Raw genomic sequence first — 56,115 nt, 5'->3', positions numbered from 1 at the left:
TGGCCGCGGCGAGATCCTTCAGCGACCGCACCACCTTCTCCGGTCCGCCGTGCGCCTGCGCGGCGGTGAACTGCGCGATCAGCTCCTTCGACTCCGGGGTGAACTCGTGTGCGGCGGCCTGCTCCCTGGTCGGGAAGGCGAGGTCACCGCCTTCGCCGTTGAGCAGGTACGACTTGATCACCGCGCACGGCCCGGCGACGTAGACCGCTTCGGCGTCCGTGTCCGCGCAGATGGTCTCGACGCAGAGGATCACGTACGGCTCTTCACGCCACTGGGACGGCTTGAAGTTCTCCCGATACGCCTGCAGGACCTCGGCCGTGTTCTGCGGCCGGATGTGGTGCGCGACCGCGATCGGCAGGCCGAGCTCGGCGGCGAGACGGGCGCCGGCCGCACTCGAGCACAACAGCCACGGCTCCGGCGTCGGCACCTCGCCGGGCAGCACCCGGATCCCGGTTTCCCCGGCCAGATGGCTCAGTAACTCGGTGACATCGGCACGGTAGTCGTCGTCCGTCGCCGGATCCGCGCCCCGCCGCAACGCGCGGACGATCTTCTCGTCGAAGGTGCCGGGACCGCGCCCGACCCCGAGGTCGATCCGGCCGGGATGCAACGCCGAAAGCGTCGCGAACTGCTCGGCGACCGCCAGCGGGGCGTGGTTCGGCGCCATCACCCCGCCGGAGCCGATCCGGATCGACGACGTCACCGCCGCCAGATGCGCGGCCAGCACCGGCGGCGAAGCCGTGGCGATGGCGGGCGAGCCGTGGTGCTCCGCGAGCCAGACGCGGTGATACCCCAGTTCCTCCAGCTTCGTGGTGACGGTGGCTGTCGAAGCGAGTACTTCGGTGGCCGCGCGGCCGTCCTCGACGATGGCGAGTTCGAGCGCGGAAAGCAGGATCCCCATACCCCCAACGTAGCCAAACTCAGGACGCGGTGATCAGCACCGCGGGCGACCACCAGTAGTCCGCGAGCGGCTCGATCCGGATGCCGGTGAAGCCCGCTTCCTTCAGCTGCGAAGCCCAATCGGTGGCGGGCTGCTCCCAGTTCGTCCGGCCCGTCCCGGGTTCGACGAGGCCGAGCAGGACCGGCAGCAGGAACCCCTGCGCCACCAGCGACGCCTCCTTGCCGTACTCCGCGATCCCGCGTTCGTAGCGCGTGACCAGGGAAAGCAGGTACTCGGCGGAGTCTTCGTCGTACTCGGGCACGTCGAATTCGGCCAGCACCAGACACGAGGTGCGGGGCCGGAGCGCCCGCAGGACCTCGGTGCGTTCGTCGGTCGGGATCGACTGGAGCGCGAAGGTGGACTGCGTCAGCTGCCACTGCTGGTCGTCGTCGCGGCCGAGGAATTCCTGCGCGGTGGCCTCCCAGGTGTGCAGGCCGCGGGTGCCGTCGAGGTGCTTGCGCGTCTCCGCCAGCAGCGCGCTCGACGGCTCGACGAGATCGATCCGGCCCGGCTGCCGGTCCGCCTGTTCCAGGGCCGGGACGACGGCGAGCCCGTCTCCGCAACCGAGGTCGAGCAGGGAACCGACGGTGCCGTAGCGCCGGGCGAGCATCGCGCTGAGCTGCCGGTAGAGCTTGACGTTCCCGCCGCCGCGGATGAACGCGGTGAACGCGGCGGGCCGGTCGTAGACGGCACCACCGCCGCCCTCGGTCAGATATCGGTGCAGTTCGATGCCGAGCGTGGATCCGGCCCGCTCGGCGAGGTCCGCGGCCTTGGCCCGGTCACCGTCGCGGTACGCGGTGAGCGCTTCGGCCAGGACGTCCGTTTTCTTCATGTTCCCCTGTTTACCGTCAGAAAGGCACCCAAAGGGTGACTCTGGTGCCATTGCCCGGAGCCGACTCCACCCGCGCGGTCCCGCCGACCTCGTTCAGGCGGGCGGTGATGGACTCGCTGATGCCGAAACCGGCGGGCCGGGTGTCGAGGCTGAACCCGGCGCCGTGATCGCGCGTGATCACCGCGACGCCGCCTTCCTGCTCCTCGACCCGCACCACGACCTTGTCCGTCCCGGCGTGTTTGAGGGTGTTGCGCAGCGACTCGCGGACGGCGTCACGGATGGCGATCTGCCGCACCTCGGAAAGCGTGTCGTCGTCGAGTTCGGCGATCACGAGCTGGGCGCGCAGCCCGTCCCGCGCCATCTCCGCCGCCAGCGACGCGAGCTTCTCGCCCAGCGGCCGCGAACCGGCCTCCGAGCGTTCCGAAGCCTCGTTCTCGATCGTCCGCCGCAGCTCCATCGACTGCGCCCGCGCCAGCCGCTGCACCTCGGCGAGCCGCGTGGCCGGGTCGCCCTTGTTGGCCAGCGCGATCGCTTCGAGGGTCTGCAGCACGGAGTCGTGCAGCATCCGGTGCTGGCGGGCGCGTTCGGCGATCCGGCCGTTGCGGATGCCGTACGCGAGGGCGAGCCGGGTGCCGAGGCCGATCAGGACGAGGGCGCCGCTCGCGGTGAAGAGGACACCGAGGATCGCCGGGAAAGTCGCCATGGCGTCGCCGGGCGCGGCGTGACCGGTACCGAACACCGACGCCAGCATCCGCACCGGGAAACTCACGACGGCGAGCGCCGCGGCGGCCGGCATGCCCAGCGCCAGCGCCAGCAGCGCGACCTCGCCGAGCAGGTGTTTGCCGGGCACCGCCATCGCCTCGGTGAAGACCGAAGCCGGCACCAGCGCTCCGACGGCCAGCGGCGCGAGCAGGGTGAACACGAGGTCGATCGCGAGCAGGCGGGCGGCGTGCTGCGGGCGGAACGGCGCCGAGCGCAGCATCCACCGGATCCCGTACAGCGAAAGCCCGACCGAGCCGAGCGACACCAGCCCGACCGGGCCGATCCCGATCATGCCGTGGGTGGAGACGTAGACGCCGAACGCGCCGGGCACCGCGAAGAGCCGGTAGACCAGCGGGACGAGGGCGACGTAGCGAGCGGCTCTGAGCAGCAGGTTGTCGCGATGAGCCGTGTCGATGGGGCCGGACATCTGCTGGATCCGCCGCAGCGCGCGCATCGGTGTCGGGTCGCCGACCTCGTCCGACAGCTCGCTCGTCGCCGTCGCCAGCGCGGGCGCGCCACGGCGCAGCAAAGTCACCAGAAAACTGGGCGGCCGCTTCGCCATGGATTTTCCCCCTGCCCGGAGCACCGGCAGGAGTATCTCCGGTTACGCCGTGTGGATCCAGAGACCAACGGGGTTTATCTCAGCCTATGCCGTTCTCGGCGGCCCATTTCTTCAGTTCGGCCACCGCCTCGTCGTGCTCCAGCGGACCGCGGTCGAGCCGCAGTTCCTTCAGGTGCTTCCACGCCTTGCCGACGTCCGGCCCCGGCTTGAGGCCGAGGATCCGCATGATCTCCTCGCCGTTGAGGTCCGGCCGGACCCGGTCGAGGTCCTCCTGCGCCTGGATCGCTTCGATCCGCCGCTCGAGGTCGTCGTAGGTCGCCTGCAGCGCGGCCGCCTTCTTGCGGTTGCGCGTGGTGCAGTCGGCGCGCACGAGCTTGTGCAGCCGGGGCAGCAGGTCGCCGGCGTCGGTGACGTAGCGCCGCACCGCCGAATCCGTCCATTCGCCCTTGCCGTAACCGTGGAACCGCAGGTGCAGGAACACGAGCTGGCTGACGTCCTGGACGATCTCCTTCGAGAACTTCAGCGCCCGCAAACGTTTGCGCGCCATCTTCGCGCCGACGACCTCGTGGTGGTGGAAGCTCACGCCGCCGCCGGGCTGGAACTCGCGCGTCGCGGGCTTGCCGACGTCGTGCAGGAGCGCCGCGAGCCGCAGGATCAGATCCGGCTCGGAGGTCGGTTCGTGCGATTTCTCCAGGTCGATCGCCTGGGCCAGCACGGTCAGCGAGTGCTGGTAGACGTCCTTGTGCTGGTGGTGCTCGTCGATCGCCAGCCGCATCCCCGGCACTTCGGGGAGCACGCGATCGGCGAGGCGGGTGTCCACCAGCAGCTCGATACCGGGCCGGGGGTCGTCCGCGAGCAGCAGTTTCGACAGTTCGGTCTGGACGCGCTCGGCGGTGATCCGGTCGATCTCCTCGGCCATCGACGACATCGCGTCGACCACGCGCGGCGCCGCGGTGAACCCGAGCTGCGCGGAGAACCGCGCGGCCCGCAGCATGCGCAGCGGATCGTCGGCGAAGGACTCCTGCGGGGTCGCGGGTGTGTCGAGCACCTTGTCCTGCAGCGCCTGGAGGCCGCCGTGCGGATCGACGAAGGTCTTGTTCGCGAGGTCGATCGCCATCGCGTTGACCGTGAAGTCGCGGCGGAGCAGGTCGCCCTCGATGCTGTCGCCGAAGGTGACCTCGGGATTGCGGCCGACGCGGTCGTAGCTGTCGGCGCGGAACGTGGTGATCTCCAGGGTCATGCCCTGTTTCGTCACGCCGACGGTGCCGAACGCGATGCCGACGTCCCAGACCGCGTCGCCCCAGGCGCTGACGATCTTGAGCACCTGGTCCGGCCGGGCGTCGGTGGTGAAGTCGAGGTCGCTCGACAGCCTGCGGAGCATCATGTCGCGGACGCTGCCGCCGACCAGGTACAGGCTGTGTCCCGCCTTCGCGAAGAGCTTCGCGAGCTCGTCCGCCAGCGGGGAGATGCGCATCAGCTCGGTCACAGCGTTCTGCATCGCAGTGCTCTTCCCCGCAATCGCCTGCCCGGCGACCACCTTGTTCACGACAATCCCACCACGATTTGGATGTACTTACTTTTGCCCCGGCCCAACACGGGCACGGTGAGCCAGCGTACCCGTACCGCCGTTTGCTCTAGCATCGCAGCATGTCTGGATCAGCCGGCCGCTCCGGCGCTTCGAAGCCGGGCCGCCGGCGGAGGCGCAGGCGGGGGCGGCGGCTGACCACGGTCGACGAAACCTCGGCCGGCGGACTCGTCGTCGACGCCGAACGGGCGAACGCCGCGCTGATCGGGCGGCTCGACCGGCACGGCAGACTGCTGTGGTCGCTGCCCAAGGGCCACATCGAGGACGGTGAGACGGTGGAGCAGACGGCGGTGCGCGAGGTGAAGGAAGAGACCGGCATCTCGGCGCGCGTCCTGCAGCCCCTCGGCACCATCGACTACTGGTTCGTGGCCGAGCGACGGCGTGTGCACAAGACGGTGCACCATTTCATCCTGGAATCCACCGGCGGCGAACTTTCGGACGAGGATGTCGAGGTGACCGAGGTCGCCTGGGTACCGCTCGCCGACCTGGAGACCAAACTCGCCTACTCCGACGAGCGCAAGCTGGTCCGGAAGGCCAAAGAACTCTTCGCGCAGCAACAGCACACCGCCGAGGGAGCACCTGAGTGAAGCGGCTTGCCGCCACTGTCCTGTCGATCCTGTTCCTGGCCCTGGCCGCCTCGCCCCTCGCGGTCGCGCAGGCACAGGAACAGCCCCGGCTGCGCGTGGACCTCGACCAGCTGAACCCCCGCGTGATCAGCACGAACTCGGCTTCGCTCACGGTCACCGGCCGCGTCACCAACATCGGCGACCGGCGGATCAGCAAACTCGGCGTCCGGCTGCAGCTGGGCACCAGGCTGCAGAGCGAGCAGCAGATCGGCGACGTCCTCGCCGGTGACAAGTTCAAGGACCTCGGGGCGACCGAGTTCGTCGACCTCGAACCGGACGAACTGGAGCCGGGGCAGAGCGCCGCGCTGAACCTGTCCGTCCCGCTCGGCCAGTCGTCGAAGCTGCAGTTCCCGAGGCCCGGCGTGTATCCGCTGCTGGTCAACGTCAACGGCACCCCGGATTTCGGCGGCCCCGAACGGCTGGCGGCGGTCACCCTGCTGATGCCGGTGCTCGGCGTCCCCGGCAAGGCCCCCGCGTCGCGGCCCACGTCGGCGCCGTCGACGAGCCTGCTGTGGCCGATCGCGAACAGCACCGTGCACGTCGTCTCGTCCCCGCTCGGCGGACCGCTGACCCTGGCGGACGAACGGCTCGCCATCGAACTGGCCGCCGGTGGGCGGCTCGACTCGCTGGTCGAAGCGGCGCGGGCGGCCGAGGCCGACACGAAGGTCTCGTCGTCGTTGTGCCTGGCCATCGACCCCGACCTGGTCGCGACCGTCGACGGGATGACCCGCGGCTACCAGGTCGCCGGCGGCGCTCCCGGCAAGGGCGTCGAGACCGCGAAGAACTGGCTCGGCAGGCTGAAGGCGCTGGTCGCGGGCCGGTGCGTGGTCACCCTCCCGTTCGCCGACGCCGACCTCACCGCGCTGACGAAGGTCCGCGCGGGCGACGCCACCGACACCGCGCTCATGGCGAGCGCGCTGGGCGGAGCCGGGACGATCAAGAACCTGCTCGGCATCCAGCCGCAGGACGGCGTGCTCTGGCCGGGCGGCTCCCTCGATTCGCAGACCGTCGAAGCGATCGGCAAAGCCGGCGTCAAGACCGTGCTGACCGATTCGGGCAGGCTCCAGTCCGGATCGCCGCTTTCGGGCGGGGTGTCGATCGAGGGAACGGACCTGCGCGCGCAGCCGATCGACGCGCTGATCTCGTCGGCGCTGAACGGCTCGGGCTCGACGCAGAACGGGCTCGGCGCCATCGCCTTCCGGGCGGGGCTCGGCGGGCAGTCCGAGGGACCGGCGCGTTCGCGGCTGCTGATCGCGCCGCCGCGGCACTGGGCCGCGAGCGGCACGGAACTCACCACGTTCCTGGAGCGGATGGGCGACTTCTACACCGCCGGTCTGATCAAGCCGGCGCCGCTGCCCGAGCTGCTCGGTGACAGCCCGTCCGGGACGGCGTCGATCAACTACGACCCGCAGGATCTGACGGCCGCGACCAGCGGTGAAGTCACCGCGAAGATGTCCCAGATCGACAACGAGACGCTGGGCCTGTCGTCGGCGATGACGATGGATGCCACCAAACGGGTGAATCCGGCCGACGTGATCGCCCCGGTCCGGTTCGCCCTCATCCGGGCCGCGTCGACCTCGTGGCGCGGCGCGGACGCCGCGATCGTCACCGCCAACGCCCGCGGCGACCTCGAAGCGATCCGCGGCCAGGTCACCGTGGAACGGCCGAAGCAGACGATCGCGCTGGCCTCCGGCGCGTCGCCCCTGCCCGCGTACATCACCAACGGCCTTCCGGTCGGCATCAACGTCCGCACGGTGCTCAAGAACAACGTGGGCCTGCGTCCCACCGAAGCCGTCCCGGAGCGGACCGTCCCGGCGAACGGCGCCATCAACCAGCTGCTGCCGGTCGAGGCGCTGCGAGCCGGCCGGTTCAGCGTCGACGTGGCGCTGACCACGCCCGACGGGACCCCGCTCGGTTCCGACGCGCGGTTCGAGCTGACCTCCACGGAGTACGGCGCGATCACCATCATCATCACCATCACCGCGGCGGGTGCGCTGCTGCTCCTGTCGTCCCGGCGGATCTACCGGAGGATCAAGGACTCGCGGGCCGATCGGACGAACGAAACCGCCCAACGTGTGACCGAGGACGCACAGGTTTAAGTGTTTCCGGCCGTTCCCGATTACCCTGGGTCGAACGATGCCGCCGGGCATCACGTAGTCGAGCACCGAGGATTGGGCGCACGTTGGAAAGAGAGCCGGGTGTACCGCCCGAGCGTGCAGGCCGTCCCCGGCGCGAAGGTACTCCGCCACCGCCCCGCCGCACCGACGGACCGGCACGCCGTCCGGAGCGTCGCCAGCCGCCTCCGCAGCAGCCCCCGCCCGATCGCGGTGAGCGACCGCGGCGGGCCGTGCCGCCACCTCCCCAGCAGCCGCCGCCGGACGGCCGCCGCCAGCGGGTGGCGGGCCGCCCCGACGACGAGACGCGACGGCTGAGGCCGCCACCCCAGGGCGCGCCGCCACGGAAAACGCCCCCCGGACAGGGGACGCCGCCTCCGCCGACCCGTCGGCAGCCGGTGCCGCCTCCGCAGGGGCCGCCGCTTCCGCAGCCGTCGCAGAACCAGGCGGCGCGCCGCCCGGCACCTCCCCAAGCACCGCAAGCGCTCAATCAGACACCGCCCCCGCCGCATCGCGGGCGCCGCCAGCCGCCACCGGTCCGCCCGTGGCAGGTCGACCGGCGCGACGAAGCCGACGCGACGCGGTTCATCCCGCGCACCCCCGGTGTCCCGATGGGTTCGCGCTGGCCGGTCGCCGACCCCGACGTCCTCCGCCCGTACGACCAGCTCGCCACGCAGGTCATGCCGGCGATCAAGGACGCGCCGCTGGTCAAACCGCGGCCGGGGGACACCGGCGAACAGGATGTCGCCGCCCCGGCGAAGGCGCCGTCGCTCGCGAAGTCCAGCGGCCGGATGGCGATCGCGTCGCTCATCAGCCGCATCACCGGCTTCGCGTGGAAGCTGCTGCTGGTGGCGGCCATCGGCGCCCAGGTGGAGAACGACTCGTTCAACGTCGCCAACACCATGCCGAACATCATCTTCGAACTGCTGATGGGCGGCGTGCTGTCGAGCCTCGTGGTCCCGCTGCTCGTGCGGTCGCAGGACGACAAGGACGGCGGCGAGGCCTATACCCAGCGGCTGGTCACGGTGGCGGGCACGCTGCTCGTCGTCGGGACGACGATCGCCGTGGTCGCGGCGCCGCTGATCACCAAGCTCTACGTCGACGACAAGGGCCAGGCGAATCCCGAGCTGGTCACCGCGTTCGCGTACCTGCTGTTGCCACAGATCTTCTTCTACGGCGTGTTCGCGCTGCTCTCGGCGGTGCTGAACGCGAAGAACATCTTCGGCCCGACGGCGTGGGCGCCGGTGATCAACAACCTCGTCGTCATCTTCACGATCCTCGTCGTGTGGATCATGCCGGGGAACATCTCCACCGATCCGGTGTCGATCACCGACCCGAAGCTGCTGACCCTGGGCATCGGCGTGACCTCGGGCATCGTGGCGCAGTCGGTGCTGTTGATCCCGCCGCTGCTGCGGTCCGGGTTCAAGTTCAAATGGCGCTGGGGCATCGACAAGCGCATGAAGGAGTTCGGCGGGCTCGCGCTGTGGACCGTCGGCTACGTCGCGGTCAGCCAGGTCGGCTACACGATCACCACCCGCGTGCTGACCAGCGGTTCGCAGGGCGGTGTGACCGCGTACAGCAACGCGTGGCTGCTCTTCCAGCTGCCGTACGGCGTCATCGGTGTCTCGCTGCTGACCGCGATCATGCCGCGGATGAGCCGCGCGGCCGCCGACGGCGACCACAAGAAGCTGATCGGCGACCTCTCCTACGCGTCGCGGATCTCGACGGTGATGCTCGTGCCGATCTCCGCGGTGATGACCGTGGTGGGTGGTTCGGTCGGTATCGCCCTGTTCACCCTGGGCAAGGGCACCGTCGAGGACGCGTCGCGGATGGGCGAGGCGCTGGCCATCTCGGCGTTCGCGCTGCTGCCGTACGCGCTGGTCATGCTGCAGATGCGGGTGTTCTACGCGATGAAGGACGCGCGGACGCCGGTGCTGATCATGATCGTGATGACCGTGGTCAAGGTGCCGCTGCTGTACCTGTGCCCGGCGCTGCTTTCGCCCGACAACATCGTGCTCGGCGTGATGATGGTCAACGGCCTCACGTTCGTCGTCGGCGCGATCCTGGGTCAGGTCTGGCTGTGGGTGACGCTCGGAAACCTCCGGAGCAAGCGAGTGCTCGGGGTGATCCTCTTCACGGTCGTCGCGAGTGTGCTCGGGGTCGGCGCGGCCTGGCTCGCCGGGCAGATCGTGCCTGACTCGTTCGGGCCTACTTTCCATGCCTGGGTGAAACTTCTCCTGCAGACGGTGGTCGGCATCGCGGTGTCGTTCGGCGTGCTCATCGCCTTGAAGGTCGAGGAATTGAAGCCCGCCACGGCGAGGATCACCCGGTTGATCAAGCGCGGATAACGATTCACGTACGGATGGCGCGCGTTCACGGGTCGTATTCTGGGTACCCTCGGGGCGGGAGCTACGCGGGAGAGTGCGGTGGATACGAGACGGAGCGAACAGGCAGGGGAGGCGAGCCAGGTGGGCATCCGGGCCCAAGGCGGGTCGCTGGCCCCTGGCCGGGTCGTCGGTGACGGCCGGTATCGCCTGCTCGCACAGTTCGGGGTGGACGAACGGGCGGCAGCGCATCTTTGGCGTGCCCGCGACGGGCAGCTGAAGCGGGATGTCGCGCTGACGCTGCTGGTCGGCGACCCTGCGGACGCGGAAGCCGCCCGGCTCGCGCGCCGGACGCTGGAGCGTGCCGCGCACGCCTCGAAGTTCGGCCACGGCGGAGTCGCGCGCGTCCTCGATGTGCTCAGCCTCGGCAGCGGCGTCACCTCGAGCGAAGGTCTGCTCGGTGTCGTCGTGGCGGAATGGACCAAGGGCAGCGACCTGGTCGACCTCGTGGCGCAGCGTCCGGTTGCGCCCGCCGCGGCGGCCCGGATGGTGCAGGCGCTGGCGGAAGCCGTCGACCACGCCCATCAGAACGGTCTCGTCCTCGGCCTCGACCACCCGCAGCGTCTGCGGCTCACCCCGGACGGCGCGCTGAAGCTCGCCTTCCCGGGCCCGCTGCCCGAAGCGACCCTTCGTGACGACGTCAAGGCGCTCGGCGCCGTGCTGTACCTGCTGCTGACCGGTCGTTGGGCCCTTCCCGGCGGTCCGGCCGCGATCCCGGCGGCGCCGCACGCGCCGACCGGCAGGATCATCCCGCCACGTTCGCTGGTCGCAGGCGTCCCGGTCGAGCTGTCCTCGCTCGCCGTCCGCACCATCGAGGACGGCGGCCACGGCGGCATCCGCACCAGCGCGGCCATCCTGCGCGTGCTGGACCAGGTCGCCGAAGCCGAAGAACGCACCCAGCTGATCAAGGCCGTCGGCGAGGAAGAGGCCGTCGCCGAATCGGACGGCACGGTTTGGACGACGAAGAAACCGGTCAAGGACGTCGCTCGGCGCAAGAAGCTGGCGTTCGGCGTGACCGTGCTGGTGGTCGCGACCGTGGTCATCCTCGCCTGGGGCGGGATGATGCTGATCAACCTGTTCCAGGGCGAGTCGAAGTCCAGCGGCCCGAAGATCAACGTCGCCGCGTCGTCCTCCCAGGTCGTGCCGCCTTCGGGCGAGCAACAGCCGCCGCCCGAGCAGAAGCCGCCGGCCCCCGCGGTGGGTGCGGCGGTGAAGCCGTCGGCCGTGGCCGTCTACAACCCGGGCAGCAAGGGCGACAGCCCCGGCAAGGCCAGGAACGCCACCGACGGCGACGCGGTCACCTCGTGGAAGACCGACCAGTACGACGAGCAGTTCCCGGTGCTCAAGGACGGCGTCGGGCTGGTCGTGACCTTCAAGGACCCGATCAACCTCAGCCAGGTCAAGATCGACGCGGCGAGTGCCGGTTCTAAGGTCGAGATCCGCTCCGCCGACAAGAAGAACCCGAAGCTCGACGAGACGAAGGTCGTCGGCAGCGGGGACCTCGCGGCCGGCGAATCGACCATCGCGTTGCAGCAGCCGCAGCAGGGTCAGTACTTCATCATCTGGATCACTCAGCTGGGTGAAGATGACAAGGGAAAGTTCGTCACCGAACTCAAAGAGCTGACGTTCCTGCCTGCGGGGTGACGTCAGACACCGGGTCAGTAGGCTCTCCCGGGTGACAGCTGCAGCTCCCACGGACGCGGATCTCATAGCGGCGCATGCCGCTGGGGACCCGCACGCGTTCAGTGAACTGGTCCAGCGACATCGAGACCGCATGTGGGCGGTGGCCCTCCGCACCTTGCGGGATCCCGAAGAAGCCGCGGACGCCCTGCAGGACGCCTTCATCTCCGCGTTCCGAGCAGCGGGCAACTTCAGAGCGGAATCGCAGGTCACGACGTGGTTGCACCGCATCGTCGTGAACGCGTGCCTCGACCGCATCCGGCGGGGCAAGGCCAGACCGACCGTCCCGCTGCCCGAGACCGGGCAGTTCAACGAGCCCGCCTCGCCGCGCGACTCGATGTCCGAACGCGAGACGAGCCTGGTCGTCAAGGAAGCCCTCGACCAGCTCCCCGAAGAGCAACGTGCCCCGATCGTGTTGGTCGACGTCGAGGGATACTCCGTCGCCGAGACGGCGAAGATGCTCGGCATCGCCGAAGGCACGGTCAAGAGCCGGTGTGCCCGAGGTCGCGGAAAGCTCGCGAAGGTTCTCGGACATCTACGGAACCCCGATGCTATTGCGAACGTCCCAACTCACGAAAGCAAACGAGAGCGCGCTACCCCGCAACGGGGTGCCAGGCGTCCTCAGGGCACGCCGGGTGACGGGGAGGGACGATGACAGACGAGAGCAGGGGGATCGGTGGGACCGTCGGTCCGCCGTGGTCTGTCGATGTGCTCGCCGACCTGCACGCAGGTGTGCTGGACGAGCGTGAGGCGGCCGAACTGTGGCCGTTGGTGAACGCCGACCCCGAAGCACTGGCGATCATCGAAGCACTGGAAGCGACCACGGCCGACCTCGCGGAACTCGCGAACGAGCCGGTCGCGCCGATGCCGGCGGAATACGCGGCACGGATCGACGCCGCGCTGGCCGCCGAAATGCGGGCGACGCCTGCGTTTCAAGGCGCATCTGAAGGGCGGCAGGAACAGGTCGCCCCGGTGGTGGACCTCGCGGCCGCACGGCGGCGGCGGAACAAGCGGATCGGCTGGGGCGCCGGGATAGCGACCGTGGCCGCGGCGGCCATCGCGGCCGTGGCGATCGTCGTCCCGACCACCCGGGAGCCGGATTCGGGCGGTATCGCCCAGCCCGCGCCCTCGGCTCCTTCCGGACCTTCGCTCGGCGGAGACGGCGGCGGGGCCGAAGCCCTCGTCGGCAAGGCGATCGGCGTCCGCGACTTCGGCTCGCTGAAGACCGAAGAGCGCCTCGACGCCTGTGTCGCTGCGGCCGGAATGGACGCGGACGTGCGCCCGGAGGGCATCCGGCCGGTGAACGTCGCGGGCAAGGACGGCGTGATGGTGATCTACACCACAGGAAAACTCGCCCAATTCCGCATCGTCGCCTTCGGTGCCGACTGCGGTCCGGGCAACCCTTCGGTCCTCTTCGACAAAGTCATCGGACCGAAGTAACCGACCGAAACCTCACTGGTCCCTCGCTCCCCACCAGCCCCATTTCGGGGGGAGCGAGGGATCTTTGCTACCACGCTAGGTTTTCTAGCGGCGCTAGAGGTCGGATCTCCGCCGCGGCGCAAGGCAGGAGAAAGTAGCGCCGGTCACCCCGGGAACACCGGCCCTTACGATCGTGTTGAGCCTGGTGAACAGGTCACTACGAGCGGAGGTCACGGGTGGCTGCCGAGGAGATCAGGAACCTGATCATTGTGGGATCGGGTCCTGCGGGATACACCGCCGCTGTCTACGCGGCACGAGCGCAGCTCGAACCGCTGGTGTTCGAGGGCACTCAGTTCGGCGGTGCGCTGATGACGACGACGGAGGTCGAGAACTTCCCCGGCTTCCGCGAAGGCATCCAGGGTCCCGACCTCATGGAAGAGATGCGCGAGCAGGCGAAGCGTTTCGGCGCCGACCTGCGCCAGGAGGACGTCGAGTCCGTCGAGCTGACCGGTGACATCAAGTACATCGTCGCGAACGGCAAGCGCTACGCGGCCCGCGCGGTCGTGCTCTCGATGGGTGCCGCCGCCCGCTATCTGAACGTGCCCGGCGAGCAGGAGCTGCTCGGCCGCGGTGTTTCGGCCTGCGCCACCTGCGACGGCTTCTTCTTCCGCGACCACGACATCGTGGTCGCCGGCGGCGGCGACTCCGCGATGGAGGAGGCGACCTTCCTGACGAAGTTCGCCAAGTCCGTCACGATCGTCCACCGCCGCGAGGAGTTCCGCGCCTCCAAGATCATGCTGGAGCGTGCCCGCGAGAACGAGAAGATCAAGTGGGCGCTCAACAAGCAGATCACCGCGGTCGAGGGTGAAGGCAAGGTCGAGGGCCTGACGCTCAAGGACACGGTGACCGGCGAGGAGTCCAAGCTCGACGTGACCGGTTTCTTCGTGGCGATCGGGCACGACCCCCGCAGCGAACTGGTGCGCGGTCAGGTGGACCTCGACGAGGACGGCTACGTGCTCACCCAGGGCCGGACCTCGTACACGAACCTTCCCGGTGTCTTCGCGGCCGGCGACCTGGTCGACCGCACGTACCGGCAGGCGATCACCGCCGCGGGCTCGGGCTGCGCCGCCGCCATCGATGCAGAACGATGGCTGGCGGAGCACGCCGGTGTCGAGACCGCCCAGGAGACGCCTGAGCTGGTCGGCGGCGGCTACGGCGCCTCCACCAACTGACTTTCCCCAGCCCGTTCACCACCCAGAAGGAGACACCATGGCCAACACCGTGACGGTGACCGACAAGACGTTCGTCGACGACGTGCTGACGAGCGAGAAGCCCGTCCTGGTCGACTTCTGGGCGACCTGGTGCGGCCCGTGCAAGATGGTCGCCCCGGTGCTCGAGGAGATCGCGGCGGAGAACGGCGAGAAGCTGACCATCGCGAAGCTCGACATCGATGCCAACCCGAACACTGCGCGTGACTACCAGGTGATGTCGATCCCGACGCTGATCCTGTTCCAGGGCGGCAAGCCGGTGAAGCAGATCGTCGGCGCCAAGCCGAAGGCCGCGCTGCTGTCGGACCTCGCCGACGTCCTCTGATCTCGCGTTTCACCTGCCGAAACCCGGGGCCCGCCCAGGCTCCGGGTTTCGTCGTTCTCCGGAATGGGTAAAACTCCCTGTCACGGGAACGCCTGGACGAGTTCCACGAACGGCGACTTGACGCACCGGCCGGGCCTCCGCGCTCACCGAGAGTTCACAGGGCACAATAGAGCACCGGGGTTCGCCCCGCAGGGTTTTCATAGTCGTGCATCGAGCTCGATCGGTGCCCCAAAGGGAAGAGCGAGGAGTGCATGCGGGTACTCCGCCGCGGTGACGCCGGACCGGACGTCGCCGAGATCAGGTCCACGCTGGCGGCGATGGAGCTGCTCCCGCCGGTGACCGAATCCGGGGAGTACGAGGTCTTCGACACGGCGATGGAACACGCCGTTCGAGCGTTCCAGCAGCGCCGTGGGCTCATCACCGACGGTCTGGTGGGCCCGGCGACCTATCAGGCGCTTCGCGGCGCGGGCTTCCATTTGGGCAGCCGCCCGCTGACCTACATGTTCTCCGCCCCCATGCAGGGTGACGACGTCTTCGCGCTCCAGGAGCGGCTGACCGAGCTCGGTTTCGACGCCGGCCGTCCGGACGGGCATTTCGGCCCGCAGACCGAGCGCGCGCTCAAGACCTTCCAGCGCGACATGCGCCTGGTCGCCGACGGTATGTGCGGCCCGGCCACCATCCGTGAGCTGCACCGGCTCTCGTCGCCGCGTGCCCGCGGCGGCCGCCCCGTTTTCCTTCGTGAGCAGGAGCAGGTGCGGCAGGCGGGCCCGCGGCTGCGCGGCAAGCGCATCGTGATCGACCCGGGCCACGGCGGCGAGGACCTCGGTGTCGTCGCGGGCGGCCTGCGCGAGGCGGACATCGCCTGGGACCTGGCGCGGCGGCTCGAAGGCCGGATGCAGGCCACCGGTATGGAGGCGCTGATCTCGCGCGGCCCGAACCAGAGCCCGACCGAGGGCGACCGGGCGAAGTTCGCGAACGAGGCGGGCGCGGACCTGTTCCTTTCGCTGCACAACGACAAGAACCCTTCGCCCAAGGCGCAGGGTGTCGCGAGTTTCCACTTCGGCACCGGCAACGGCACCACGTCGACCGTCGGCGAGCTGCTGGCGGGTTTCATCCAGCGTGAGCTGGCCGCCCGCACCGGCATGCTCGACTGCCGCACGCACTACAAGACCTGGGAGATCTTCACCCGCACCCGCTGCCCGGCGGTGCGGATCGAGATCGGCTACCTGACCAACCCGGAAGACAGCCGCAAACTGGCGGACCCGGCTTTCCGCGACGTCGTCGCCGAAGGCATCCTGGTCGCCGTGAAGCGGCTGTACCTGCTCGGCGAAGGGGACCAGCCGACCGGCACGTTCACCTTCGCGGACGTCCTGGCCCACGAACTCGCCAAAGCGGAGTAGCCAGTCCTCCACACCCGCACGCGGGCGCACATCGCACTGCCGACGCCCTCGGCACAACCGGTTGTGTGCCCCCTCGGCCGACCACGCCACCCCTAGATCCACCCGGCGCGCAGCCCCCGCCCTTCCCGGGGGGCGTCCCCAGGTCCAGCCTACCCATCCACAGATTTTCCACCGCTCCTAGCAGCGATCTGTGGATAACTCGGCGGGTTACCCACAGCTGTCCCCAGGCCGGGGGATGGCTGCTGCGCGCGCTCGAAAACTCTGCTAAATGGCGCCGGCGGAGAAGATCAGGCGCGGCCCAGGCTCGGCTCGGCCGTCGTGATGGAGACCTGGCCGAGCAGCCGCTCGAGGGCCGCCTCCACGTCTTCCTTCCACGAAATCGCCGACCGCAGTTCCAGTCGCAGCCGCGGCCACCGCGGATGCGGCCGCACGGTCTTGAACCCGACGCTCTGCAGGAACGCCGCGGGCAGCACACAGCTGTGCCCGCCGTCCGGATCGGTCTCGTCGGGCTTGGCGTCGCCGAACGCTTCGATCGCGCGGACACCGCGTTTGGTCAGATCCTTCGCGACGGCCTGCACCAGCATCCGGCCGAGTCCGCCACCTCGGAATTCGGGAAGCACCTGGAAGGCGGTCAGCAAGACCGCGTCCGGGCCGGGAGGCGAAGTCGGGAAGGCCAGCGAGCGCGGCACGGCGTTCGGCGGCGCGTAGAGCACGAAACCGACGGGCAAGGTGTCGCTGTAGACGATCCGGCCGCAGGAACCCCACTCGAGCAGCACGCTGGAGACCCAAGCTTCCTTTTCGACCTCGGTCGCGCCGTATTCCTCGGCCTGCGCCTTCATATGCGGCGCCAGCTCCCAGTACACGCAGCGGCGGCAGCTCTTGGGCAGGTGTTCGAGGTTGTCCAGGGTTACGCCCACGACGCGACGCGACACAGACAAACCTCCCTGAATGACGACACCCGACGCAGCCTTGTCCCGAGCAGGGCTCACCGAAGGGGTCCGAACCGAGGATAGGCCGATGTGATGAACACCGGAAGGCCAGGGCCCCTAGAGGGAGGGTGGTTACACTCGATGGAACTACCAGTCGGTAGCGACTATGTCCACTTCGAAGCCGGGTGAAGCGCCTGATGACCGAGAATCGCCCTGTCCGGCCGGAGCCCGGCCGCCACAACCTCGACCCTCATCTCGACCGCTACGCCGCGCGTACGGCCGGGATGACTGCTTCCGAGATCAGGGCATTGTTCGCGGTGGCCAGCCGCCCCGAAGTGGTATCGCTCGCCGGCGGGATGCCGAACCTCGCCGCGCTTCCGCTGGACACGCTGTCCGCGCAGGTCGGCGAGCTCATCGCCGAAGACGGCCTGGTCGCGCTCCAGTACGGCTCCGCGCACGGCGTCCCCGCCCTGCGTGAGCAGATCTGCGAAATCATGGCCCTCGAAGGCATCAAGGCCCACCCGGACGACGTCGTCGTGACGGTCGGCTCCCAGATGGGGCTCGACATGGTCACCCGGCTGTTCTGCGATCCGGGCGACGTCATCATCGCCGAGGGCCCGTCGTACGTCGGCGCGCTCGGCTCCTTCGCCGCGTACCAGGCGGACGTCGTCCACGTCGCGATGGACGACCACGGCTTGGTCCCCGACGGACTGCGCGCCGCGCTCGCGGAAACGCGGAAGGCCGGCCGCCGGGTCAAGTTCCTCTACACGATCCCGAACTTCCACAACCCCGGCGGCGTCACGCTGGCCGTCGAGCGGCGCGCGGAGATCGTGGAGATCTGCCGCGAGAACGACATCCTCATCGTCGAGGACAACCCGTACGGTCTGCTCGGCTTCAGCGGTCAGACGTACCCGGCGCTCCGCTCGATCGACCCCGACAACGTCGTGTACCTGGGCTCTTTCTCGAAGACCTTCGCTTCGGGTCTGCGCGTCGGCTGGGTGCTCGCACCGCACGCCGTCCGGGAGAAGCTCGTGCTCGCGGCCGAGTCCGCGACACTTTGTCCGCCTACGCTTAACCAGTTGATCGTGTCGCGATACCTCTCGACTCACGACTGGATGGGTCAGATCAAGACCTTCCGCGAAAACTACCGGGAGCGCCGGGACGCGATCCTGTCCGCGCTCGAACAGCACATGCCCGCCGGCTGCAGCTGGACCAAACCCGACGGCGGTTTCTACGTCTGGATGACCGTCCCCGAAGGCGTGGACACGAAGGCGATGCTGCCGAGAGCCGTCACGGCCCGGGTCGCGTACGCCTCCGGAACCGGTTTCTACGCCGACGGTTTCGGCAGCAGACAGCTTCGTCTCTCCTACTGCTACCCGACGCCCGAACGAATCCGCGAAGGCGTCCGGCGGCTTGCCGCGGTGCTCGAGTCCGAAATGGATCTGGCGCGTACCTTCGGTAACGCGAGCCCACGCTCGATCTCGGGGCCGCAGAACCCCTCTCCGGACACGGTCTGATCGACCGGGCGTCCCCAAGCACAAAGGAGTCTCGGTGGTCGACCGCACCGTTGCCGTACTCGCAGGCGGCCTTTCCCACGAACGCGATGTCTCTCTCCGCTCCGGGCGCCGGCTCTCGGTCGCGTTGCGGGCGGAAGGCCTCGTCGTCGAAGAGTGGGACACCGACGCGGGTCTGCTCGAACGTCTTCGCACCCAGCGGCCCGACGCGGCCATCGTCGCCCTTCACGGTGGTGAAGGGGAGAACGGCGCGGTGCAGACGATCCTGGAGATGCTCGACGTGCCTTACGTGGGCACCAGTTCGCGGGGCTGCCGTCGTGCGTGGGACAAGCCGACGGCCAAGGCGCTCGTCGCCGACGCGGGCTTCACCACGCCGGACTGGGTGGTGCTGCCACACAGCACCTTCCGGGAGCTCGGCGCGCAAGCCGTGCTGGACTCGATGGTCGACACGCTGGGGCTGCCCATGATCCTGAAGCCCGACCAGGGCGGGTCGGCGCTGGGCGCCCAGGTGGTCAAGGACGCCGCGGAAATGCCCGGCGCGATGGTCGGCTGCTTCGCCTACGGTGACACCGTCCTAGCCGAGAAGTTCGTTTCCGGCGTCGAGGTGGCCGTCACGGTCATCGAAGGCGAAGAGGGACCCGAAGCCCTGCCCGCGGTCGAGATCGTGCCTGAGAGCGGCGTGTACGACTACACCGCCCGCTACACCGCCGGGCTGACCGATTTCTTCACCCCGGCGCGGATTCCTGATGACGCCGCCAAGGCGGTCGGTGAGCTGGCCGTCGCCGTGCACCGGCAACTCGGCCTTCGCGACATCTCGCGCACCGACGCGGTGATCACCGAAGACGGCACGGTCCACTTCCTCGCGGTGAACCCCTCGCCGGGTCTCACCGAGACGTCGATCGTGCCGGTGGCGATCGAGGCGGCCGGTTCCACCCTCGGCTCGGTCTTCGCCGACCTCGTCGGACGGGCGATTGCCCGTAAGAGCTGAATCGGATTCGACGAAGGGGACTTGCCCACGGCGGGCGAGTCCCCTTTTCTATGTCCGGGCCACGACGACGATCTGATGCTCGTCCTCGTAGACGACCTGTCCCGGGTTCGCCGACCAGACGGTTTCACACGGAACTTCGTTCGTCTCCAGGATCGATAGGTAGCCATCGACTCGATCGATGAAGACGCGAGCGGTCGCCTTGAACCACGCCGCAGCGCCGGGATTGACTTCCGCGTCGTAGACGCTCGGGTCGGCGTGCGCGTTCATCGCGGGTCGGGCTCTGAAAGCGAACGAAGGGGAGCGCGGTCATCGGCGAGGCCACCCGCGCACCCAGGACAACAGCTCTTCGTCGCGCAGGGAGCCGATCACCACATCCGCAGGGAAGTCCTGGTGCTTCAACGTGGGAACCCCGATGACGGGCACGCCAGCCGCTCGCGCCGATCGAAGGCCGGTCATGGAGTCCTCGAACGCCAGAGCGTCGGCGGGCTCGACGTTCAAGAGGGCACAAGCGGTCAAGTACATCTCTGGATCCGGCTTCGGCGCGGTCACCTCGTCGGCGGCCAGTTTCACGGGAAACATTGCCGCCAGGCCGCCGCGAACGAGTGCGGCGTCCAACAGGGCTCGGGGCGAGTTGCTCGCGACGGCGACCGGGACGGCGGCGGCCGTCAGTTCGACCAACTCGCGCGCGCCGGGCATCGCCTCCGCCTTCGCGGTGACGACCTCGGTCACCAACCTCAGCAACTCGTCCGCGATCTCGGCGCCGGCATCCGGTTCACCGAACGCCTCCGCCATCGCGTCGGCGGCGGCCGGTAGCGACTTGCCGATCACCAACGCCTTCTCGTCCGCGCCGAAGGGGAGCCCGCGCCGCGCGAACAGTTCGGTCTCGGCGACGGACCAACACGGCTCGGTGTCCATGAGCAATCCGTCGCAGTCGAAGACGACCGCGCGCGGATTTCGACCGCCGAAGAGCCCCTTCACACTTGCCCCCAGTTCAAGCACTCAGCGTCACCAAAACATCAGCACTCAGCTATCGTCACCGTGACAAAACGACCCGGGGTGATCCCTAATCGGTTTCCGGTGTCTGATTTGCCTGATTTTGATCCATGAGCGCCACGATGCGTTCAAGATCGTCAACCGAGCCGAATTCGAGGGTGATCCGCCCCTTGCGGCGCCCCAAGTCGACCTTCACTCGGGTGTCGAACCGGTCCGAAAGCCGGTTCGCCAGTTCCTGGAGACCGGGCGCCTGGATCGGCTTGCGGGGAGCGGGCTTCGGCTTGGCCGGCTTTTCACTCTTCTTGAGCGTGACGGCTTCCTCGGTCGCGCGGACCGACATGCCCTCCGCGACGATCCGCGCGGCCAGCTCTTCCTGACTGTCGGCGTCCTCCAGAGAGAGCAGCGCCCGCGCGTGGCCCGCCGAAAGCACTCCAGCAGCGACCCGGCGCTGGACCGCGAGGGGGAGTTTGAGCAAGCGGATCGTGTTCGTGATGACCGGGCGGCTGCGCCCGATCCGGCTCGCCAGCTCCTCGTGCGTGACCGCGAATTCGTCGAGCAGCTGCTGATACGCGGCCGCCTCTTCGAGCGGGTTGAGCTGAACGCGGTGGATGTTCTCCAGCAGCGCGTCACGCAGCATCGCCTCGTCGGCGGTCTGCCGGACGATCGCCGGGATCGCCTCCAGCTCCGCCAGCTGGGAGGCACGCAGCCGCCGCTCGCCCATGACGAGCTCGTACTCGTCGTTGCCGAGCTCACGGACCACGATGGGCTGCATGAGCCCGAACTCGCGGATCGAGTGCTCCAGCTCGTTGAGCGCGTCCTCGTCGAAAACCTGCCGCGGCTGCTTCGGGTTCGGCTTGATCTGGCTGACCGGCACCTCGCGGTAGACCGCGCCGGCGACCGATCCGCCGTGCGAACCGGCCGCGCCGTTGGCCGCGAACCAGCCCTTGTCGTCCGGCCCCGCGGGCTTGCTCGCGGGTGCGGAGGGGACCGGGGAGCCGTTCTCGGCGGGAGCCGCCGAACCCGCCGGAGGGCCGGTGGGGATCAGGGCGGCGAGCCCGCGCCCGAGCCCTCCTCTGCGCTCGCTCATGCCGTACCGCTCCTTTCCTTCATCTCCACACCGCGCTGGGCGATCTCCTTCGCCGCGTCGACGTAGCTCATCGCGCCCCGCGAACCCGGGTCGTACGCGAGGACGGTCTGCCCGTATCCGGGCGCCTCCGAGACCTTCACACTGCGCGGGATCACCGTCTTGAGAACAGTGTCCCCGAAGTGGTTCCGGACCTCGTTCGTCACCTGATCGGCCAGCTTCGTCCGGCCGTCGTACATGGTGAGCAGGATCGTGGAGACGCTGAGTTCGCGGTTCAGGTGCGCCTGGACGAGCTCGATGTTGCTCAGCAGCTGTCCCAGACCTTCGAGCGCGTAGTACTCGCACTGGATCGGGATCAGCACCTCCTGCGCGGCGACCATCGCGTTGACGGTCAGCAGACCGAGCGATGGCGGGCAGTCGATGAAGACGTAGTCGACGCCGATCTCGTCGAGGATCTCGGACGAGAGCGCCTCCTTGAGCCGCATCTCGCGGGACGCCATGGAGACGAGTTCGATCTCGGCACCGGCGAGGTCGATGGTCGCGGGCACGCAGTAGAGGTTGGGCGACTGCTCGCTCTGCGCCGCCGCCTCGGCCAGCGACACCTCACCGATCAGCACCTCGTAGATCGACGGCGTGCCGGAGCGGTGGTCGATGTCGAGCGCGGTGCTCGCGTTGCCCTGAGGGTCCAGGTCGATCACGAGCGTCTTGAGCCCGTGGACGGCGAGGGCGGCGGCGAGGTTCACCGTGCTCGTCGTCTTGCCGACGCCGCCCTTCTGGTTGGCGACCGTCAGCACTCGCCGACGGTTCGGCCGGGGGAGCGCACCCTCCTTGGGATGCAGCACGCTGGCGGCGCGGACGGCTTCTTCGGCGATGGGCGTCCAGCCGAGTTCCTGGCCGGCGCTCGCAGGGTCGGACGGCGGGGGAGTCACCGGTCTCGAGCCTCCTCTGTAGTGGACGTGAGAGTCGTTCTGCGTTGTTTCACGTGGAACCGGTCTAGCTGCGCCTGCCGCGCGGTCGAGACGGTTTCGGGGGCAGACGGTGGATCACGACGACCGTGCTCGGAACCTCGAGCACCTTGGTGCCGCACTCGAAGACTTCCGGTTCGCCGCCGCCGGCCTTCCGGACGGCGGCGCGATCGCGTTCGATTTCCTCTCCGGCGCTCGCTCCTTTGAGGGCGACCAGAGCACCTTGGGAACGCACGAGCGGGAGGCACCAGTTCGCGAGCCGGGCCAAAGGAGCGACCGCCCGGGCGGTGACGACATCCGCGCCACCGAGCTCCTCACGTACCTGCCGCTCTTCCGCGCGCCCGCGGACAACGGTGATGGGGAGTTCCAGCTTCTCGGCAACCTCGGCTAGCCAGTCGACCCGGCGAGCCATCGGTTCGAGCAGAACGATATCGAGGTCCGGCCGGCTGATCGCGAGCGGTACACCCGGAAGTCCCGCACCCGAGCCGACGTCGACCACGCGGGCGCCTTCGGGAATCCTCTCGCCAATCACGGCGGAATTGAGGACGTGCCGCTCCCACAACCGGTCGACCTCGCGAGGCCCGATGAGCCCGCGCTCGACGCCATGCCGCTCCAGGAGTTCGACGTAGCCGGCGGCTTGCTCGACGCGGTCTCCGAATACTTCCGACGCCGCACTCCGTACCGATGCGGCGACCCCGTCCAAGCCCACTCTCGCTCCTCAACCCTCGACGCCGTTTCACGTGAAACGCGCTCCACTGATTGTCCATGACGCCGAGCGCAAAGCGGGGAGACAGTCCGAAGTTGTGGACAACTCCACTCGCCTCAGCGCGTTTCACGTGAAACGCCACGCGTGTAATTCACCCCGCAAACGAAGAAGCGGCCCGCCGGATGACCGGCGGGCCGCTTCGTTCGAGTAACCGTCAGGCGGGGAAGATGACGACCCGGCGCTTCGGGTCCTCTCCTTCACTCTCGCTCTTGACGCCGTCCACGGCGGCGACCGCGTCGTGCACGACCTTCCGCTCGAACGGGCTCATCGGCTGCAGCCGCACGCGCTCGCCGGAAGAGACGACCGTCTCGGCGGTCGAGCGACCGAGCTCGCGGAGCTCCTCGCGACGGTCCGCGCGCCAGCCCGCGATGTCCAGCATCAGCCGGCTCCGCGAACCGGTCTCCTGCTGCACCGCCAGCCGCGTCAGCTCCTGCAGCGCCTCCAGCACGGTGCCGCGGGGACCGACGAGCTTCTCCAGGTCCTCGCCGCCGTCGATGCTGACGATCGCGCGGCCCGCTTCGACATCGAGGTCGATGTCGCCGTCGTAGTCCAAAAGGTCGAGCAGCCGCTCGAGGTAGTCACCGGCGATGTCGCCCTCCTTCACGAGGACGTCGTCGTCGACACCTCCCTTGCGAGCGGTCTCTTCAGCGGCGCCCTCAACCTCGGCCGCGCTGTTCTCCTCGGCGTCGATCGTGTCGATCGTCTCCGCCATTACTGGTCTCCTCTCCGGCCCGGATCGGCGTCAGCGACGCTTCCGGTCCGATTTCTTAGTCGAGTCCGAGATGAGACCGGGCACGTCCGCACCGTTCTCCTTCGAGCCGTTCGTCGACGACTCGGCTGTTGCGTCGTTGGCGTCCTTCTTCTTCGCGGAGGAACCGGTCTGGGCGAAGCCGTGCGGCGAGCCCGCCTTCTTGACCTGACCATCGGAGGACGGCTTGTTCTTCTTCTGCTGGACCGGCTTCTGGCCGGGGCGGGGCGCGGTCGGCTTCTGGCCCGGCTTCGGACCGAGGTTCGCGCGCTTCTCCTTCTCGGCTTCCTTGCGGGCCTCTTCTTCCTTGTCGATCCGCGTGTAGACGAGACGCTGCTGCATCAGGGTCCAGCCGTTGTTGGCGAGCCAGTAGAAGAGGAGGCCGACCGGGAACAGCGCACCGAAGATGAGGACACCGAGCGGGAAGATGTACATCGTCAGCTTGTTCATCATCGCGGTCTGCGGCGTGGCCGACTCGGGGTTCTGGCGCTGGACCGAGTGACGCGCGGTGAGGTGCGTGGCGATGCTGGCGACGATCATCAGCGGGATCGCGACCGGGGCGACGTACCAGTGGAAGCCCGCCGGAGCGTTGCCGCCACTGACCATGTCGACACCGGTGTAGATCGCGTCGCCGAGGTTGACGCCGAACAGCTTCGCGTGAACGTAGGACTCGACACCGGCCTGATCGAAGAAGTAGTTCTCGGTCTTCGGGCCGCCGTACGGGTTGATGGTGAACATCCGCAGGACGTGGTTCAGACCGATGAAGACCGGGATCTGAAGCAGCATCGGCAGGCAGCTGCCCAGCGGGTTGACGCCGTGCTCCTTCTGGAGCTTCTGCATCTCCATCGCCTGGCGCTGCCGGTCGTTCGCGTACTTCTTCTGGATCTTCTTCATTTCCGGCGCGAAGTCCTGCATCTTCTTCATCGACCGGACCTGGTTCACGAACGGCTTGAACATGATGCCGCGGACCGTGAACGTCAAGAAGATGATCGCGAGGATCCAGGAGACCGCGTTCGCCTCACCGAACACGAGCCCGAAGACCTTGTGCCAACACCACAAGATGAAGGACACGGGGTAGTAGATGAAGTCGAGCACTGAGCTACTCCTCGATCGGTGTTTCAGGTCGGCGGTGGCGCCACGAGAACGTCTCGGGTACCGGATCGCGGCCGGGCATGGTCCACGGGCCACAGCGCAGCAGCCGCCGGACCGCGAGATAAGTGCCGCGGCCGGCGCCGTGCCGGGTCAGTGCCTCGACGGCGTACGCGCTACAGCTCGGGTAGAACCTGCACGCCGGAGGAAGGAAAGGGGAGATCGCCTTGCGGTACAGCTTGATGGGCAGGAGCAGCACCCATGCCACCGGGCCCGGGCGGGCGTCTTCGGTGGTCTCGTTCTCGGTGGCTCGCATGCCGTTACACCGCTGATCCGTGGTCGGGTGGACGCGTCTGGCGGGACAGCCCGAGACGCCGCAACGACGCGTCGAGATCCGAGCCGAGTTCCGCGCTGGAAGCGTCCGCGGCCGGAGGTAGTGCCCGTATCACCAACGAGCTGCCCGGCGGCAGTGTTCCGATCCTGGCGGAAACGAGATGCCTCAACCGGCGGGTGACCCGGTGGCGGACCACCGAATTGCCCACGGCCTTGCTCACCACAAAACCCGCCCGCGCCGCTTCGGCGGCATCGGGCGGGTCCGTGGTCAACGCATGGACGACGAGGCGGCGCCTGCCTGCCTTGGCCCCACGCCGCATCACGGCACGGAAATCCTCACTGCGCCGCAACCTCGCGGCGGCCGGCAGCACGACGTCCCTCGACGACGGCCGGATCAGGCGGACAGCGCGCCGCGGCCCTTGCGACGGCGAGCCGCCAGGATGGCCCGGCCGGCGCGGGTCCGCATGCGCAGCCGGAATCCGTGGACCCGGGCGCGGCGGCGGTTGTTCGGCTGGAAGGTGCGCTTACCCTTGCTCACGACTAACTTCTCCTGTTTCTCGGCCGCCGGGAACGGTTCGACCCGTTCCTGGCGTGTCGTGCTGACGCACGGCAGTCTCTGGTGTCTCCTACCAACGTGTGGCCTCGTCACGTCGAGCGACGACAACGTGGGCACGCGAAACGCCCCCGCTGTATACGGGAGACCTTACGAGGGTACGCACCCACCTCCCGGGCCCGGCAGGCACCCCCTCGACCACGGACCGCGACCGTACGTGGAGAGTGATCACCGACGACGCGAGGGCATCGAATGGCAACACGCCGTACACCGTGAAATGCTTGCGCGCGAGGACGCCTTGTGGCAACGAGCGGGGCTTGTTAGCGTGCCCCTCCCGGGTTTTCGCCGAGGTGGAACGGTGCAGGCGCCCGGGTGTCCTTGGGGATGTGGAGGCATCCCGTCGGCATACGACGATCCCGCAGGTGGCGTCACCGCGGGCCGCCGTACATTAGTGCACAGCTGTGGACAACTATGTGGATATTTGCTGTGCGCGCGAGCCGACCGGGCCATGATGACGCTCGACCCGGCGTTCGGGCCGCTGAGTGATCTCGCCGCAGCGCACCGACGAGGGGAGGGGAGTCAGGCAGGTGTCCGATCACCAGCACAATCTTGGCGTCATCTGGGAACAGGTCGTGCGCGAGCTGTCGGATGGCACCCTCTCCCCGCAGCAGCGCGCCTGGATGCGGGTGACCCGGCCGATCGGCCTCCTCGACGGCACCGCGCTCCTCGCCGCCCCCAGCGACTTCGCCAAGGAAGCGATCGAACGCGCCCTGCGCGGAGCGATCACCGAAGCCCTTTCGCGCCGGCTCGGCCGCGCGGTCTCGCTCGCGGTGAAGGTCGACAGCACCGAACCCCACACTTCGATGCCACCGCCCTCGCCGGGTCCTCGCTACGAACCGACGTCACCCAGCCGGGTGGAAAACGGGTCCGGCCCGGTGCCGGGTCCTCCTCCGCTGCCCGAGGGTGACGGCATGCTGTCCCCGACCAGGCCCCGGCCCGAGCCTCCGAAGCCGAGGCCGCCGAGGCAGCAGCCGGTGGACAACAGCCTCAACGATGGCGATGACAGCGATGAAGAAGTCGACGAAGAGGGCGAGGCCCTCGCCGCCGTGACCGAGATCTGGCCGACGTTCTCCGGTCAGCCGATCGCGGGCCAGCCCTACACCGCGCCGGCGCAGCCGCAGACGTCCAAGACGAAGCTCAACGAGAAGTACACGTTCGACACCTTCGTCATCGGCGCGTCGAACCGCTTCGCGCACGCGGCCGCGGTCGCCGTCGCCGAAGCACCGGCGCGCGCGTACAACCCGTTGTTCATCTGGGGAGAGTCCGGACTCGGGAAGACCCACCTGCTGCACGCCGTCGGGCACTACGCCCAGCGGCTGTTCCCCGGCATGCGCGTGCGGTACGTGTCGACCGAAGAGTTCACCAACGACTTCATCAACTCGCTGCGAGACGACCGCAAGGTCGCGTTCCAGCGCCGCTACCGCGACATCGACATCCTGCTCGTCGACGACATCCAGTTCCTGGAAGGCAAAGAAGGTACGCAGGAAGAGTTCTTCCACACCTTCAACACCCTCCACAACGCGAACAAGCAGATCGTCGTCTCCTCCGACCGCCCGCCGAAGCGCCTCGAAACGCTGGAAGACCGGCTGCGCACGCGGTTCGAGTGGGGTCTCATCACCGACATCCAGCCGCCGGAACTCGAAACGCGTATCGCGATCCTTCGCAAGAAGGCGGCTCAAGACCGGCTCGCGGTTCCCGGCGAGGTCCTGGAGTTCATCGCTTCGCGCGTCGAGGCGAACATCCGGGAACTCGAAGGCGCGCTCATCCGCGTCACCGCCTTCGCGTCGCTGAACCAGCAGCCGGTCGACGTGGCCCTCGCCGAAATCGTGCTCCGGGACCTCATCCCGGATTCGCACGCGCCGGAGATCACCGCGCCGACCATCATGGGTGTCACGTCCGAGTTCTTCGACGTGACGCTCGACGACCTCTGCGGCCCCGGCAAGACGAAGGCGCTCGCCACCGCACGCCAGATCGCGATGTACCTCTGCCGCGAGCTGACCGACATGTCGCTCCCGAAGATCGGGCAGACCTTCGGCGGTCGTGACCACACCACGGTCATGCACGCGGACAAGAAGATCCGCAAGGAGATGGCCGAACGACGGCGCATCTACGACCAGGTCCAGGAGCTGACCTCCAGGATCAAGCAGCGCGCCAGGCAGTAATCCTTTAGTACACAACGCTTTCAGGGGCTCTCACCGTCCAGGTGGGAGCCCCTTCTTCGTGTCCACATAGGCCCGAAAACGCGTGTAGAGCCGCGAAGCACGGGTACATGAGGAGAAGCGGCGAAGGGCGCGAAGGAGGCGAAGCGCGCTTGAGTCGCCTTCGCGTTTTTCCTTGTGTACAAAGGAATCCACATGCTGTGGGCAGCTTGTGCACAACTCCGGCGGTCGACGGACCAGCGGCGACGGGATTTCCGTCCACATCGCACTCACAGGCAATCCACAGCATTTCCACACCAAGATCCACACGCTGTCCCCAGGTTGCCCACATCTTGTGCACAAGGGTGATGCGGGCTGCATCAATCACTCTCCCGAGCGATTCCGGTCACGAACGGCGCCCACAACCCTGGGTACAAACCGCCCCACAACTGGGGATAACCGTGGGGACAACTGTGGATGACTGTGGACAGATCGAGCGCCGCCTGAATCCATCCACGGACGCCCCCAGCTGTCCACCGTCCGTACACACCCGGAGTCCACAGGCTCGGAGGCGCTCGGACCTGCGCGAACGGGCCTTGTCCACACAATCCACAACACCTATTACTACTGCTGTCTTTTCTTCTTCTCTAGAAGAGAACAAAACAAAAACAGGCGAAGGACGAAGTTGGGGACAGCCGGGGAGCCGTGTCGTCTTGTCGACAAAAGCAAGGGGAGGCCGAGGTGACGTGGACCCCGGGGACGGCCTAACGTGGGTCCCTGCACCTGGTCTGCGTGTCGACGTGCGTTCGCGTCCTCACGCGGACCGAACACACCTGCGAGGCACCTGGCCATCGCGCTCTCCGGCCGAGGTGACCCGTTGAGCTTTCGAGCCGTCAGGGGCTCGGCTGTCGAAAGGAAGCGCGCATGAAGATCCGCGTCGAGCGTGACGGGCTGGCCGACGCCGTCGCGTGGGTGGCGAGAAGCCTCCCGTCGCGGCCTCCGGTCCCGGTTCTGGGCGGTGTCCTGCTCGATGCTGGATCCGACGGGACGAGTGACGCCCTCACCGTCTCCGGATTCGACTACGAGGTCTCCGCCACGGTCGGCGTCCCGGCCACCATCGCCGACGGCGGCCGTCTGCTGGTCTCCGGCCGTCTGCTGGCCGACATCACCAAGTCGCTGCCCGCGCAGCCGGTCGAGATCTCCGTCGACGGCGCCCGCGCGACCATCACCTGCGGCTCCGCGCGCTTCTCCCTGCCGACCATGCCGGTCGAGGACTACCCGCAGCTCCCGTCCCAGCCCGCCTTCGCCGGCGAACTCACCGGTGACGCGTTCGGCCAGGCCGTCACCCAGGTCGTCGTCGCCGCGGGCAAGGACGACACCCTTCCGATGCTGACCGGTATGCGCCTGGAGATCTCCGGCTCCTCGCTGACCCTGGTCGCCACCGACCGCTTCCGGCTCGCGATGCGCGAGTTCACCTGGGAGCCCGCCGAGGGGCTGTCCGACGCCGCCGTGCTCGTCCCGGCGCGCACGCTCGCCGAGGCCGCGAAGACGCTCGGCGCCAGCGGTGCCAAGATCCGGCTCGCGCTCGCCAGCGGCGAAGGCCTGCTCGGTCTCTCCGGTTCCGGTCGCTACACCACGACGCGCCTCCTCGACGCGGAGTTCCCGCCGTACCGGCAGCTGCTGCCCGCGCAGCACACGTCGCGCGCGGTCATCGAGGTCTCCGCGCTCGCCGAGTCCATCAAGCGTGTTTCGCTCGTCGCCGAGCGTGGCACCCAGGTGCGGCTGGAGTTCAACGACGGTTCGCTGCGGCTCTCCGCCGGTGGCGACGACGAGGGTTCGGCCGAAGAAGAGCTTCAGGTCGACTACGAGGGTGAGCCGGTGACCATCGCGTTCAACCCGGGTTACCTCGTCGACGGGCTCGGCGCGCTGAACGCGAACCGGGCGGAACTGACGTTCACCACGCCGAACCGGCCGGCGCTGATCAAGCCCGCCGACGAGGAGGGCAACGTCGTCCCCGGCTACCTGTACCTCCTGATGCCGGTTCGCCTCCCGGGCTGATCGGCCTCCACTTCCTGTTTCGCACCAAAGGGGATCTTCATGGCTCAGCTGGGACTCATCGGCCTCGGCAAAATGGGGTTCAACATGCGTGAGCGGCTGCGCGCGGCCGGTCACGAGGTGGTCGGCTACGACCGCAACCCCGACGTCACCGACTCCACCTCACTCGAGGACATGGTGTCCAAACTGGACGGTCCCCGGATCGTCTGGATCATGGTGCCCGCCGGCGAGCCGACGCGGCAGACCGTCGCGGAGCTCGGCAACCTGCTGTCCGAGGGCGACCTCGTGATCGACGGCGGCAACTCGAAGTACACCGACGACCGGATCAACGCGGACCTGCTCGCCGCGAAGAAGGTCGGTTACCTCGACTGCGGGGTCTCCGGTGGCGTGTGGGGCAAGGACAACGGCTACGGCCTGATGGTCGGCGGCGCGGCCTCGGACGTCGAGAAGGCCATGCCGATCTTCGACGCGCTTCGTCCCGAGGGCCCGCGTGACGAGGGCTTCTCGCACGCCGGCGCCGTCGGCTCGGGTCACTACGCGAAGATGATCCACAACGGCATCGAGTACGGCATGATGCAGGCCTTCGCCGAAGGCTTCGAGCTGCTCGAAGCCGCGAAGGTCGTCGAGAACGTGCCCGCGGTGATCAAGGGCTGGCAGCGGGGGACCGTCGTCCGCTCGTGGCTGCTCGACCTGCTGGTCCGCGCGCTCGACGAGGACCCGGAGCTGGACGACCTCGAGGGCTACGTCGAGGATTCCGGCGAAGGCCGGTGGACGCTGGAAGAGGCGATCAACAACGCGGTCCCGGCGCCGGTCATCTCGGCCGCGCTGTTCGCGCGGTTCGCCTCGCGCCAGGAGGACTCCGCCGCGATGCGGGCCGTCGCCGCGCTGCGCAACCAGTTCGGCGGGCACTCGGTCAAGAAGGCCGGCGACTAGGCAAGCGGGTTGTACTTAAGACATCTGCAGGTCACCGACTTCCGGTCCTGGCCACAAGCCGATCTCGCGCTCGAACCCGGCCCGACCGTCCTCGTCGGACAGAACGGCCGCGGCAAGACGAACCTCCTCGAGGCGATCGGTTACATCGCGACCCTGGGCTCGCACCGCGTCGCGACCGACGCGCCGTTGGTGCGGCACGGGTGCGAACGCGCGCTCATCAGGGTCGCGGTGGTCAACGAGGACCGCGAGCTGACGGTCGAGCTGGAGATCACGCCCGGCAAGGCGAACCGCGCGCGGGTCAACCGCGGCGCGGTCGGCAAGCCGCGCGACGTACTCGGGATCCTGCGCACGGTGCTGTTCTCCCCGGAGGATCTGGCACTCGTGCGCGGGGATCCGGGGGAGCGTCGCCGGTTCATGGACGAGCTCCTCGTACTGCGCGCTCCCCGGTACGCCGGGGTCCGCGCCGATTACGAGAAGGTGCTGAAGCAGCGGAACGCTTTGCTGAAGACGGCCGGCAAGCGGCGTACGGGACGAGAAGACCCGTACGCGTTGTCGACGCTCGACGTCTGGGACGACCACTTGTCGGTGGCGGGGGCCGCGTTGCTGGCTGCCCGGCTCAACCTGATCGCGGACCTCGCGCCGTACGCGGCCTCCGCGTACATGTGGGTCGCGCCCGATTCAAGACCGGCGAAGATCGCGTACAAGTCGAGCCTGGGCGAAGCGATGCCAGAGGGCTATGGCACTCCGGACGGCCCTCGCGCCGACCAAGCGGTCCTCAAGGAAGTGCTGGTCGAAGCGCTGAAACGGTCGCGGAACCTGGAGCTCGAACGCGGGGTGAGCATGGTCGGCCCGCACCGGGACGAGCTCGATCTCATCCTCGGCGAAGCACCGGCGAAGGGCTACGCGAGCCACGGGGAGTCCTGGTCGTTCGCCCTCGCGTTGCGTCTGGGAAGCTACGAGCTCCTGCGTGGCGAGGCCGGGGAACCGGTGCTTCTGCTGGATGATGTGTTCGCCGAGCTGGACCGGCGTCGCCGGGCCCGGCTGGCGGAGGTGGCGGCAGGCGCCGAGCAGGTGCTGGTGACCGCCGCCGTGGACGAGGACGTGCCCGCCGAACTGGCCGGACACCGCTTCCTCGTGGCGGATGGTGAGATCAACCGAGGGTGATCCCGCGAAGTGGACACCCCGGGTGATCGGCGCCACAGCAGTTGCCCACCGATCTGGGGACAAACCTGTGGACAGTGTGGATAACACCGTGAACGCGTTATCGCCCCGCGTGACCAAGGGGCCTGATAAGCGGCTTGACACCCCTCACCCGGGTGGTGACCCGAGTGAGGGAGCCTTGTTCGATACGCGGAGTGATCGCCCCTCGGTATCGAACGGCTCAACCGATACTGAAAGCAAAGAACCGACTACGGGTCGTGATCTAGCTCGGGCGGCTTTGGACGCCGCGAAGGCCAAAGCGAAGGCCCGCGGAGTTGAACCGGGCGTGCGCCGTGGCCGTATCACCGGTGGGGGAGCCGCTTCGGTCGGCCAGAACCCGCGGCGTCGTCGCTGGTCAGGGCCGGGCGCCGACGCCCGCGACCCGCAGCCGCTCGGCAGGCTCGCCTCCCGGATCGCCGTCGACCGCGGCTGGAACACGCGGCTGGCGAACGGTCAGGTCTTCGGCCACTGGGCCCGCCTGGTGGGTGAAGAGGTCGCCGAACACGCTCAGCCGGTGGCCTTGAAGGACGGCGAGCTGACCGTCCGCGCGAGTTCGACGGCGTGGGCGACGCAGCTTCGCCTGCTTCAGGGGCAGCTGCTGGCGAAGATCGCCAAAGGCGTCGGGAACGGCGTGGTGAAGAAGATGCGGATCCAAGGGCCGACGGCGCCCAGCTGGCGGAAAGGGCCGCGGCACGTCCCGGGACGTGGTCCGCGTGACACGTACGGCTGACCCGAGTTGCGCTTCGCCGCGACAGTGCCCATTAAAGCGCCGAGAACGCCTTCAGAGTGCTTCGCGAACGTCAAGACTCTTCTTCGAACGAATTAGCGCGCCTGTGAGCAAATCAGGGGTGTCCTTGCCGCATGTCTGCGGACGCGGCCAAGTACACTGGGGATGAGCGAGCGTCCGCTCGGGCGAGACGAGGAGAATCAACGCCTGTGACCGAGAACAAGAGCGAGTACAACGCGTCGTCGATCACGGTGCTCGAAGGCCTCGAAGCCGTCCGCAAGCGTCCCGGTATGTACATCGGTTCCACCGGTGAACGCGGCCTCCACCACCTCGTCCAGGAGGTGGTCGACAACTCCGTCGACGAGGCGATGGCCGGCTACGCGACCAAGGTCGAGGTTACCTTGCTGGCCGACGGCGGGGTGCGCGTCGTCGACGACGGCCGCGGCATCCCGGTCGACATCCACCCCAAGGAGCAGAAGCCGACCCTGGAGGTCGTGCTCACCGTGCTCCACGCGGGCGGCAAGTTCGACAGCGATTCCTACGCCGTCTCCGGTGGTCTGCACGGCGTCGGCGTCTCCGTGGTGAACGCGCTCTCGACCAAGCTGATCGCGGAGGTCAAACGCGGCGGGCACAGCTGGCGCCAGGTGTACACCGACCAGATCCCCGGCGAGCTGGAAGACCTCGGTCCGGCCGAGGACACCGGCACCACCATCACCTTCTGGGCCGACGGCGACATCTTCGAGACCACGACGTACAACTTCGAGACGATCTCCCGGCGTCTCCAGGAGATGGCCTTCCTCAACAAGGGCCTGACCCTTTCGCTGCGCGACGAGCGCGTCGCCGACGAAGAGACCGAGACGGACGCCTCCGGCCAGGCGGCGCGGGTCAAGGAGAAGACCTACTGCTACCCGGGCGGTCTCGAAGACTTCGTCAAGCACATCAACGGCAGCAAGGACCCGATCCACGCTTCCGTGATCTCCTTCGAGGCCAAGGGAACCGGCCTCGAGGTCGAGGTCGCGATGCAGTGGAACAACGGCTTCACGCCGTCGGTGTACACCTTCGCCAACACGATCAACACGCACGAGGGCGGTACGCACGAAGAGGGCTTCCGCGCCGCGCTCACCCGCGTCGTCAACGCGTACGCGCGCGAGAAGAAGCTGCTCAAGGAGAAGGACGCCAACCTCTCCGGTGACGACGTACGCGAGGGGCTCGCCGCGATCGTCTCGATCAAGCTCTCCGAGCCGCAGTTCGAGGGCCAGACCAAGACCAAGCTGGGCAACAGCGAGGCCAAGACGTTCGTGCAGCAGACGTCGAACGAATGGCTGGCCGACTGGTTCGAGCGCAACCCCACCGAGGCGAAGACGATCATCAACAAGTCGATCTCCTCGGCGCAGGCGCGGATGGCCGCCCGCAAGGCGCGGGACCTGGTCCGCCGCAAGGGCGCGCTGGAGATCGGCGGGCTGCCCGGCAAGCTCAAGGACTGCCGCTCGACCAACCCGTCGGAATGCGAGCTCTACATCGTCGAGGGTGACTCGGCGGGCGGTTCGGCCAAGGAAGGCCGCGACTCGATGTACCAGGCGATCCTGCCGATCCGGGGCAAGATCATCAACGTCGAGAAGGCCCGTATCGACCGCGTCCTCAAGAACACCGAGGTCCAGTCGCTGATCACCGCGCTCGGCACCGGTATCCACGAAGAGTTCGACATCGAGAAGCTGCGCTATCACAAGATCGTGCTGATGGCCGACGCCGACGTCGACGGCCAGCACATCACCACGCTGCTGCTCACCTTCCTGTTCCGGTTCATGCCCCCGCTGATCGAGCACGGGCACGTGTTCCTCTCGCGCCCGCCGCTGTACAAGATCAAGTGGCCGCGGCAGGACCCGGAATACGCCTACTCCGACAGGGAACGCGACGCCGTCATCCAGGCGGGCGTCGAGGCCGGCCGGAAGCTGCCGAAGGACGACGCGATCCAGCGCTACAAGGGTCTCGGCGAGATGAACGCCGAAGAGCTGTGGGAGACCACGATGGACCCGGCGAACCGGCTGCTCGGCCAGGTCACCCTGGACGACGCCGCGCAGGCCGACGACCTGTTCTCCGTCCTGATGGGCGAGGACGTCGAAGCGCGCCGTTCCTTCATCACGCGTAACGCCAAGGACGTGCGTTTCCTGGACGTCTAGACGTCCCCGCTCTTTTGTCCCCTTAGGACTGCTCCCACGAGAAGGACCTCATGACGGAAACCTTGCCGCCCGCTCCGGACCACGACCGGATCGAACCGGTCGACATCCAGCAGGAGATGCAGCGCTCCTACATCGACTACGCGATGAGCGTCATCGTGTCGCGGGCGCTGCCGGACGTGCGGGACGGCCTCAAGCCGGTGCACCGCCGCGTGCTGTACTCGATGTTCGACTCCGGCTTCCGCCCCGACCGCGGGTACAACAAGTGCTCCCGCGTCGTCGGCGACGTGATGGGCAACTACCACCCGCACGGTGACTCCGCGATCTACGACGCGCTGGTGCGGCTCGCCCAGCCGTGGTCGCTGCGGTATCCGCTGATCGACGGCCAGGGCAACTTCGGTTCGTCGGGCAACGACCCCGCCGCCGCCATGCGGTACACCGAGTCCCGGCTGGCGCCTCTCGCGATGCACATGCTGCAGGACATCGAAGAAGAGACCGTCGACTTCTCCGACAACTACGACGGCCGCACCCAGGAACCCGACGTCCTGCCGTCGCGGTTCCCGAACCTGCTGGTCAACGGTGGTTCCGGGATCGCGGTCGGGATGGCGACGAACATCCCGCCGCACAACCTGCGCGAGGTCGCCGACGGCGTCAAATGGGCGCTGGAGAACTTCGAGGCCAGCGACGACGAGCTGCTCGCCGCGCTGCTGGTCCGGATCAAGGGTCCGGACTTCCCGACCAAGGCGATGATCCTCGGCAACTCCGGGATCGAGGACGCCTACCGCACCGGCCGCGGTTCCGTGCGCATGCGCGCGGTCGTCGAGGTCGAGGAAGACGCCAAGGGCCGCACGATCCTGGTCGTGTCCGAGCTGCCGTACCAGGTCAACCCGGACAACCTGGTGGAGAACATCGCGAACCTGGTCCGCGACGGCAAGCTCACCGGCATCTCCGACATCGCCGACGAGTCCAACAGCCGCAGCGGGATGCGGATCGTCGTCACGATCAAACGTGACGCGGTCGCCAAGGTCGTGCTGAACAACCTGTACAAGCACACCCAGCTGCAGCAGAACTTCGGTGTCAACATGCTGGCCCTGGTCGACGGCGTGCCCCGCACGCTGCGCCTGGACCAGATGATCCGGCACTACGTGAAGCACCAGATCGACGTCATCGTCCGCCGGACCCGGTTCCGGTTGCGCAAGGCCGAGGAACGCGCCCACATCCTGCGCGGTCTGGTCAAGGCGCTGGACATGCTCGACGAGGTCATCGCCCTCATCCGGCGCTCGCCCTCGGCCGAAGAGGCCCGGCCCGCGCTGATGAGCCTGCTCGACGTCGACGAGATCCAGGCGACCGCGATCCTCGACATGCAGCTCCGCCGCCTCGCGGCACTGGAGCGGCAGCGGATCATCGACACCCTGGCCGAGATCGAACTCGAGATCGCCGACCTCAAGGACATCCTCGAGAAGCCCGAGCGGCAGCGCGCGATCATCGCCGAGGAGCTCCAGGAGATCGTCGACAAGTACGGCGACGACCGGCGCACCAAGATCATCCCGTTCGACGGCGAGGTTTCGGTCGAAGACCTCATCGCCGTCGAGGACGTGGTCGTCACGATCACCCGCACGGGTTACGCCAAGCGAACGAAAACAGATCTGTACCGTTCGCAGAAACGCGGCGGCAAGGGCGTCCAGGGCGCGACCCTCAAACAGGACGACATCGTCCAGCACTTCTTCGTCTGCTCGACGCACGACTGGATCCTGTTCTTCACGAACAAGGGCCGCGTGTACCGGGCGAAGGCGTACGACCTGCCCGAGGCCAACCGCAACGCGCGCGGCCAGCACGTCGCGAACCTGCTCGCGTTCCAGCCCGACGAGCAGATCGCCCAGGTCATCGAGATCCCGAACTACGAGGTCGCCCCGTACCTCGTGCTCGCGACCCGCCGCGGCCTGGTGAAGAAGACCAAGCTCACCGACTTCGACTCCAACCGCGCCGGCGGCCTCATCGCCGTCAACCTGCGCGAAGGCGACGAGCTGGTCGGTGCGGTCCTCGCGGCCGCCGAGGACGACCTGCTCCTCGTGTCCGCGGAAGGGCAGTCGATCCGCTTCCACGCCACCGACGAAGCCCTGCGCCCGATGGGCCGCGCGACGTCCGGTGTGCTCGGCATGCGGTTCAACGACGGCGACGAGCTGCTCGGCATCAACGTCGTCCAGCCCGACAAGTTCCTCCTCGTCGCCACCGGCGGCGGCTACGCCAAGCGCACCCCGACCGAGGACTACCCGGTCCAAGGCCGCGGCGGCAAGGGTGTGCTCACCATTCAGTACGACCAGAAACGTGGCAGGCTGGTGGGCGCGGTCATCGTCGACGCCGAAGACGAGCTCTACGCGATCACCTCCAGCGGCGGGGTGATCCGGACTTCGGCCGGACAGGTGCGCAAGGCGGGCAGGCAGACGAAGGGAGTGCGGCTGATGAATCTCGACGAAGGAACCACTCTTCTCGCGGTCGCACGCAACGCGGACGAGCCCTCAGACGTCGCCACTGCAGGTAGTACTGAAGGAGAAGAAACCCCGGCGTCGGAGCAGGAATAGACGACGCCCCACGTACTGGGTAAGGACTGACACCTCGTGACACCATCCGAGAAGCCCGAAGCAGGCGGCGCGCAGGCGGGTTCGTCGAGCCCGCCTTGGCAGCGCGACAGCGGCGCCGGGGAACCCGAAGGCTCCAGCGAGCAGACGGTCTCGGTGTCTTCGGTCGCCACCGAAGACGTGGCCCACTCGGACCCGAAGCGGGACGCGACAACCGTGACCGACTATCACGGGGTAAGCGGCACAGCCGCGAAGAGGCTCTTCGGCGACAGCGGAGAGGGCGAGCCCGCCCCCTCCGCCATCCCGTCGGCCTCCCGCACCCGTGCCGCCCCCACCGCGCTCCGCCGCCCCGGCCGCGGACCGCGTCGCGCCAGCCTGCAGATCAAACGCTTCGACCCCTGGTCGGTGCTGAAACTGTCCCTCGTCCTCGGCGTCGCGCTGTTCTTCGTGTGGCTCGTCGCTGTCGGCGTCCTCTACACCGTCCTCGACGGCATGGGCGTCTGGGACAAACTCAACGGGACCTACTCCTCGCTCGTCGGCGGAGAAGGGGCCGACGCACCGGCCGACCCGTTGATCAGCGCCGGCCGCGTCTTCGGGATCGCGGCCATCCTCGGCGCCATCAACATCGTGCTGATCTCGGCGCTGGCCACCGTCAGCGCCTTCATCTACAACGTCTCCGCCGACCTCGCCGGAGGCCTGGAAGTGACCCTTTCCGAACGAGAGTGACCCGGTTGCAGGGCGCCGAAAGGCGTCCTGTAATCTTCTCCTCGTTCGGGCCCATAGCTCAGGCGGTTAGAGCGCTTCGCTGATAACGAAGAGGTCCCAGGTTCAAGTCCTGGTGGGCCCACCCGGTTGGCCCGGTTGTATCTGCACAAAGCGCAGATGCGACCGGGTGTTTTTCATTTCGGGGGTCGAACCCCCAGACCCCCGCCAGGGAGGGCTTCGCCCCCCTGGACCCCCCAAGCGTTGGGGCGCGTGGCCGTTGTCGGTGCGGGCCCATTGCTGTGGGGGACGGTTCCACGTGGAACGTGGTGCAGTAGCATCGGTGGGGAAGCGGAGCAACTCGGCGGAAAGAGGGGGCTTCTGATGAAGAAGCTGTTGGCACTCGCGGTCATCGCGGGCGGCGTGCTGTTCGTGATCAAGCGCAACAAGGCCGCCAAGGCCGAGGCCGACCTCTGGCGTGAGGCCACCGCTCCCACCGAGCGTCCGCTGGGATCCGCCTCCACCAACGGAAGTGCTCCGGCCAAGGCCGCGGACGCGTCCCGCAACAACTGATTTCGGCGCAGGCGGTTATCATGATCGCCTGCGACCCGGGGCTGTAGCTCAATTGGTAGAGCACTGCCTTTGCAAGGCAGGGGTCAGGGGTTCGATTCCCCTCAGCTCCACACCTGAAAACGAGAAGGCCACCCGTACCCCGGGTGGCCTTCTCGTTTCCACCAGAACGCGCGCATGGGTGTTCTCTACCGCCGGGTCCGAGTGGTGACGTTCGTCACCGTACGCGGATGACAAAGTCGCACGCCCAGCCAAGTCAACGCTGCTTACATGGGGGTGGAATCCGGACAGCGAGGTGAACATGGTCAGTTTCGAAACCGACCTCGACGATCTCAGGTTGTCGAGCAAGGAACTGCAGAATGCCGCGGACATCGTCAGCGCCGCACACACCGGTGTGCGAGGGCAGGACGTGCCGGCTCCCGACCCGGTCACGGGAGCTCTGGTCCCCGGCTTTTTCGCGCCGGACACCGCGTTCGGGAAAACGCTGGGCATGCGCGGGGTTTCGGCGGCGTACGAGGAACACCGCCAGGCCGTCGAGAAGATGCTCGCGAAGCTGCTCCGCAGCACCGAGGACGCCTCACAGGCGCTGGCGAGGGTCGCCGAACTTTACGAAGCCGTGGACGAGGACAACAAGCAGCGAGTGAACCGCGCGGCGTACGGGAACCAGGGGTAAGCGGCGTGGACGGGTACTTCAACGCACTGGACGCGGAAACCACCTCCGGCTTCGGTGACAACAGCAAACTCCTCGAGGGGATCTCCGACGATCTCACCGCGGGTGCCGAAAAAGCCTTCACGGCCTTGGACCTCCTCTACCCGCCGTTCTTGGGTAGCGACGTCGACTTGAGCGGCGGTCTGAAGGAAGAGGTCCGCGACTTCTTCATCGAGTTCTCAGACGCGCAGCTCGTCGGCGAGAACAGTCTGCAGCCGATGATCGAGGCCTACGAAGGTCTCTGGAACGCTTTCCAGGACACGAAAGCGCCGCTCGACCGGTCCTTGGTCCTGCTTCTCAAGTGGCGCGGTGAAGGCGCCGAGACGGCCAAGAGCTACATCCAGGGTCTCGTGAACACCTATTCCCGCGTGGGTACCAAACTCACCGTGCTGGAAGCCGACATCGTCGCCGCGCGGGACGCCATCGCGACCGCACGGGCCGACCTGAGCACGCTCGCCGCCTCCTTCCTGACCGCCGCGGAAAAGTACCGGGACGACAAGGAACGGCAGAACGAATCCGCCTTGGTGAAGGCGTTGGCCGCGACCTTCGCCGCCGCCGTCACCGCTCTGCTCGTGGCGGCCGCGCCACCGGCGGGACTCACCGCGGCGACGTTCTTCACCACGGCGAACGGTGTGCAGGTCGCCGGTGCGGCGGCCGGTGCCGGGCTCTCGACCCTGGTCTCCGAGAACGCCGCGATCGTCGGGGACAGCCCCGAAATGATCTACAACAGCTTCCACGACGGTGTGGTCAACATCCGTGAAGCCATGTTCCGCGCGTCGGAATCCCTGATCTCGAAGATCAACGTCGAGATCAACAACCTGCCGATCATCCCCGAACCGCCGGACGTCAGCCCCGGCGAGACCTTCGATCCCGGCAACTTCGAAACCGAAAACACCGACAAGGGAACGGAAAAGCGGGTCCGGGACAAGAACGTCGACATCTCGAACGACGGCAAGTTCCAGGAACCGCCGATGGAACTTTCCCCGCTGCCGACCGACTGACGGAGGATCGTGGCTGACAAACCGGCGGCCAAGAAACCGCCAGCCGACCGGCAAGCGATGCTCGAGGCGTTGGCCGCCCTCTCGGTCGACGCGTCCTCACCGGACGGTGCCGTTTCCGTTTCGGTCAACACCGACGGCGTGATGACGCGGCTCAGAGTGGGCGAAGCCGCGTCCCGGATGTCGCCCGCCGAGATCGCGGACACCGTCATGCGGACCTATCAGGAAGCGCAGCAAGGATCCGCGAAACGCAGCGCGGAACTGATGGCGCCGATCGGCAACGCCGGGTACATCACGGACAGGCTCCGCTGGCGGCTCGGGTTCACCCCTTCGTTCCAACAGGAGGGGGAAACCGTCGCGCCGTCGGTCCCGGTCTCGCGCCGCCCGCCCGCGAGCACCGAGAACGTGGTGCTCAAGGACCGGTCGGAGGAACCGGCGGGGCCCGATCAGGACGAGCAGCCCGAACCGGTGGAATCCGACGACCAGTATTACGAGCAAGGCCTGCGGTACCGGCCTTCGTGGTGAGCTCCACCGGCGACGTCAAAGGCGCAGCAGCCGCTCGTCGAGTTTCGCCAGCTGGTCGCGGCCGAACTCGCCGTTCTCCAGGTCGCGCCACAGCACCGGCGGCAGATCCTGTGCCACCTCGGGCGAGCGTGAAGCGGCGGCCAGCGCGATCGTCGCGACGGTGTCGACGTCGCCGGTGAGCGCGACGGCGGAGTGCAGCATCCGGGCGAGGCCTCCGCCACCGGTCAACACGGTCAGCGCCGCGCGCACGCTCATCCACCCTTGCGGCCCGACCTTGCCCGACCACGGCCGCGCCCAGCCGCCGTGCCCGACATCCTCGGGGAGGATCCCTTCGATCCACCTCGCGATTTCGGAAAGCGGCCCCACCCGATGGTGGCAGTAGTGCACGGCCAGCGCGGCCGCCTGCGCCGCGGCGATCCCGGCCGGGGTGTCGTGCGTGATCCTGGCCTGCAGTTTCGCGTGGTAGAGCACGTCGTCGACGGTCGGCAGGACCCCGATGGGCCCGGCGCGCATGGCGGCACCGCTCTTGTCGCTCTGCGGCCGGAGCCGTCGCAGCAGCTCTTCGCCGTCGCGGACTTCGCTGAGCAGCTGATGGAAACGCGGCGCGTAGCCGTCGTGCGGATCGCGGTGATACGCCCGCACGAACTGCTCGGCGAGCAGTAGGGGCGTCCATCGCAGTCCGGAGACGAGCACCTCGGCGATCGCGATCGTCATCTGCGTGTCGTCGGTGTAGCGACCGGCCGGGGCGCCGGGCTGCCCGTGATGCGGCACGTAACCGGTCAGGTTGTTGTGCTCCGCGACGAAGCTCGGGTACGCGTGCTCGAAGGAGCCCCCGTACGCGTCGCCGATTGCCAGCTCGACCAGCATCCGTCCATCGTGCCAGGCTGCGGGGTGTCACCGGATGCCCATACCGTGGACTCATGGCGACCGACAAGCTGCGCGCGTGGTGGGCACATCGGCAGGGTCTCGACGGATCGCTGCTCGGGTCATCGGCGGCCGAGGTGCTGGAACGGACCGGCTGGATGCGTTCGGTCGGCGGTTCGGCGCCCTATCTCGGGCTGTTCGCCAGAGCCCGCCTGGATCGCGAGAGGGTGGACGCGGACGTCGCCCGGCTGGCCATCCACGAGCTGCCTTCGGCGCGCGGCTGCACTTACGTCCTGCCGTCGGCGGATTTCGAACTCGGCCTGACCGTCGGGGCCGGGGCACCGGCGGGTGAACTCGTGGCCGCGGAGAAATATCTCGGCGTCACTCAGGCCGAGATCGAGCAGCTGTGCGTCACCGTCGCCGATCTGCTCGACGCGTCGGACGAACCGCTCGGCCCGGCCGCGATCAAGGACGCCGCCGGGTCCGCCGTGCGTGGTCTGGGGGAGGCGGGCCGCAAACGCGGCACCACCACGACGTTGCCGCTCGCGCTCGGTCTGCTCCAGGCGCGCGGCGAAATCCGCCGCGTTCCGGTCAACGGCCGGCTGGATCAGCAGCGCTACGGCTATGTCCGGTGGACGCCGTCCCCGCGTGGTGGACTGTCCGATATGGACACCGCGCGGACCGAACTCGCCCGGCGGTACTTCTCGTGGGCGGCCCCGGCGTCGCTCAAGCATTTCCGCTGGTTCTCCGGTTTCACCGCGTCGAGCGCGAAGAAGATCGTGGAACAGCTGGAACTCGTACCGCTCGACGGTACCGATCTGGTGATGCCCAAGGAACTCGCGGACGAGTTCGCCGCGTTCACCGTGCCGGCGGAGCCGTCGTACGCGTTGCTCGCGGGGATCGACGGCATCCACCTTCTGCACCGCGAGATGTCGCGGCTGCTCGCCGACGCCGACGTCGAACGCCCGGTGCCCGGCGGACGGCCGGGGGAGACGCTGGGCGGACAAGCGGATCCACCGAGTCACGTGATCGTCGACAGGGGCCGCATCGCCGGCTTGTGGGAGTTCGACACCGAAGCCGGGAAGATCGTCTACAGGTTCTTCGGAGAAGAGGACACCGCGTTGCGCGAGACGATCGCGAGGACCGAGGAATTCGTCCGTGACCAACTCGGCGACGCCCGGAGCTTCAGCTTGGATTCGCCGAAGAGCCGGGCGTCGCGAGTGGCCGATCTCAGGCCTTCGCCTCGTTGACGATGATGTCGACGGCCTTGTCGTTGCGGGCGGTCTGCTCCGGGATCACCGAAGCGGGCGGGTAGAAGCCGTCGATCCCGCCGTCCTTCGGGTACATCTCGAAGGTGTAGCTGAGGATCTTGTGCTTGCCCCACGCCCAGTCGTTGATGTCGCCGTCGGTGACGTACAGATCGCTGGACTGCTCGGGCGTGTAACCGTTGGTGCCGGCCATCTGCTTGCCGACGTCGGCGAAGCGCTTCGCTTCCTCCTCGTTCAGGCCCGTGTCGGTCTCGGCCTTCGTGTAGCCGTAAGGCCAGAGCACCAGTTCCGAGAAGGTGTGGAAGTCGATGTGCGTCTTGATCTGCTGCGCGCCACCGACCACGCGGGAGTCGATGAACGCCGCGACCGCCTTGGTCTCGGACTCGGAGAACGCCGACGGACCGTGGTAGTCCTCGGCGGACGGGCTGTTGCTCGACCCGCCGCAGCAGTTCCACTTGTAGTCCCAGTTGCGGTTCGGGTCGGTGCCGACCGCGCTGCTGCCCGGCACGGGCTTCCGCGTCTTGCGCCAGCCCTGGTACTCGCCGCCGGTGATGTCGTACTCGGAGCCGTCCGGGTTGACGTTCGGGATCACGTAGATCTCGTGCTCGTCGACCATCTTCTTGATGGCCGGGTCGCTCGCGTACCCGTTGGTGAACCGCTGCACGATCCGCAGGCACATCTCGGTGGTGAGGTGCTCGCGCGCGTGCTGGTTGCAGGTGAACAGGACCTCGGGCTCGTTCTCGTCCGTGCCCGCGTTGTCGCTGATCTTCAGCAGGTTCAGCTCACGGCCTTCGTAGGACTTGCCGACACTCGACAGCGTCGCGATGTCGCTGTGGTCCTTCGCGGCCTTCTGCAGCTCCGCGGTCGTTTCGGCGTAGGTGTGGTAAGCCTCGTCGCCCGGTGGGAAGTCGCCCGCGACGGCCGCGGTGCCCGCCCGGCCACTGCGTTGTTTCAGCATGCTGTCGAAGTCGCCGAGCGACTTCAGGCCGAAGCCGTTCGCGCGCAGGGCCGCGGCCTGTCCCGGCGTGGCGACGACGGTCAGCGCGCCGCCGCGCGAGCCCGCGACGTCGACGCCGGTGCGGGCGACCTCGGTGCGTTTGTCGGGGGTGGACGCGCCTTCCACCGAATACAGCCCTCTCGCCGGGTCGCCGGTCTGGGCGCTCGCGACGGGCGTCGTGACGGCCAGCAGGGCGAGCCCTGTGGCGGCCAAGGCGCCCCCGATGCGACGGCGTGTGGACATTTCGCCTCCGAACGATCTGGGGACAAGGTGGGGTTCACCGTCGCCGAAGTGAATCGTCCACGACAACCCGACGATCGTCGTTCCCAGTTACCGTTTACGGCCAGAGACGTTCTTTGTGCCAGGTCCCGTCCGCGCGCCGGTAGCGGAGCCGCCGATGCCGCCGGTCGTGGCTCGCCTGCCAGAACTCCACTTCGGACGGCGTCACCAGATAGCGGGTCCAGGTTTCCGGTGCCACGCCGGGATTCTCCTCGACCCACCGCTCCGCTTCCGCGGCCGCGCGGTCGAGATCGGCCGGATCGTCGAGCACCTGGGACTGCCTGCCGATGAACGCCTCCACCCGGGACGCCGGCGGCCGGGCGGTGAAATCCGCCGCGGACACCTCGGGATCGGCGACGGCGACCGGGCCGCGCAGGCGTACCTGCCTGCCTCGTCCCGGCCAGAAGAAAGTCAGCGCGGCGAACGGATTCTTCGCCAGCTGAACACCTTTCGGGCTTTCGGAGCTCGTCGCGACCGCCCAGGTGTCGCCGTCGACGTCCTTGAGGATCACGACGCGTGCGTCCGGCACTCCATCGGCGTCCACTGTGGACAGAGTGACGGCGTGTGGCGCCAAGACGTGTTCCCCGGCCTCGTTGAGCCATTCCAGGAAAAGCTCGCGCGGGTTCGCGGGTGTGGCGTCGGTGTCGAACTCCGGGAGTTCTTCGGGGAACGAAGGCCAGCCGCGCAACGTGCGATCCATCAGTACCCCGGCGGGCGCTGCGGCGGATAACCGGGCGCGGGCGGCGGATAGTGCGGCGGATGCTGACCCGGCGGCGGACCCTGCGCGGGCGGCGGTCCGACCGGGTACTGCGGCGGTGGCGGCTGCTGCGGCTGCCAGCCGGGCGGCGGCTGCTGTCCTGGTGGAGGCATGGGCGGTCCTGGCGGCATCGGCGGCTGCTGGCCCTGCGACTGCGCCCACTGCACCTGCTGATAGACCTCGGCGGGCTGCGGGAAACAGAACGTCAGCTTCGCGTTGACCGAACCCTGTACCGCCGCGCCCCACAGCTTCCCGCCGACGAACGCGTACATCTGCGCCGCCGAAACGTCGACGGCCACCATGCGCGTCTCGCCGCCGAACTGGTTGCCGGATTTCGCCGACGCGGCCTGCGCGGCGTCCGGGTACACGCGGTCGCCGATCAGCCCGGCGATGACCACCGAAGCGGCCGTCCAGCCGACCGTGCCCATCACGTTCGCGCGCGCGTGCTGCGTCGCCAGCCCGGTGAAGTCGTACAACGCGGGCGCCGTCACCTCCGGGATCGCCGCGGCGACCACGCAGTAGTTCATCGTTGACATCATCACGGACTCGGTGAACAGGCCGACGACGGCGGCGCTCGGGCCGATCTGGACCGTGTTCAGCCTGCCCCCGCTGCGCTGGATGCGCTCTGCCACCGCACCCAGGTACTGCTCCTTGCTGAGCACTGACGCCTCCCGAAGACTCCTCGCGCACGGCCATCGTCGCACGAACGGCGATCTGCTTCACTGGACGCCACTATGCGACGTCTTCTGATCTTGCCGCTCGTCGTGCCGCTGCTGGCGGCCTGCGGGCCGACGGAACAGCCGCCGCCCGCGGCGAGTTCGCCCGCGCCGTCGAACACCCCGGCGCCCAGCATCCCGCCCGCCCCGGAACCCACCGGCAAGGGCCCGTGCCCGTACCTCGGCAACGAGTTCGTCTCGGACGCCAACGGGCAGAAGGTCTCCAAGGTCAAGACCTCGGCCGACCAGCCGCATCCGACGTGTTTCTTCTACGCGCTCAGCGGGAAACTGCAGCTCACCGTGCGCGTGTACGTCGGGGAACCCGCCGTGGCGAAGGCGCTGGTGGATCAGGCGGCGCCCATCGACACCTCCAATCCCGCCGATGAACCGGCGGGCTGGAAGGGTGGCTACCAGCCCTCCGGCGAAGGCGCCGTTTACGCCGTCGCGAAAGGTGGGAACGCGGTAGTCGTGACCACCAACCAGAAGCAGAGCATCAAGGCACGTACGGTGGCGAAGGAGGCTATCGGCGAGCTGAAGCTCTAGGTAGTGGTATCCACACGTCAGAGTGAAGTTGATCTTGTACTACCCTGTGCCGCACGCGCGAGGTTTCGCGGGACCAGCGCGGGCGCCAGATCCGGCGGAGGCCGCCTTGCGGTGTGGCTCGGCGGCACAAAAGATCATTTCTCCCCATAAGACAAAAGGACAGGTTTCGTGGCTGACACCCTCAAGGAAATCTTGCTCGACTCCAGCCGTCGCCCGGCGGTCGTGAGCGACTTCGAAGGCCTCGTCGACGCCGAGGTCTCGGACAAGGGCGGCGTTTCGGGTGCCGTCGTGAAGACCGGCTTCGCCGCCGTCAAGAAGATCAAGCCGGGCATCATCCCCGCCGCCGTCGACACCCTGCTCGACGACTTCACCGGTGCGCTCGAGCCGTTCTACGGTGACTACAAGGCCAAGGGCGGCAACGACTTCGGTGCCTACCTGGTCGGCCGCAGCGACGAGGCCTCGGACGCGCTCTTGTCGGTCACCGACGCGCGCGCCGAGAAGAGCAGCCGCGACAGCATCAAGAAGGTGTACTCGAAGCTGCGCCCGAACGGCAAGAAGAACGTCGAGGAGGCCCTTCCCCGCCTCGGCCAGCTGATCGACAAGCACGCTGCGTCTGCCTGATCGCGCTTGACGTAAACGCGCCAAGGGGCGCCGTTCGCTTTCAACGTTTCCGTTGAGAGCGGAGGGCGCCCCTTCGTCATGTTCACGGTGTCGCGCCGAGCACCCGCAGCAGACTCGTGTGCAGCGCGTCCGCGGCCTCGTCGGCGGACATCCGGCCGGAGTCGACCTCCTCGCCGGAGGCGTGGCCGAGTTTCACCGTGACCGCCACCAGCCAGCCCGTCGGCAGTCGATCGTCGAACTCACCCGTCTCCTTGCCCCGCCGGATGACGCGTTCGAGCCGCTCGGCGACCGGCGAGTGACGCCGCTGGTCGTCGTCCGGGCTCGCGGGCAGGGAAGTGATCTTCCGGAGCAAGGCCGGGTACCGCCCGGACGTGCGCCGGCCGGCTTCGATCAGCCGCACCAGCGCCTCGGCGGCCGGGCCGTCGTCGAGGTCCGCGGCGTCCATCGCGGCGACGGCCTCCTCGGTGATGCGGTCGAGTACCGCGGCCAGCAGTTCCCCTCGTGAAGGGAAATGGGCGTAGACCGTCTGACGGGTCACGCCCGCGGTGGTGGCGATGGCTTCGACGCCGGCGTCGGGATCGGCGCCGAGGGTCCGGAGTGCCGCGTCCAGGATCGAAGCCCTGCTGCGCTGGGCATCGGAGCGCTGGTTCCGTGCCGAGGGTCGAGGCATCTCTTACACCTTGTCAGATTTGATCGGTCGTGGATATCTTACAGCCTGTAAGAGATGTTTCGCGAGGCTGGGAGCGACCATGGCGCCTTTCCACGGCACGGACCCGAGGAAGTTCATCGCGGATTTCCACCTGTCCTTCCACGACGACCTGGTGAACAGCGACGAGGACGCGGGAGTGATCGTCGACCGCTATCACACGCCCGACATCGTGCAGATCGCCGACGGCCACCGGATGGACCGGGACAACCTCATCGCGCACGCCCGCCCGGTCCGCAAGAACCGGCCCACCGCGCGATGGGAGGTGCACGAAGCGGTGGCGGGCGGGGACCGGATCGCCGCCCGGAGCACCTTGTACGTGACGAACCGCAAGAGGGACCTCACGATCGAGGTGTACTTCTTCGGCGAGTTCACCCCCGACGGCCGGATGCGCCGGGGACACACGCTCACCCGCACCGTCCCCGTCACCAAGACGTGAAAGGGCCGCCCGGGACCGGAGAAGCGGTCCTGGGCGGCCCTTCGCGACAAGCAGAAAAGGGTGAGGCGTCAGTTCTTCTTGTCGGCGGAGCCCGCGTTCGAAGCCTGGTGCCCGTTCTTCGGAGCCGCGGGCTTGGCCGGAGCCGGACCGGAGGCGGCGGGCTTCGCCGGAGCGGCGGGCTTCGCCGGAGCGGCGGGCTTCGCCGGCTGTGCCGGTTTCGGAGCGGCCGCGGCCGGAGCGGCGGGCTTGGCGGGAGGAGCGGGCGGAGCCTTCGGCGGCGCGGGCGCGACCGGCGGCTCCTGCTTGGAACGCAGGGCGTACGCGGCACCGGCGCCGACGACGGCGATACCGATCACCCACGGCCAGCGACGACGCTTGCGCGTCCCCTTGGCGGCGGACTTCGCCTCGACGAGCGCGGCCTTGAAGTCCTTCTTCGCCGCCTTGAAGTCCTTCTTGCCCCGGCGCTTGGACTCACCGGCGGACTTCGCGGCCTGGATGGCGGCCTTGCGTGCCTTGCGGCCCGGCTTCCGCATCTCGGAAAGCCTGGCCAGCGCCTCCTTACGAGCCGCCTTCGAGCTCCGCTTGAGCTCCTTGCGGGTCAGTTCCGTCTTCTTCGCGAGCTTCTTGCGCGCGCGACGGCTGGTCTTAGCGATCTCACCGGCGCTCTCGGAGAGCTTCTGCTCGGCTACCTCGACGGCGTGGGCGGTGGCTTCCTTACCCGCCTCGACAGCACGTTTGCGCAGGCCGAGCGCGCCGGCCTTCGCCGACTCGCTCACCGAATCTGCGGCCCGGGTCATGGCCTTCACCTCATCAATCGTTTTGATTCTGCTTCGTTGCTTGTAACCTATCGTGCCCCTTTTCCCCAGATCTTGCCGCAGATGGCACGATGAAGCTCGTGACTGAAAGCAAGGGATCCCTCATTGGTGGCGCGCTGAAGGCCACTCTGCACACCAACCAGGGTGACATCAACCTGAACCTGTTCCCCGACCACGCGCCGAAGACGGTCGCGAACTTCGTCGGGCTCGCCGAGGGCAGCAAGGAGTACACCCAGCCCAACGCGCAGGGAACGAACTCGGGCCCGTTCTACGACGGGTCGATCTTCCACCGCGTCATCGACGGCTTCATGCTGCAGGGCGGCGACCCGACCGGCACCGGCCGCGGCGGCCCCGGCTACAAGTTCGGCGACGAGTTCCACCCGGAGCTCCAGTTCTCCAAGCCGTACCTGCTGGCCATGGCCAACGCCGGACCGGGCACCAACGGCTCGCAGTTCTTCATCACCGTCGCGCCGACGACGCACCTGAACTTCAAGCACACCATCTTCGGCGAGGTCGCGGACCAGGCTTCCCGCGACGTCGTCGACGCGATCGGCCGCACGGCGACCGGTCCGGCCGACCGTCCGCTGCAGGACATCGTCATCGAGAAGGTCAGCATCAGCCGCTGATCGCGGAGCCGGTTACCGGGGATTTCGGTAGGTTGGTGGCATCGTGAGCCAACCACCGAATCCCCAGTACCAGCAGGCCGCCATGCCCGGCTGCTGGTGGCACCCGAACCGGCCGACCGGGCTGAGCTGTGCACGCTGCGAGCGTCCGGCCTGCCCGGATTGCCTGCGCGAAGCCGCCGTGGGCTTCCAGTGCACGGACTGCGTCCAGGCCGGTCGGCAGCAGGATCGCGCCCAGCAGAAGCAGTATCGCGACGCCGGCTACGGCTCGCGCACCCTCGCGGGCGCCCAGCCCGCCCGGACGGCCGTCGTGACGCCGGTCCTCCTGGCGCTGAACGTCATCGTCTTCCTCATCACGGTCGTCCAGTCCGGCAGCATCGCGAACAACAACTTCTCCGAGCTGTTCCAGTACGGCCAGCTGTGGAATCCCGCGACGCTGGCCGGCGACGAATGGTGGCGGATCCTCACTTCGGGCTTCCTCCAGTACGGCCTGCTGCACATCGCGAGCAACGCGTTCTCTCTGTGGTTCGTGGGGCGCCCGCTGGAGACCGCGCTCGGCCGCGTCCCGTTCACGGTGCTCTACTTCGTCTCCCTGCTCGGCGGCTCGGCCGCGAACCTGGTCTTCAGCGACCTGGACGCCGTCCCCGTGGTCGGCGCGTCCGGCGCCATCTTCGGGCTCATCGGCGCGTACACGGTCATCGTCATCAAGCTGCGGCTCAACCCGACGTGGCTGCTGGTGATCCTGGGCCTGAACGTCTTCATCACCTTCCAGGTGCCCGGCATCTCGATCCTCGGGCACGCCGGCGGGTTCGTCGCGGGCCTCCTGGCCACCTTCGCGCTGCTGTACGCGCCGGACAAGAACCGGCTGAAATGGCAGCTCGGCGGGATCGCGATCGTCGTCGTGGCGATGATCGGGCTCGTCGTCTGGAAGGACGCGCAGACGATTTCGGCGACGTGTGAGCTCACCACCAGCCGGGGTGTGCCCTCCTACGCCTGCTACCCGGAGTAGCCGTACTTCCCCCAAGTGGGTCACCCGAAAACCCGATCGAGACGCAGCCGGGCTGGGTACCTTCGAGTTGATCATGTGCATCGTCAACTTGGGGGTTGAGATGAAGATCCGAAAAGCAGCAGCTCTCTCCGCCGTCGCCGTGCTGGCTTCGGTATCGGCACCCGCGGTCGCGCAGGCCGGGCAAGCCGCCGAGACCTGCCAGACCTACACCAAACGCTATTTCCTCGGCTCGGGCAGCACTATCACGCTCCGTGTCGCCTACGTCGATTCGGCGTTGAAAATCTGCTTCGGCGATCCCGGCGTGACGTCTTCGGCGGCCACGCAGACCGTCGGCACGACGGGGCCGGGCGCGGCCACCGGCTGGGAGATCACGGCGGGTCCGGCGGTGGTGGAAGACCAGCGGCCCCGGCACGTCAAAGCGAAGTTCAGCGGGTCCTTGCGGAACTGCGTCGTCAAGATCAACCCGATCTGCTCGCCGGCCTCGCCGTACGAGATCTTCGGGGAATACGCGCCGCCCGCGGTCGGCCCGGCCGTTCCGGGCTGGTCACACGGCCCGAACGGCGACGTCCACTACTACGACAACGCCTGACCCTTGAGGGCGGTGAGGACGTCCAGCACGTCGCGGGGGTCCTCACCGAGGTCGATCCGGCCGAACACCAGCAGGTGGTCGCCGGATTCGACCTCCAGGGTCAGGCTGTCCCGGCCGAGCCGTCGCGTGGTGCGAAGCCGGAGCCGGGCTTCGGTCCAGGAGTAGCGGTGCGCACCGCCCACGGTCCTGGCCAGGAGTCCGCCGGGGCCTGCCGCCAGCCGGGGACGGAGCAGGGTGCCGTGCAGCGCGAGCGCCCCAACGGACAGCATCGCGACCCCGGTCAGGACGGTGCCGCCGACGTCGCCGCCGATGGCCAGCCACAGCACGCCTGCCAGCAGCAACAGGGTGAGCACCCAGGCCACTATCACAACGTTCCGCTGCGGCGCCCACGAGGTGGGGTAGTTATCCACAGGGGTTATCCACACTGGGGATGAGTCACACCGGTGTAATTCGGCGTCAAGCCGCCATCCGGGGTAATGCTCACCGCCACCGCATCGTCATGAGCAGACCGGCGATCATCAGCACGAAACCGATGGCGAAGTTCGTGTTGCCCAGATCCGCCATGAAGGGGATCTTGTCGCCCGCGATGTAGTTGACGACCAGCCACAACAGGCCGACCAGCATGAGGCCGAACATCACGATCTTGTAGAACAGGTTCGACGGGCCCGCGGCCTTGACCTTCACCGGCGTGCGGCGATCGGTCGGCGGGGTGTACGCCGTCTTCTTGCGGACCTTGGACTTCGGCATCGTGTTCCTCGCGTACTGTTCGGCTTCCCTGGTGGCGATGACCCGCTTTCGGGTGCGCAACCAGCGCCACGTGCACACGTTAACGTAAACGAGCGCCGCTGGGCACCGTCCGGGACCGGTCGATTTCCCGCACTGTGACAATGGTGTCACAGACGGTTCGGCAGCGGTTTGGTTCGAGACTGAGGAGCTTTGCGTGGCTGAGCGGGAAGAGCCGGGCGGGGACCGTCGGCGGTACTCCGAACGACCACCCGGCGGAGGCCGTCCGGCCCCCCGGCGTAGGCCGGAGGACGCAATCCCGCCGCGTCGTGCGCCCGGAGAGGCGCCTCGAAGGAGGCCTCAGGACGGCAGGGCGTACGAAGGTCCTCCGCCGCGCCGCCGGAGCGAGGCGCCACCGCCGCGCCGTCGTCCCATGCCGCCGCCGGGGTCGACCGAAGAGACCGTCGTCTTCGAACCGGTCGGCGGTGGCACCGCGACCGAGGAACGTCCGCCGCCGCGCGAGCTGGGCAAGGGCGGCGTCGCCATCCGGACCGTTGGCGAGCTCCTCATCACCGCCGGCCTGGTGGTGCTGTTGTTCATGGTCTACGAGGTCTACGTGACCGACCTGTTCTCCGCGGGCAAACAGTCCGAGGCCAGTTCCGAGCTGGACGGCGAGTGGGGCAAGGACCGGCAGCTGCATCCGGAACTGGTCGACGGGAAGGCGTTCGCCAGGATCCACATCCCGGTGTTCGGCGCCGACTTCAACTTCACCATCCAGGAAGGCACCACTGAGGCCGCGCTCGAAGTCGGCCCCGGCCACTACAAGGGCACCGCGCTGCCGGGCGAACCGGGCAACTTCGCCGTCGCCGGGCACCGCGTCGGCAAGGGCGCGCCGTTCAACGACCTGGACAACCTCAGCTCCTGCGACCAGATCATCATCGAGACGCAGACCGACTTCTACATCTACAAGGTGCTGCCGTACAAGGACGAGGTCGAAGGCTGGGCGGAGGGCAAGGGCGCGCAGCCGAAGTGCAAGAACGTCGGGACGCTGCGCAACCCGAACGCCGCCGACGGCGGGCCCTACGGCGAGACCAACGGCCGCCGTATCGTGTTCCCGACCAAGGGCGACACGGTGAACCCGGTGCCGTACAAGGATCCGGAGATCCTGCCGAAGGCCGATCAGGTCTCGCTGCTCACGCTGACGACGTGTCACCCGCAGTTCTCGGCGAAGGAACGGCTCATCATCCACGCGGTGCTGGCCCAGCAGGTGCCGAAGAACCAGGTCGGCTCCTACGCCGAACTCCTGCCCAAGATCTCGGAGGCGCGCTGATGTACGGCTGGATCTGGCGCAGGCTGCCGGGCCCCTTCGCGGTGAAACTGGCGACGGCGGTCGTGCTGGCGCTCGGGATCGTGGCGCTGCTGATGTTCGTCGTCTTCCCGTGGCTGGAACCGCGCCTGTGGTTCAACGAGGTTTCGGTTCAGTAGGCGTGCGATTCGGAGTCTTTCTCGTCTCCGGCCGGTTTCCCGGCCAGGAGGACGCCGAGGTGCTGCGCCGGTCGGTCGACGCCGCCATCGCCGCGGAGCGGGCCGGGTTCGACGACGTGTGGTTCGCCGAGCACCACTTCATGCCGTACGGCGTCTGCCCGTCCGCGATCACCCTCGCCGCGCACGTGCTCGGCCGCACCGAGCGGATCGCCGTCGGCACCGCGGTGAGCGTGCTGTCCGTCGCGCATCCGGTGGCGCTCGCCGAACAGTGGTCGCTGCTCGACGCCGTTTCCGGCGGACGGCTGCGGATCGGCGTCGGCCGCGGCGGGCCGTGGCAGGACCTCGAGGTGTTCGGCACCGGTGCTTCCCGCTACGAAACGGGGTTCGAGGAGAGCCTCGACCTGATGCTCGCGGCGATGACGTCGAAGACGGTCTCGGCCGACGGCGAGCACTTCAAGTTCCGCGAGGTGCCGATGGTGCCGCGGCCGGAACGCGACCCACGTCTGGTCGTGGCCTGCGGGGACGCCGGCTCGCGGGCGGTGCGGCTCGCCGCCGATCGTGGGCTGCCGATGCTGCTCGGGCTGCACACCGACGACGACGGCAAAATCGAAACCCTTGCCGCGTACGGGGATTCCGCCGCCGAGCACGTGTCGACGGTGATGTGCCAGGTCGGCGACGACGCGCTGGACGTCGTGCGGTCCGCGTTGCCGGGTTCCCTGAAAGAGGGCTTCGCCGGGCACGTGTACCTCGACGGCAAACGGGGCCTGGACAAGGATCCGGTGGCCTATACCGACCGGCTGTGCGAGATGCACCCGATCGGCGGCGTGGAGTACTGCGTCGACAGGCTGGGGACGAGCATCCGGCGTACCGGGGTCTCCCACGTGATCATGATGGTGGAAGCGTCCGGTACGCCGGAGGGAACACTCGAGAACATCGCGCGGATCGGGGAAGAAGTGCTACCCGCGCTGCGTCGCGGCTAGCAGTCGCGCAGTTCCGGGCTCTGGTTCAGCAGCTGGCCGCGGACGGAGACGAACGCGCGGTAGCGGTCACTGTCCACTTGGGACTTCTTGAACACGGCGACGCGGTGGCAGTTCTGGAACGCCAGCTTCACGCCGAAGTGTCGTTCCAGACCGCCGCGGATGGCGTCCGAGGCCAGCGCCCGCAGCAGCTGACCGCGTTCGGCCTCGCTCGGCGGCGGCGTCTCGTTGTCGGCGAACCCGTCGGCCGCGCCCTCGGCCTCCGCGATGACACCGGTGATCACGGTCCAGGCGTAGGGCAGGGACTCCCGGACACAGGCGACGAATTCGGCGTCGGAGACCTCCCCGCGCTCGGCCTTCTCCAGCAGCGCGGGCGATACATCCAGAGACATCGAACCTCCGAGAGAGACACGGTGAAAGTGGGCCATCTACCTGACTACCCACCCGCGGCCCGAGCCACAAGAGAAAACGATCATCATCACCACTTTGGCGGAAGCCGTCGTCACTCCCAGCGAAAGAGCTTCGCCGCCACGACACAACTGCCCACCGCGAAAGCCGCCAGTACGGCGAGTTGCAGCGGTTGCGCGCCACCGCCGGTCCACGCGTCTTCGAGGGCTTTGACACCCGGCGGGATGTACGCGCCGATGTCGCGGATGGCCTCCGGGAGCAGGGGACGCGGCAGGTAGACGCCGCCGAGGAACATGATCGGGAGGTAGGCGATCAACGCGATCCCGCTCGCGGCGCGGCTGGTCTTGGCGACCGAGGCGGCGATCAGGCCGAGCCCGAAGATCGCGGTCGTGCCGAGGACGAACGTCAGCAGGAAGCCGAGCGGGTGACGCGGCGTGGGGACGTCGAAGACGACGCCCGCCGTCAGGAGGAGGATGCCGACCCCGCCGATGGTCACGGTGACGTTGATGATCAGCTGCGCCACCAGCAGCTGTGCCGGGTGCACCGGAGTGGTGGCGAAGCGGCGGAGGATGCCCTGTTCGCGGTAAGTCGCGATGATCCCGGGGATCGCTTGCAGGCCCATCATGGCGATGGTGAGCACCACCATCGACGGCACCCAGGTGTCGAGGAAGCGCATGCCCGTCGCTGTTCCGCTGTCCGCGCGAATGGCGGGAATGGCACCGAGGATGGCCGTGATGGCCGTCGGCAGGACGAGCCCGCCGATGACGAAACCGGGCGTGCGGAGAGCGAGTTTCGTTTCGGTGAGGGTGATCTTGGCGAGTGTGTTCATTGGTCGTCTCCTTGCTCAGTCGCGGCCGGTCAAGGTCACGAAGGCTTCGTCCAAAGTGGATTTACCGGCGCGGTCACGGAGTTCGTCCGGGGTGCCAGTGGCGACCACGCGTCCGGCGTCGAAGATCGCGAGGCGGTCGCAAAGGCGTTCGGCCTCGTCCATGAAATGCGTGACGAGCAGGACGGTGACGCCGGTGTCGCGCACGGCCTCGACGAGCTTCCAGGTGTCGCGGCGGGCGTGCGGG

At 68.1% G+C, this 56,115-nt stretch carries 58 protein-coding genes, 2 tRNA genes and 1 pseudogene (1 of these 61 cut by a window edge); 35 read left to right on the top strand and 26 right to left on the bottom strand.

The window, feature by feature from the left end; translation table 11 throughout:
- The 4 genes from ED92_RS06320 to ED92_RS06305 form a co-directional block, all read right to left on the bottom strand.
- Positions 1-898, bottom strand: the 5' portion of a protein-coding gene (locus tag ED92_RS06320; RefSeq protein ID WP_037334022.1) for an LLM class flavin-dependent oxidoreductase. 89 nt of this gene lie to the left of the window's left edge; only the first 898 of its 987 coding nucleotides appear in the window; the start codon lies at positions 896-898; its stop codon lies beyond the left edge, outside the window.
- A gap of 19 nt (positions 899-917) precedes the next feature.
- Positions 918-1,769, bottom strand: a complete 852-nt coding sequence (locus ED92_RS06315; protein WP_037334021.1) for a class I SAM-dependent methyltransferase — start codon at positions 1,767-1,769, stop codon at positions 918-920.
- A gap of 16 nt (positions 1,770-1,785) precedes the next feature.
- Complete coding sequence (locus ED92_RS06310; protein WP_037334020.1) at positions 1,786-3,093, bottom strand: sensor histidine kinase; 1,308 nt, start codon at positions 3,091-3,093, stop codon at positions 1,786-1,788.
- A 79-nt stretch (positions 3,094-3,172) separates the two neighbouring features.
- Positions 3,173-4,591, bottom strand: coding sequence for a CCA tRNA nucleotidyltransferase (locus tag ED92_RS06305; RefSeq protein ID WP_037334017.1), 1,419 nt, complete (start codon positions 4,589-4,591; stop codon positions 3,173-3,175).
- A gap of 149 nt (positions 4,592-4,740) precedes the next feature.
- Between ED92_RS06305 and ED92_RS06300 the strand changes: the two genes are divergently transcribed.
- From ED92_RS06300 to ED92_RS06260, 9 genes are all read left to right on the top strand, one after another.
- Positions 4,741-5,265: an NUDIX hydrolase gene (locus tag ED92_RS06300; protein ID WP_037334014.1), complete on the top strand. Its 525-nt coding sequence runs from the start codon at positions 4,741-4,743 to the stop codon at positions 5,263-5,265.
- Positions 5,262-7,403 (top strand): DUF6049 family protein, encoded by a 2,142-nt coding sequence (locus ED92_RS06295; protein WP_037334008.1) that lies wholly within the window; start codon positions 5,262-5,264, stop codon positions 7,401-7,403. Before ED92_RS06300 ends, ED92_RS06295 begins: the two co-directional genes overlap by 4 nt.
- Before the next feature lie 413 nt (positions 7,404-7,816).
- A complete protein-coding gene (gene murJ, locus ED92_RS06290; protein ID WP_037334004.1) occupies positions 7,817-9,766 on the top strand; it encodes a murein biosynthesis integral membrane protein MurJ in 1,950 nt (649 codons plus the stop codon).
- A 120-nt stretch (positions 9,767-9,886) separates the two neighbouring features.
- On the top strand, positions 9,887-11,446 hold the full coding sequence (locus ED92_RS06285) for a protein kinase family protein (protein WP_081975707.1): 1,560 nt from the start codon (positions 9,887-9,889) through the stop codon (positions 11,444-11,446).
- A gap of 31 nt (positions 11,447-11,477) precedes the next feature.
- Positions 11,478-12,137 (top strand): RNA polymerase sigma factor SigM, encoded by a 660-nt coding sequence (gene sigM / locus ED92_RS06280; RefSeq protein ID WP_037333997.1) that lies wholly within the window; start codon positions 11,478-11,480, stop codon positions 12,135-12,137.
- Positions 12,134-12,922 (top strand): hypothetical protein, encoded by a 789-nt coding sequence (locus ED92_RS06275; protein WP_037333996.1) that lies wholly within the window; start codon positions 12,134-12,136, stop codon positions 12,920-12,922. Before sigM ends, ED92_RS06275 begins: the two co-directional genes overlap by 4 nt.
- A 215-nt stretch (positions 12,923-13,137) precedes the next feature.
- A complete protein-coding gene (gene trxB / locus ED92_RS06270; protein ID WP_037333993.1) occupies positions 13,138-14,133 on the top strand; it encodes a thioredoxin-disulfide reductase in 996 nt (331 codons plus the stop codon).
- A 37-nt stretch (positions 14,134-14,170) separates the two neighbouring features.
- Positions 14,171-14,494 (top strand): thioredoxin, encoded by a 324-nt coding sequence (trxA, locus tag ED92_RS06265; protein WP_007032253.1) that lies wholly within the window; start codon positions 14,171-14,173, stop codon positions 14,492-14,494.
- Positions 14,495-14,745: 251 nt separating this feature from the next.
- The gene (locus tag ED92_RS06260) at positions 14,746-15,894 is read left to right on the top strand and encodes an N-acetylmuramoyl-L-alanine amidase (RefSeq protein WP_037333990.1); all 1,149 of its coding nucleotides are present in this window, start codon (positions 14,746-14,748) and stop codon (positions 15,892-15,894) included.
- 287 nt (positions 15,895-16,181) lie between these two features.
- Here the strand turns inward: ED92_RS06260 and ED92_RS06255 are convergent, their stop codons facing one another.
- Complete coding sequence (locus tag ED92_RS06255; protein ID WP_125731365.1) at positions 16,182-16,826, bottom strand: N-acetyltransferase; 645 nt, start codon at positions 16,824-16,826, stop codon at positions 16,182-16,184.
- A gap of 194 nt (positions 16,827-17,020) precedes the next feature.
- On the opposite strand from ED92_RS06255, the gene ED92_RS06250 reads away from it, so the two are divergent.
- Positions 17,021-18,340, top strand: a complete 1,320-nt coding sequence (locus ED92_RS06250) for a PLP-dependent aminotransferase family protein (RefSeq protein ID WP_037336121.1) — start codon at positions 17,021-17,023, stop codon at positions 18,338-18,340.
- 34 nt (positions 18,341-18,374) lie between these two features.
- Positions 18,375-19,325 carry a D-alanine--D-alanine ligase gene (locus ED92_RS06245; protein WP_037333985.1) on the top strand — a complete coding sequence of 317 codons (951 nt, stop codon included), beginning with the start codon at positions 18,375-18,377 and terminating at the stop codon, positions 19,323-19,325.
- 48 nt (positions 19,326-19,373) lie between these two features.
- On the opposite strand, the gene ED92_RS06240 is transcribed toward ED92_RS06245, so the two are convergent.
- The 10 genes from ED92_RS06240 to rpmH form a co-directional block, all read right to left on the bottom strand.
- Positions 19,374-19,592, bottom strand: coding sequence for a hypothetical protein (locus ED92_RS06240; RefSeq protein WP_200882672.1), 219 nt, complete (start codon positions 19,590-19,592; stop codon positions 19,374-19,376).
- A 39-nt stretch (positions 19,593-19,631) separates the two neighbouring features.
- Positions 19,632-20,303 (bottom strand): HAD family phosphatase, encoded by a 672-nt coding sequence (locus tag ED92_RS06235; RefSeq protein ID WP_037333983.1) that lies wholly within the window; start codon positions 20,301-20,303, stop codon positions 19,632-19,634.
- A gap of 85 nt (positions 20,304-20,388) precedes the next feature.
- Positions 20,389-21,405 carry a ParB/RepB/Spo0J family partition protein gene (locus ED92_RS06230; RefSeq protein WP_037333982.1) on the bottom strand — a complete coding sequence of 339 codons (1,017 nt, stop codon included), beginning with the start codon at positions 21,403-21,405 and terminating at the stop codon, positions 20,389-20,391.
- Entirely contained in the window at positions 21,402-22,331 is a 930-nt protein-coding gene (locus ED92_RS06225) for a ParA family protein (RefSeq protein WP_016338354.1), read from the bottom strand. The genes ED92_RS06230 and ED92_RS06225 overlap by 4 nt, the downstream gene beginning before the upstream one ends.
- A 64-nt stretch (positions 22,332-22,395) precedes the next feature.
- Complete coding sequence (gene rsmG, locus ED92_RS06220) at positions 22,396-23,076, bottom strand: 16S rRNA (guanine(527)-N(7))-methyltransferase RsmG (RefSeq protein ID WP_037333981.1); 681 nt, start codon at positions 23,074-23,076, stop codon at positions 22,396-22,398.
- Positions 23,077-23,287: 211 nt separating this feature from the next.
- On the bottom strand, positions 23,288-23,845 hold the full coding sequence (locus ED92_RS06215; RefSeq protein ID WP_007032243.1) for a R3H domain-containing nucleic acid-binding protein: 558 nt from the start codon (positions 23,843-23,845) through the stop codon (positions 23,288-23,290).
- Between the two features lie 30 nt (positions 23,846-23,875).
- Positions 23,876-24,976 (bottom strand): membrane protein insertase YidC, encoded by a 1,101-nt coding sequence (gene yidC / locus ED92_RS06210; protein WP_037333979.1) that lies wholly within the window; start codon positions 24,974-24,976, stop codon positions 23,876-23,878.
- A gap of 4 nt (positions 24,977-24,980) precedes the next feature.
- Entirely contained in the window at positions 24,981-25,286 is a 306-nt protein-coding gene (gene yidD, locus ED92_RS06205; protein WP_016338357.1) for a membrane protein insertion efficiency factor YidD, read from the bottom strand.
- A 4-nt stretch (positions 25,287-25,290) separates the two neighbouring features.
- Positions 25,291-25,674: a ribonuclease P protein component gene (rnpA, locus tag ED92_RS06200; RefSeq protein ID WP_037333978.1), complete on the bottom strand. Its 384-nt coding sequence runs from the start codon at positions 25,672-25,674 to the stop codon at positions 25,291-25,293.
- 23 nt (positions 25,675-25,697) lie between these two features.
- Positions 25,698-25,841: a 50S ribosomal protein L34 gene (gene rpmH, locus ED92_RS06195; RefSeq protein WP_005154511.1), complete on the bottom strand. Its 144-nt coding sequence runs from the start codon at positions 25,839-25,841 to the stop codon at positions 25,698-25,700.
- Positions 25,842-26,443: 602 nt separating this feature from the next.
- Here rpmH and dnaA point away from each other — a divergent pair.
- The 14 genes from dnaA to ED92_RS06125 all read left to right on the top strand — a co-directional run bounded on the left by dnaA (position 26,444) and on the right by ED92_RS06125 (position 41,223).
- A complete protein-coding gene (gene dnaA / locus ED92_RS06190; RefSeq protein WP_037333976.1) occupies positions 26,444-28,078 on the top strand; it encodes a chromosomal replication initiator protein DnaA in 1,635 nt (544 codons plus the stop codon).
- A gap of 900 nt (positions 28,079-28,978) precedes the next feature.
- A complete protein-coding gene (gene dnaN / locus ED92_RS06185; RefSeq protein WP_020632653.1) occupies positions 28,979-30,112 on the top strand; it encodes a DNA polymerase III subunit beta in 1,134 nt (377 codons plus the stop codon).
- A gap of 39 nt (positions 30,113-30,151) precedes the next feature.
- A complete protein-coding gene (gene gnd / locus ED92_RS06180) occupies positions 30,152-31,042 on the top strand; it encodes a phosphogluconate dehydrogenase (NAD(+)-dependent, decarboxylating) (protein WP_037333975.1) in 891 nt (296 codons plus the stop codon).
- A gap of 9 nt (positions 31,043-31,051) precedes the next feature.
- Positions 31,052-32,206, top strand: a complete 1,155-nt coding sequence (recF, locus tag ED92_RS06175) for a DNA replication/repair protein RecF (RefSeq protein WP_037333974.1) — start codon at positions 31,052-31,054, stop codon at positions 32,204-32,206.
- A 274-nt stretch (positions 32,207-32,480) separates the two neighbouring features.
- A complete protein-coding gene (locus ED92_RS06170; protein WP_037336115.1) occupies positions 32,481-32,972 on the top strand; it encodes a DciA family protein in 492 nt (163 codons plus the stop codon).
- A gap of 206 nt (positions 32,973-33,178) precedes the next feature.
- Positions 33,179-35,146, top strand: a complete 1,968-nt coding sequence (gyrB, locus tag ED92_RS06165) for a DNA topoisomerase (ATP-hydrolyzing) subunit B (RefSeq protein WP_037333973.1) — start codon at positions 33,179-33,181, stop codon at positions 35,144-35,146.
- Positions 35,147-35,196: 50 nt separating this feature from the next.
- Entirely contained in the window at positions 35,197-37,722 is a 2,526-nt protein-coding gene (gyrA, locus tag ED92_RS06160) for a DNA gyrase subunit A (protein WP_037333972.1), read from the top strand.
- Between the two features lie 36 nt (positions 37,723-37,758).
- Positions 37,759-38,445 (top strand): DUF3566 domain-containing protein, encoded by a 687-nt coding sequence (locus tag ED92_RS06155; protein ID WP_037333971.1) that lies wholly within the window; start codon positions 37,759-37,761, stop codon positions 38,443-38,445.
- A 47-nt stretch (positions 38,446-38,492) separates the two neighbouring features.
- Positions 38,493-38,566 (top strand) — tRNA-Ile (locus tag ED92_RS06150).
- A 239-nt stretch (positions 38,567-38,805) separates the two neighbouring features.
- Positions 38,806-38,994, top strand: a complete 189-nt coding sequence (locus ED92_RS06145) for a DLW-39 family protein (protein ID WP_034321928.1) — start codon at positions 38,806-38,808, stop codon at positions 38,992-38,994.
- Positions 38,995-39,031: 37 nt separating this feature from the next.
- Positions 39,032-39,104, top strand: a tRNA-Ala gene (locus ED92_RS06140).
- A 188-nt stretch (positions 39,105-39,292) separates the two neighbouring features.
- Positions 39,293-39,664 (top strand): hypothetical protein, encoded by a 372-nt coding sequence (locus ED92_RS06135; RefSeq protein ID WP_037333970.1) that lies wholly within the window; start codon positions 39,293-39,295, stop codon positions 39,662-39,664.
- A gap of 5 nt (positions 39,665-39,669) precedes the next feature.
- Positions 39,670-40,701, top strand: a complete 1,032-nt coding sequence (locus ED92_RS06130) for a hypothetical protein (protein WP_037333968.1) — start codon at positions 39,670-39,672, stop codon at positions 40,699-40,701.
- Between the two features lie 9 nt (positions 40,702-40,710).
- Positions 40,711-41,223: a YbaB/EbfC family nucleoid-associated protein gene (locus ED92_RS06125; RefSeq protein ID WP_037333966.1), complete on the top strand. Its 513-nt coding sequence runs from the start codon at positions 40,711-40,713 to the stop codon at positions 41,221-41,223.
- 15 nt (positions 41,224-41,238) lie between these two features.
- Here the strand turns inward: ED92_RS06125 and ED92_RS06120 are convergent, their stop codons facing one another.
- Positions 41,239-42,090: an ADP-ribosylglycohydrolase family protein gene (locus ED92_RS06120; RefSeq protein ID WP_037333964.1), complete on the bottom strand. Its 852-nt coding sequence runs from the start codon at positions 42,088-42,090 to the stop codon at positions 41,239-41,241.
- A gap of 53 nt (positions 42,091-42,143) precedes the next feature.
- Between ED92_RS06120 and ED92_RS06115 the strand changes: the two genes are divergently transcribed.
- Positions 42,144-43,337 carry a DNA glycosylase AlkZ-like family protein gene (locus tag ED92_RS06115; RefSeq protein ID WP_037333962.1) on the top strand — a complete coding sequence of 398 codons (1,194 nt, stop codon included), beginning with the start codon at positions 42,144-42,146 and terminating at the stop codon, positions 43,335-43,337.
- Here ED92_RS06115 and ED92_RS06110 read toward each other — a convergent pair.
- From ED92_RS06110 to ED92_RS06100, 3 genes are all read right to left on the bottom strand, one after another.
- On the bottom strand, positions 43,318-44,595 hold the full coding sequence (locus ED92_RS06110) for a M14 family metallopeptidase (protein WP_081975706.1): 1,278 nt from the start codon (positions 44,593-44,595) through the stop codon (positions 43,318-43,320). The two genes, ED92_RS06115 and ED92_RS06110, sit on opposite strands and share 20 nt — an antisense overlap.
- A gap of 94 nt (positions 44,596-44,689) precedes the next feature.
- Positions 44,690-45,331, bottom strand: coding sequence for a pyridoxal 5'-phosphate synthase (locus ED92_RS06105; RefSeq protein ID WP_037333959.1), 642 nt, complete (start codon positions 45,329-45,331; stop codon positions 44,690-44,692).
- On the bottom strand, positions 45,331-46,050 hold the full coding sequence (locus tag ED92_RS06100; RefSeq protein ID WP_034321947.1) for a hypothetical protein: 720 nt from the start codon (positions 46,048-46,050) through the stop codon (positions 45,331-45,333). The genes ED92_RS06105 and ED92_RS06100 overlap by 1 nt, the downstream gene beginning before the upstream one ends.
- Before the next feature lie 72 nt (positions 46,051-46,122).
- On the opposite strand from ED92_RS06100, the gene ED92_RS06095 reads away from it, so the two are divergent.
- Complete coding sequence (locus ED92_RS06095; RefSeq protein WP_037333956.1) at positions 46,123-46,647, top strand: DUF2020 domain-containing protein; 525 nt, start codon at positions 46,123-46,125, stop codon at positions 46,645-46,647.
- A gap of 168 nt (positions 46,648-46,815) precedes the next feature.
- Positions 46,816-47,268 carry a hypothetical protein gene (locus tag ED92_RS06090; RefSeq protein ID WP_037333954.1) on the top strand — a complete coding sequence of 151 codons (453 nt, stop codon included), beginning with the start codon at positions 46,816-46,818 and terminating at the stop codon, positions 47,266-47,268.
- An 82-nt stretch (positions 47,269-47,350) separates the two neighbouring features.
- On the opposite strand, the gene ED92_RS06085 is transcribed toward ED92_RS06090, so the two are convergent.
- Positions 47,351-47,938 carry a TetR/AcrR family transcriptional regulator gene (locus ED92_RS06085; protein WP_037333952.1) on the bottom strand — a complete coding sequence of 196 codons (588 nt, stop codon included), beginning with the start codon at positions 47,936-47,938 and terminating at the stop codon, positions 47,351-47,353.
- A 79-nt stretch (positions 47,939-48,017) separates the two neighbouring features.
- Between ED92_RS06085 and ED92_RS06080 the strand changes: the two genes are divergently transcribed.
- Positions 48,018-48,413: a nuclear transport factor 2 family protein gene (locus ED92_RS06080; RefSeq protein WP_037333950.1), complete on the top strand. Its 396-nt coding sequence runs from the start codon at positions 48,018-48,020 to the stop codon at positions 48,411-48,413.
- Positions 48,414-48,481: 68 nt separating this feature from the next.
- Here ED92_RS06080 and ED92_RS06075 read toward each other — a convergent pair whose 3' ends face one another.
- Positions 48,482-49,210 carry a hypothetical protein gene (locus ED92_RS06075; protein WP_037333948.1) on the bottom strand — a complete coding sequence of 243 codons (729 nt, stop codon included), beginning with the start codon at positions 49,208-49,210 and terminating at the stop codon, positions 48,482-48,484.
- 89 nt (positions 49,211-49,299) lie between these two features.
- On the opposite strand from ED92_RS06075, the gene ED92_RS06070 reads away from it, so the two are divergent.
- The 3 genes from ED92_RS06070 to ED92_RS06060 all read left to right on the top strand — a co-directional run bounded on the left by ED92_RS06070 (position 49,300) and on the right by ED92_RS06060 (position 51,449).
- A complete protein-coding gene (locus tag ED92_RS06070; protein WP_037333946.1) occupies positions 49,300-49,854 on the top strand; it encodes a peptidylprolyl isomerase in 555 nt (184 codons plus the stop codon).
- A 43-nt stretch (positions 49,855-49,897) separates the two neighbouring features.
- Complete coding sequence (locus ED92_RS06065) at positions 49,898-50,860, top strand: rhomboid family intramembrane serine protease (RefSeq protein ID WP_081975705.1); 963 nt, start codon at positions 49,898-49,900, stop codon at positions 50,858-50,860.
- Positions 50,861-50,960: 100 nt separating this feature from the next.
- Entirely contained in the window at positions 50,961-51,449 is a 489-nt protein-coding gene (locus ED92_RS06060; RefSeq protein ID WP_037336113.1) for a hypothetical protein, read from the top strand.
- Here ED92_RS06060 and ED92_RS06055 read toward each other — a convergent pair.
- Both ED92_RS06055 and crgA read right to left on the bottom strand, forming a co-directional pair.
- Entirely contained in the window at positions 51,434-51,811 is a 378-nt protein-coding gene (locus tag ED92_RS06055) for a PH domain-containing protein (protein WP_051972290.1), read from the bottom strand. The genes ED92_RS06060 and ED92_RS06055 overlap by 16 nt on opposite strands.
- Positions 51,812-51,929: 118 nt before the next feature.
- Entirely contained in the window at positions 51,930-52,196 is a 267-nt protein-coding gene (gene crgA / locus ED92_RS06050; protein WP_037308756.1) for a cell division protein CrgA, read from the bottom strand.
- 409 nt (positions 52,197-52,605) lie between these two features.
- On the opposite strand from crgA, the gene ED92_RS06045 reads away from it, so the two are divergent.
- Genes ED92_RS06045 through ED92_RS06040 form a run of 3 tightly spaced genes read left to right on the top strand, consistent with a single transcriptional unit; the run spans position 52,606 to position 54,637 of the window.
- On the top strand, positions 52,606-53,502 hold the full coding sequence (locus ED92_RS06045) for a class E sortase (protein WP_037333940.1): 897 nt from the start codon (positions 52,606-52,608) through the stop codon (positions 53,500-53,502).
- Positions 53,502-53,657 carry a hypothetical protein gene (locus ED92_RS42975; RefSeq protein WP_125731397.1) on the top strand — a complete coding sequence of 52 codons (156 nt, stop codon included), beginning with the start codon at positions 53,502-53,504 and terminating at the stop codon, positions 53,655-53,657. The genes ED92_RS06045 and ED92_RS42975 overlap by 1 nt, the downstream gene beginning before the upstream one ends.
- A gap of 2 nt (positions 53,658-53,659) precedes the next feature.
- Entirely contained in the window at positions 53,660-54,637 is a 978-nt protein-coding gene (locus ED92_RS06040) for an LLM class flavin-dependent oxidoreductase (protein ID WP_037333938.1), read from the top strand.
- Here the strand turns inward: ED92_RS06040 and ED92_RS06035 are convergent.
- The 3 genes and pseudogenes from ED92_RS06035 to ED92_RS43275 all read right to left on the bottom strand — a co-directional run.
- Positions 54,634-55,026, bottom strand: coding sequence for an SCO5389 family protein (locus ED92_RS06035; RefSeq protein ID WP_005161845.1), 393 nt, complete (start codon positions 55,024-55,026; stop codon positions 54,634-54,636). The genes ED92_RS06040 and ED92_RS06035 overlap by 4 nt on opposite strands.
- Positions 55,027-55,136: 110 nt before the next feature.
- Positions 55,137-55,871, bottom strand: a complete 735-nt coding sequence (locus ED92_RS06030) for an ABC transporter permease (RefSeq protein ID WP_037333936.1) — start codon at positions 55,869-55,871, stop codon at positions 55,137-55,139.
- A gap of 15 nt (positions 55,872-55,886) precedes the next feature.
- Positions 55,887-56,115, bottom strand: a pseudogene (locus ED92_RS43275) (ABC transporter ATP-binding protein); the annotation flags it as partial.

This window comes from Amycolatopsis sp. MJM2582 (genome assembly GCF_000754115.1).
Taxonomy (GTDB): domain Bacteria; phylum Actinomycetota; class Actinomycetes; order Mycobacteriales; family Pseudonocardiaceae; genus Amycolatopsis; species Amycolatopsis japonica.
Note: the sequence above shows the minus strand (reverse complement) of the source record. Positions and strands in the feature narration are given on the sequence as shown.

What these genes read in the sequence shown, in the direction of transcription:
- ED92_RS06315 (WP_037334021.1), bottom strand. Translation starts at nt 1,769, where the DNA reads ATGAAGAAAACGGACGTCCTGGCCGAAGCGCTCACCGCGTACCGCGAC.
- ED92_RS06310 (WP_037334020.1), bottom strand. Translation starts at nt 3,093, where the DNA reads ATGGCGAAGCGGCCGCCCAGTTTTCTGGTGACTTTGCTGCGCCGTGGC.
- ED92_RS06305 (WP_037334017.1), bottom strand. Translation starts at nt 4,591, where the DNA reads ATGCAGAACGCTGTGACCGAGCTGATGCGCATCTCCCCGCTGGCGGAC.
- ED92_RS06300 (WP_037334014.1), top strand. Translation starts at nt 4,741, where the DNA reads ATGTCTGGATCAGCCGGCCGCTCCGGCGCTTCGAAGCCGGGCCGCCGG.
- ED92_RS06275 (WP_037333996.1), top strand. Translation starts at nt 12,134, where the DNA reads ATGACAGACGAGAGCAGGGGGATCGGTGGGACCGTCGGTCCGCCGTGG.
- trxA (WP_007032253.1), top strand. Translation starts at nt 14,171, where the DNA reads ATGGCCAACACCGTGACGGTGACCGACAAGACGTTCGTCGACGACGTG.
- ED92_RS06260 (WP_037333990.1), top strand. Translation starts at nt 14,746, where the DNA reads ATGCGGGTACTCCGCCGCGGTGACGCCGGACCGGACGTCGCCGAGATC.
- ED92_RS06250 (WP_037336121.1), top strand. Translation starts at nt 17,021, where the DNA reads ATGACCGAGAATCGCCCTGTCCGGCCGGAGCCCGGCCGCCACAACCTC.
- ED92_RS06240 (WP_200882672.1), bottom strand. Translation starts at nt 19,592, where the DNA reads ATGAACGCGCACGCCGACCCGAGCGTCTACGACGCGGAAGTCAATCCC.
- ED92_RS06230 (WP_037333982.1), bottom strand. Translation starts at nt 21,405, where the DNA reads ATGAGCGAGCGCAGAGGAGGGCTCGGGCGCGGGCTCGCCGCCCTGATC.
- ED92_RS06215 (WP_007032243.1), bottom strand. Translation starts at nt 23,845, where the DNA reads ATGGCGGAGACGATCGACACGATCGACGCCGAGGAGAACAGCGCGGCC.
- yidD (WP_016338357.1), bottom strand. Translation starts at nt 25,286, where the DNA reads ATGCGAGCCACCGAGAACGAGACCACCGAAGACGCCCGCCCGGGCCCG.
- dnaN (WP_020632653.1), top strand. Translation starts at nt 28,979, where the DNA reads ATGAAGATCCGCGTCGAGCGTGACGGGCTGGCCGACGCCGTCGCGTGG.
- gnd (WP_037333975.1), top strand. Translation starts at nt 30,152, where the DNA reads ATGGCTCAGCTGGGACTCATCGGCCTCGGCAAAATGGGGTTCAACATG.
- gyrA (WP_037333972.1), top strand. Translation starts at nt 35,197, where the DNA reads ATGACGGAAACCTTGCCGCCCGCTCCGGACCACGACCGGATCGAACCG.
- ED92_RS06145 (WP_034321928.1), top strand. Translation starts at nt 38,806, where the DNA reads ATGAAGAAGCTGTTGGCACTCGCGGTCATCGCGGGCGGCGTGCTGTTC.
- ED92_RS06135 (WP_037333970.1), top strand. Translation starts at nt 39,293, where the DNA reads ATGGTCAGTTTCGAAACCGACCTCGACGATCTCAGGTTGTCGAGCAAG.
- ED92_RS06120 (WP_037333964.1), bottom strand. Translation starts at nt 42,090, where the DNA reads ATGCTGGTCGAGCTGGCAATCGGCGACGCGTACGGGGGCTCCTTCGAG.
- ED92_RS06115 (WP_037333962.1), top strand. Translation starts at nt 42,144, where the DNA reads ATGGCGACCGACAAGCTGCGCGCGTGGTGGGCACATCGGCAGGGTCTC.
- ED92_RS06110 (WP_081975706.1), bottom strand. Translation starts at nt 44,595, where the DNA reads ATGTCCACACGCCGTCGCATCGGGGGCGCCTTGGCCGCCACAGGGCTC.
- ED92_RS06105 (WP_037333959.1), bottom strand. Translation starts at nt 45,331, where the DNA reads ATGGATCGCACGTTGCGCGGCTGGCCTTCGTTCCCCGAAGAACTCCCG.
- ED92_RS06095 (WP_037333956.1), top strand. Translation starts at nt 46,123, where the DNA reads ATGCGACGTCTTCTGATCTTGCCGCTCGTCGTGCCGCTGCTGGCGGCC.
- ED92_RS06085 (WP_037333952.1), bottom strand. Translation starts at nt 47,938, where the DNA reads ATGCCTCGACCCTCGGCACGGAACCAGCGCTCCGATGCCCAGCGCAGC.
- ED92_RS06080 (WP_037333950.1), top strand. Translation starts at nt 48,018, where the DNA reads ATGGCGCCTTTCCACGGCACGGACCCGAGGAAGTTCATCGCGGATTTC.
- ED92_RS06075 (WP_037333948.1), bottom strand. Translation starts at nt 49,210, where the DNA reads ATGACCCGGGCCGCAGATTCGGTGAGCGAGTCGGCGAAGGCCGGCGCG.
- ED92_RS06070 (WP_037333946.1), top strand. Translation starts at nt 49,300, where the DNA reads ATGAAGCTCGTGACTGAAAGCAAGGGATCCCTCATTGGTGGCGCGCTG.
- ED92_RS06060 (WP_037336113.1), top strand. Translation starts at nt 50,961, where the DNA reads ATGAAGATCCGAAAAGCAGCAGCTCTCTCCGCCGTCGCCGTGCTGGCT.
- crgA (WP_037308756.1), bottom strand. Translation starts at nt 52,196, where the DNA reads ATGCCGAAGTCCAAGGTCCGCAAGAAGACGGCGTACACCCCGCCGACC.
- ED92_RS06045 (WP_037333940.1), top strand. Translation starts at nt 52,606, where the DNA reads ATGCCGCCGCCGGGGTCGACCGAAGAGACCGTCGTCTTCGAACCGGTC.
- ED92_RS42975 (WP_125731397.1), top strand. Translation starts at nt 53,502, where the DNA reads ATGTACGGCTGGATCTGGCGCAGGCTGCCGGGCCCCTTCGCGGTGAAA.
- ED92_RS06035 (WP_005161845.1), bottom strand. Translation starts at nt 55,026, where the DNA reads ATGTCTCTGGATGTATCGCCCGCGCTGCTGGAGAAGGCCGAGCGCGGG.
- ED92_RS06030 (WP_037333936.1), bottom strand. Translation starts at nt 55,871, where the DNA reads ATGAACACACTCGCCAAGATCACCCTCACCGAAACGAAACTCGCTCTC.